Consider the following 57,671-nt stretch of genomic DNA (forward strand, 5'->3'; position numbering starts at 1 on the left):
GGCGGACACGAGGACGAAGACGACCGTCCTGTGGCCGCTCATCTCGACCGTCCACATGACGGCGGAGACCGGCTCGAACGAGCAGCAGACGCCTGTCTTCCTCAACGACGACCTGGCCAAGGAGATCTCCCCCGGTGGCCGTCTCGACCAGCTCCTGTCCCTGGGGAAGAACCTCGACGTCACATGGGTGATCGACCCGGACCTGCTCGCGTCCGTCGACGCGATGACGCGCAGCTACCGGGTCCGGGGCGCGGGAGACACCACCACGGCGGGCACCCACCAGGCGGTCGCCAAGCAGTGGCTCGCGGAACTGCAGAAAGCGGTGGCCGACAAGGAGGTCGTGGCCCTGCCCTTCGCCGACCCGGACCTGGCCTCCCTCGCCCACAACGGCACGAGCGTCACCGGCTCGCTCAGCCACCTCAAGGCGGCCTCCGACGTCGTCGCCAACACGGTGGAGCCGATTCTCCACGTGACACCGACCACGGACTTCGCCTGGCCCGTGGAGGGCGCCGTCGACCCCTCGATCGTCAAGGTGGCCACCTCCGCGGGCGCCGACAAGGTGATCGCGCGCAGCGACAGCCTGGTGGAGACCGGTGGCCTGTCCTACACGCCCTCGGCAGCCCGCCCGATCGGGGGCGGCACCACGGCGGTGGTCGCGGACGCGCGGCTGTCCACTGCCTTCCAGGGCGATCTGACGAAGGCCACGGACTCCACGCTCGCCGTGCAGCAGTTCCTCGCCCAGAGCCTCACGCTCAACCTCCAGACGGACAATCAGCGCAGTATCGTCGTAGCCCCGCAGCGCATGCCGACCGCAAGCCAGGCCCGGGTGATGGCCGAGGCGCTGACCGCCCTCCAGGGCGGGAACTGGTCCCAGTCCCAGGGGCTCACGGCGGCCGCCAAGGCCAAGCCGGATCCGGGTGCCACCACAAAGATCCCGTCGGCGTCGAAGTACCCCTCCTCGCTGCGCAAGAAGGAGCTGCCGCGGTCGGCCTTCGAGCAGATCGCGAACACGCAGGACAAACTCGACAACTTCCAGGTGATCCTCACCGACGAGTCCCGTGTCGTGACCCCCTTCGGGCGAGCCCTGAACCGTGAGATGTCCACGTCGTGGCGCGGCCGGGCGACCGAGGCGAGCACCTTCCGCCAGGAGGTGGAGACCTATCTCGACACGCTCACCGGCCAGGTCAAGCTGATCGACAAGTCCGACACCAAGCTCTCCGGCCGCAGCGCCACGATCCCTGTGACCGTGCAGAACAACCTGGTTCAGGGCGCCGACCACCTGGTTCTGCGGCTCACCTCGACCAACCCGACCCGCCTCAAGATCGGCGGCAACGCCTACGACGAGCAGCCCATCGCGGTATCCGGCGGGCACAGCCAGACGGTGAAGTTCACCACGTCCGCCAACGTCAACGGCCAGACCACGGTGGTCGCCCAGCTGTACACGGAGGACGGCCAGGAGTACGGCTCACCGGTGACCTTCGATGTGAAGGTCACGGAGATCACGGCCACGGTGATGCTGGTCATCGGCGGCGGTGTCCTGCTGCTGGTCCTGGCCGGGTTCCGGATGTACACCCAGCGCAAGCGCGCGGCCGCCCGGGAGGACGAGGAGAACGGCCCCGACGAGAGCGGCGAGGCCGGCGAGGCGACGGACGGCCCGGAGAACCCCGAGGGCCCCGAGCACCATCTCAAGGAAGAGTCCGGCACCCGGTCCGGGGCAGAAGACCCGGAGCAGCCGAGTGACCCGACGCCGGACACCGCAGCGGAAAGCACGGACCCGTCCGGCACGGGTGAGAGAGTGGACCGTTGAGGATGTCGTGGCCGGTGGGCCCGGGACGATGAGGTGGGGTAACCATGAACGCGCCGTACGACGGTGACCGCGGCCAGGCCGCGGGCAGCTCGGGTCACCACCCCGAGGGCCCGCCGCCGGAGCACGGCCAGGTGCCGCCGCACCACCCGGCGGACATGTACCTCCAGGACGCCTACGACCAGGACCCCTACCGGGCGCAGGACCTCTCCGCCCAGGACCCGGTCGCCGAGGCGCTCTACGACCGTGCCGCACATCCCCCGCCGCCCCCGGGGACGTACCAGCCGCAGCAGCCGCTGTACGCGCAGCCGCCCCAGTCGCCGTACGCCCCCGACCCGCGCGTGTGGGCGCAGACCCCGGCACCGGAACCAGCGGGCCCGACCCAGTACCTGCCGTACGGCGAGGACCCCCGTACGACCCAGTTCGTGGGCGTCGACGACCTCGTCACCCAGGCCGGCGAGGAGCGCTACGAGCCGGACGCCTTCGCCCATCTCTTCCGGGACCAGCAACGGGGCACCGTACGCCCGCCGATGGACCCTGCCGCTGTGCCGGGGCCGACCAGCGCCCCCGGAGCGGATCAGAGGCCCGTGGGGCAGTACCAGGCCCCCACCCCGCCTCCCGCGGCGGAGGCACCCGCCCCGGCTCACGCTCCCGCCGCGAAGAAGGGCGGGCGGGCCTCGGGCCTGCTGAAGTCGAGCGCCGTCATGGCCGCCGGCACGATGGTCTCCCGCCTCACCGGCTTCGTCCGCTCGGCGCTGATCGTCTCCGCCCTCGGCCTCGGCCTCCTCGGTGACTCCTTCCAGGTCGCCTACCAGCTGCCGACGATGATCTACATCCTGACCGTCGGTGGCGGCCTCAACTCCGTCTTCGTGCCTCAGCTGGTGCGGGCGATGAAGGACGACGAGGACGGCGGCGAGGCCTTCGCCAACCGGCTGCTGACCCTCGTGATGGTGGCGCTCGGCGTGCTCACCGCGCTGGCGATGTTCGCCGCCCCCCTCCTGGTGCGCATGCTGTCGGTCGGGGTCGCCAACGACCCCGCGGCCAACGAGGTCGCCGTCACCTTCACCCGCTACTTCCTGCCCTCGATCTTCTTCATGGGCGTTCATGTGGTGATGGGGCAGATCCTCAACGCCCGGGGCCGGTTCGGCGCGATGATGTGGACCCCGGTCCTGAACAACATCGTCATCATCGTGACGCTGGGCATGTTCATCTGGGTGTACGGCACCGCCGGCAACTCCGGGATGGAAGTCGGCAACATCCCGCCGGAGGGCCAGCGGCTCCTCGGCATCGGCGTCCTGCTCGGCCTGGTGGTACAGGCCCTCGCGATGATTCCCTATCTGCGCGAGACCGGGTTCCGGCTGCGGCTGCGCTTCGACTGGAAGGGCCACGGCCTCGGCAAGGCCGCGATGCTCGCCAAGTGGACCGTGCTGTTCGTCCTCGCCAACCAGGCAGGCGCCATGGTCGTCACCCAGCTGTCCACCGCCGCCGGCAAGGACTCCCACGTCAAGGGCACCGGCTTCGCCGCCTACGCCAACGCCCAGCTGATCTGGGGTCTGCCGCAGGCCATCATCACCGTCTCCCTGATGGCGGCCCTGCTGCCGCGGATCTCACGCTCTGCGGCCGAGAAAGACGGCGGCGCCGTCCGCGACGACATCTCCCAGGGCCTGCGCACCACGGCCGTCGCGATCGTGCCCATCGCCTTCGGCTTCCTCGCCCTCGGTATCCCGATGTGCACGCTGATCTTCGGCTCCTCCGGCACCAGCGAAGCCACCAACATGGGCTTCATGCTGATGGCCTTCGGCCTGGGCCTGATCCCCTACTCGGTGCAGTACGTCGTGCTGCGCGCCTTCTACGCCTACGAGGACACCCGGACCCCCTTCTACAACACGGTCATCGTGGCCGCGGTCAACGCGGGCGCCTCGGTCCTGATCTACTTCCTCGTCCCGGCCCGGTGGGCCGTGGTCGGCATGGCCGCCGCGTACGGCCTCGCCTACGCGATCGGTGTCGGTGTCGCGTGGCGCCGACTGCGCAAGCGGCTGGGCGGCGACCTGGACGGCACACGCGTGCTGCGCACCTACGCGCGGCTGTGCATCGCCTCCGTACCGGCCGCACTGCTGGCCGGCGCTGCCTGCTACGGCATCGGCCACACGCTCGGCCAGGGGGTGGCCGGCTCCTTCGCCGCGCTGCTGGCCGGAGGTGCCGTCCTGCTCGGGATCTTCTACGTCGCCGCCCGCCGCATGCGGATCGAGGAACTCAACTCCCTCGTCGGTATGGTGCGCGGGCGTCTGGGGCGCTGAGGCGGGGGTAGGCGCACAACCATCGTCCGCCATCGTGTGTCGTGCATAGCGGCGGACTGTGGGCACAATTGGATCGGCGTCGGACGGCGCGCAACAGATGGGGAGGCAGGGACGACGGTGGCGGAACGGAGCACGGCTGCCGTCGACGTGGCAGACAACAGCGGCGACGAGCCGCTGACCGCACAGGCGGACCAGTCCACGGCCGACGGGGTGGCCCAGAACCGGGAGCGGGACACGGACATCGACGAGGCACAGGGGAGTGGCGGGACCGAGCGTCCCGGGAAGGCCTCACCGCCCGAGCTGCACAGCGGCCACAAGCTCGCCAGACGTTATCGCCTCGAGGAGTGCGTCACCCGTCTGGACGGATTCAGCAGTTGGCGTGCGGTCGACGAGAAACTCCGTCGCGCCGTCGGCGTACACGTCCTGCCCGCGGATCATGCGCGGGCCCGTTCCGTACTGGCCGCGGCCCGCTCCTCCGCGCTGCTGGGCGATCCCCGCTTCGTCCAGGTCCTGGACGCCGTCGAGGAGAACGACCTCGTCTACGTCGTCCACGAGTGGCTGCCCGACGCCACCGAGCTGACCACGCTGCTGTCCTCCGGCCCACTGGAGCCGCACGACGCCTACCAGATGGTCAGCCAGATCGCCTCCGCCATGGCCGCCGCCCACCGCGAGGGCCTCGCCCATCTGCGCCTGAACCCCAACGCCGTGCTGCGCGCCTCCACCGGCCAGTGGCGGATCCGCGGCCTCGCCGTGAACGCCGCGCTGCGCGGCATCAGTTCCGACACACCGCAACGCACCGACACCGAGGCGATCGGCGCCCTGCTGTACGCGGCACTCACCCAGCGCTGGCCGTACGAGAACGACGCCTACGGCCTGTCCGGCCTGCCCAAGGACGTCGGCCTCATCGCCCCGGACCAGGTCCGTGCCCACGTCCACCGGGGCCTGTCCGAGCTGGCCATGCGCGCGCTCGTCAACGACGGCGCCACGGCCTCCCGTCACGAAGCCCCGTGCACGACGCCCGAGGAACTGGTGAAGGCCATCGGCGAGATGCCCCGCATCCGCCCGCCGGAGCCCGCGTTCACGGCACCGCCCGAGTACCAGCGCACGACCTACCAGCAGGGCACGTACGGCCGTCCCGCACCGCGTCCCGGTGCCACGCAGCCGGTGCCGACCCCGCCACCCCCGCTGCAGAGCCGCACTGGCAAGGCGCTGAAGTGGGCCGTCTCGGCGCTCCTGATCGCCGCCCTCGGCCTCGGCAGCTGGCAGCTCGCGGACGCCCTGATGGATCAGAGCCACTCGTCCGACGACACGAACCAGACGCAGACGACGGACGACAACGACAAGAGCGGCGAGCAGACCAAGCCGGTCAAGACACTCAACATCCAGGACGCCGAGGAGTACGTCGCGAGTGGCGACGCCCAATCGCCCGGTGACGTCGGCAACACGTACGACGGCGACAGCTCCACGTTCTGGCGCACCAAGCGCTACAACGAGGGTCCGACACTCGCGCCGTACAAGCCGGGCGTGGGCATCGTCTACGACCTCGGCTCGGCCCAGGAGATCTCGGCCGCGTCGATAGGGCTCCGGTACGGCGGCGACCGCACCGCGGTGCACCTCTACGCCGCTGACTCCCTGTCCCCCTCGACGGGGATCGACGGGATGAAGGAGATCGGAAACTCCACGACGAGCAGCACCTCGCTCACGGTGAAGGCGTCGAAGACGGTGAAGACGCAGTACGTACTGCTGTGGGTGACCGCCGTACCGAACGCACCGTCCGACGGCTACAGCAGCGCCGGCTACAAGCAGGCCATCACCGACGTGAAGTTCACGGGCTGACGTCTCACCGGAGGGGGAGGGGCTCCGATGGCGGAAGGCGCCGGATACGACGGAGTGAGCGACCAGGATCTGCTCGCCCGCCATGTCGAAGGTGAACCGGCCGCCTTCGGCGAGCTCGTGCGGCGCCATCGCGACCGTCTCTGGGCGGTCGCTCTGCGCACGCTGGGCGACCGCGAAGAGGCCGCTGACGCGGTCCAGGACGCCCTCGTCTCCGCCTACCGGGCCGCCCACACCTTCCGCGGTCAGTCGGCCGTCACAACGTGGCTGCACCGAATTACGGTGAACGCCTGCCTGGACCGCGCCCGCAAGGCCGCCTCCCGCAAGACCTCGCCGGTCGACGACACCGAGCGCCTCGAGCAGCTGCTGGAGCCGCACGAGTCGGCCTCGGCTCCTGCCGAGCGCAACGATCTGCACCGTGAGCTCGTGGAGGCACTCGGCACGCTCCCGCCCGACCAGCGGGCGGCCCTCGTCCTGGTGGACATGCAGGGCTACCCCGTCGCCGAGGCAGCACGCATGCTCGACGTACCTACCGGGACGGTGAAGAGCCGCTGTGCCCGGGGCAGAGCCAGACTCCTGCCGCTGCTCACCCATCTGCGGCCGGAAAAGGCCGATGAGAGCGGCGGGCCGGGCGAAGGACGGAACCGGGCGCAGGGGACATCCGTCCCACCGGCAGCGGGACCGCAGGATGCGGATCCCCGCGATCCAGGATCAAGCGACTCAGCTGCTGTGAAGGGCGGAGGTGGGCGAGCGTGACATCCACGGACATGGCCGGGCACCCGGACGTCGCGGAGATCTCCGACCTCACCGAGGGCCTGCTTCTGCCGTCCCGTACCGCGGAGGTACGACGGCATCTGGACGAGTGCGAGCTCTGCGCAGACGTGTACGCGTCGCTCGAGGAGATCCGGGGTCTGCTCGGGACGGTCCCCGGCCCGCCCCATATGCCGGCCGAGGTCGCTGGCCGTATCGACGCCGCCCTCGCCGCGGAGGCTCTGCTCAGCGCCACGGCACCCGATGCCGTGGGCGCCCCGCTGTCGGTGGCCGCGACTCGCTCCACCTCCGGCGCGGACGGCGGTACGCATGTTTCACGTGAAACACCGACCGCGACGGACCGCCCCGCGGGCCACGCGCGTAACTCCACCGGCCCGGGCCGCAAGGACGGCCGGCGGCGTGGGCGCCGCAAGGTTGCCGTCCTGGGCGCCGCCTTCACGGCTGCCGCACTGGGGCTGGGGTCGGTTTTGCTGTCCTCGTTGTGGAACGACACGTCGCCCGGGAGCTCGGCCCAGGGGCATCAGTCCACCACAGCGGACACCTTCTCCGAAGGAAAGCTCGAGCGGCAGGTGGCGACTCTCCTCGCTGAGAGCTCCGGCGGCTCACGATCTCCGAACGGCCTGGGCGTGGAGACCGCCCCCGGCACCACCAAGCCGAAGGTCTTCAACCAGCCCACGGTCCCGGCCTGCATCCAGAAGGGCATCGGCCGCGACGACGCGGCGCTCGCAACTGAGGAAGGCATCTACAAGGGGACGGACGCGCTCCTCGTGGTGCTCCCCAACACTTCCGACAGCACGCGGGTGACCGTCTACATCATGGATGCGACCTGTGTCGGCCACCCGTCGTCCACCAAGGCCAAGGTGCTGCTGACCCACTCCTACACGCGTTCCTGAGCGCGCACGCCGCACCCGCCGCTTCATCTCCGTCCTGCGTGGTATCCCGTACGGTGTCGCCTCTGCGTGTGCCCGGACACAGCGGGAATGCGCGCCCCTTAGGATCCGTTGGGTGGGGTGAGAGCTCCAAGAGGGACTCCCCCGGCCGTACGACCCAGTCCAGAGACGAGGAATCAAGCCGTGAGCGACGTCCGTAACGTGATCATCATCGGCTCCGGGCCCGCCGGCTACACGGCGGCGCTCTACACCGCACGCGCGTCGCTGAAGCCGCTGGTGTTCGAGGGCGCCGTCACCGCGGGCGGTGCCCTGATGAACACCACCGAGGTGGAGAACTTCCCGGGCTTCCGCGACGGCATCATGGGCCCCGAGCTCATGGACAACATGCGTGCCCAGGCCGAGCGTTTCGGCGCCGAGCTCATCCCGGACGATGTCGTCTCCGTCGACCTGGCCGGTGAGATCAAGACCGTCACGGACACCGCGGGCACGGTCCACAAGGCGAAGGCCGTCATCGTCACCACCGGCTCGCAGCACCGCAAGCTCGGCCTGCCCAACGAGGACGCCCTCTCCGGCCGCGGCGTGTCATGGTGCGCCACCTGTGACGGCTTCTTCTTCAAGGACCAGGACATCGCCGTGATCGGTGGCGGTGACACCGCGATGGAGGAGGCCACCTTCCTCTCCCGGTTCGCCAAGTCCGTGACGATCGTCCACCGCCGGGACACCCTGCGCGCCTCCAAGGCGATGCAGGAGCGTGCCTTCGCCGACCCGAAGATCAAGTTCGTCTGGGACAGCGAAGTCGCCGAGATTCAGGGTGACCCGAAGCTGGCCGGCCTGAAGCTGCGCAACCTCAAGACCGGCGAGCTCTCGGACCTGGCGGCCACCGGCCTGTTCATCGCGATCGGCCACGACCCCCGCACCGAGCTGTTCAAGGGCCAGCTCGACCTGGACGACGAGGGCTACCTCAAGGTCGCCGCGCCCTCCACGCGGACCAACCTGACCGGTGTCTTCGCCGCCGGTGACGTGGTCGACCACACCTACCGCCAGGCGATCACCGCAGCCGGCACCGGCTGCTCCGCCGCCCTCGACGCCGAGCGTTTCCTCGCCGCCCTTGCGGACGAGGAGCAGGCCGAGCCCGAGAAGACCTCTGCCTGACCCCCATCCGCCCCACGCACAACCATTAAGGAGCCCGCTGTGGCCGGCACCCTGAAGAACGTGACCGACGACTCCTTCGAGCAGGACGTCCTCAAGAGCGACAAGCCCGTCCTGGTGGACTTCTGGGCCGCCTGGTGCGGTCCGTGCCGTCAGATTGCGCCCTCGCTCGAGGCGATCGCCACCGAGTACGGCGACAAGATCGAGATCGTCAAGCTCAACATCGACGAGAACCCGGACACGGCCGCCAAGTACGGTGTCATGTCGATCCCCACCCTGAACGTCTACCAGAACGGCGAGGTCGCCAAGACCATCGTCGGTGCGAAGCCGAAGGCCGCGATCGTCCGCGACCTTGAGGACTTCATCGCCGAGTAACGTTCGGGGCCGTCGAGCCGACGGCACATGTTTCACGTGAAACACGAATGGGCCAACCCGGATGGGTTGGCCCATTCGCATGACCAGTCGTCGCTAGAGCGGCCGGAGCGCCGGCTCCTTCTGCACTGCTCCCAGCAACCGGTCCAAAGCCATCTCGACGTCTTCCTTCCAGGAGAGCGTCGTCCGTAGTTCCAGGCGCAGCCGCGGATGCGCGGGATGCGGCCGGACCGTCTTGAAGCCCACAGCCAGCAGATGGTCGGCAGGCAGCATGCAGGCGGGCTCTTTCCAGTGAGCGTCACCGAAGGCCTCGATCGCCTTGAAGCCCCGACGCAACAGATCCTTGGCCACCGTCTGGACCATCACACGGCCCAGCCCCTGCCCCTGGTAGCCCGGCATGATGAACGCGGTCATCAGCTGCACCGCGTCCGGCGAGACGGGGCTTGTGGGAAAGGCCGTGGAGCGAGGGACGTAGGCCGGAGGGGCATAGAGCACGAACCCCACCGGCACATCGTCGACGTAGACGACCCGGCCGCACGATCCCCAGTCCAGGAGGACCGCGGAGATCCAGGACTCCTTCTCCAAGGCGGGTGTGCCCGCCTTTACCGCTGCCTCACCGCTGACTGGGTCCAGCTCCCAGAAGACACACGACCGACAGCGCCGGGGAAGGTCCTGAAGGTTGTCCAGCGTGAGCGGTACGAGCCGACGCCCCATGAAGGCTGTTCCTCGCTTCCTTCGCCCACAGTGTCGCGGGCGGCTGCCAGAGCGCTCCGTTCCCTGAGCAGGCTGCCGACGAAGCCGCCAACCGCGCCCAGCCCCAGTACCGCGCTCACCAGTCCGGTGCGGCCCATCGTTCGCATGGCCCCCGCCTCCCACTCAGACGTGCTGCCAGGTGGATGCGCCATACCCCACCCGCATCGTATCCACGATGCGATTCCATCGATACCGTCAGAAAGCAAAGAGCAGGCCGTGTTCCGGTACACACCGGACACGGCCTGCTCTGTCGACCGGCCGAGCTCGAATGCCCTGCGCCGGCCAAAGGAGGCTCAGTCCTCCGACGCCACGGAGTCGCCCTCCTGAAGGCCCTTCTGCAGGACGGGGCCCTCGCCCGGGGCGAGGGTGCCCAGAATCCGTTCGAGGTCCTCCATCGAGGCGAACTCGACGGTGATCTTGCCCTTCTTCTGGCCCAGGTCGACCTTCACCCGGGTCTCGAAACGGTCCGAGAGACGGCTCGCGAGGTCGGTCAGCGACGGCGATACCAGGGCGCCGGCCCTGGGCCCCTTGGAACGTGAGGCCTTCTGAGGACGCGACCCCATGAGGGTCACGATTTCCTCGACGGCCCGCACCGAGAGCCCCTCAGCCACGATCCGATGGGCCAACCGATCCTGTTCCTCCGAGTCCTCGACGGAGAGCAGCGCACGGGCGTGTCCCGCCGAGAGCACTCCGGCGGCCACCCGCTTCTGGACCGCCGACGAGAGCTTCAGCAGACGCAAGGTGTTGGAGACCTGCGGGCGGGATCGTCCGATCCGGTCCGCCAGCTGGTCGTGCGTGCAATTGAAGTCCTTCAGCAACTGGTCATAGGCAGCTGCCTCTTCCAGCGGGTTCAGCTGCGCCCGGTGCAGGTTCTCCAAGAGCGCGTCCAGAAGGAGCTTCTCGTCATCGGTGGCCCGCACGATCGCCGGGATCGCCTCGAGTCCCGCCTCACGGCAGGCCCGCCAGCGCCGCTCGCCCATGATGAGCTCGTAGCGCCCGGGACCCAGCTGCCGTACGACGACCGGCTGGAGGAGGCCAACCTCCTTGATGGAGGTGATCAGCTCCTGGAGGGCGTCCTCATCGAACACCTCACGCGGCTGCCGGGGGTTCGGCGAGATGGAGTCGAGAGGGAGCTCGGCGAAGTGCGCGCCCATGGGAGGCGCGGGCGCCTCGACGGCGCCGTTCACCGACAGATCCTCGGTTTCACGTGAAACAGGCGGCAGCGTAGCCACCTTGGCCGCGGCCACCCCGCGCTCGGCCGTCAACACCGGAACCGCAGCGGGGGACACGGAGGCCGCGCCTCCCAACCCGGCCGGAGGCGGCGCCTTCTCCGCCGGTGCAGCAGGGATCAGTGCGCCGAGCCCACGGCCCAACCCCCTCCGTCGGTCACTCACTGGATCCCCTCCACCATGCTTGGATCGCTCTGGGCGCCGATATGGGCGTGCGTCGCGTCGTAACTGACACCGACACCCTTCAGCGCGATTTCACGTGCCGCCTCAAGATAGGAGAGGGCGCCGCTCGATCCTGGATCGTAGGTCAGCACCGTCTGCCCATAGCTCGGCGCCTCGGAGATACGGACCGAGCGGGGAATGCTCGTCCGTAGCACCTCGTCACCGAAGTGGGTGCGCACCTCGTCTGCGACCTGGGACGCGAGGCGTGTCCGGCCGTCGTACATGGTGAGCAGGATGGTCGACACATGGAGGACGGGGTTGAGGTGCCCCCGCACCAGGTCGACATTGCGCAGCAGCTGGCCCAGGCCCTCCAGCGCGTAGTACTCGCACTGGATCGGGATGAGGACCTCCTGGCCCGCAACCAGCGCGTTGACCGTCAGCAGGCCGAGCGAGGGCGGGCAGTCGATGAGGATGTAGTCCAACGGCTGCTCGTACGCCTGGATCGCCCGTTGCAGACGGCTCTCCCGTGCCACCAGGGACACCAGCTCGATCTCCGCACCGGCGAGATCGATCGTGGCGGGGGCACAGAACAGCCCCTCGACATCGGGAACGGGCTGGACGACTTCAGCGAGAGGCTTGCTGTCGACCAGCACGTCGTAGATGGACGGGACTTCGGCGTGATGATCGATCCCCAGCGCGGTGGACGCATTGCCCTGCGGGTCGAGGTCGATCACGAGGACTCGGGCACCATGCAGGGCCAGCGAAGCGGCAAGGTTGACGGTGGTCGTTGTCTTGCCCACACCGCCCTTCTGGTTGGCCACCACCATGACGCGGGTCTGGTGTGGCCGTGGCAGACCTTCGCCGGCGCGGCCTAGCGCCTCCACCGCCAATTGGGCAGCACGACCGATCGGAGTGTCGTCCATCGGAGGCGGTGTTTCACGTGAAACATCACCCCCCATCGACTCGGTACGGGGACCGGGGACCGGATCGGTCATCGGTCCCGCGATGTTGGCGTCGGACCGCAAGGATTCACTCTCCTCGACTTCAGGCTCGCAATGAACAGAGCCTCCCATGCCTTCGGGGTCGTGAACCAGTGAGCCCTGGGGTTCTGTGGAGAAATCCACCTCTGTGGACAACTCCGTGCCCCCCACGGGGGCCGCCTCCACCCCGGAAACAGGGGTCTCACCGAGAGATCCAAGGGGCTTGCGGTCGCGAGGTTCGGCCGCAGCGCGGCCACGGCTGATGATTCCATGCAGCAGGGAGCGACGTTTCACGTGAAACACGATGCACAGCGGCTGCGGCCGGACCTTCGCGACACTCCGGGCTACGTAGGTTGGGAAGCTTGTGTGGAGTACGTCTCGTGGTCAGGACGGATCAGAGACACCCATCACAGTCGCTCCCCACCATCACCGGCGACGGCGCGTTCGGCCCGTCCGGGCTGCCTTCGCCCGCTTCGCTGCGAATCGCACGCCTCCGGGGCTCTCCCCGACCTCGACCCGGACCACCGTGGACAACGGATCCACCACGCCCTCACCCACATGCAGGATGGACGTCTCCACCGCGCCCAGCTTGCTCAGGGCGGCGGCCGCGCTCTTCAGCTCCTCCTCCGCGGTGTCGCCCTTGAGAGCGAGCATCTCCCCGTACGGGCGCAACAGCGGGATGCCCCAGGTAGCCAGTCGGTCCAGCGGAGCCACGGCCCGGGCCGTGACCACATGGACCGGCTGCAGCTTGCCCATGACCTCCTCGGCGCGGCCACGGACGACGGTCACATGATCCAGGCCCAGGAGCTCGACGACCTCGGTCAGGAAGTTCGTGCGCCGCAGCAAGGGCTCCAGCAGGGTGATCTTCAGATCCTCACGGACCAGCGCCAGCGGGATACCGGGCAGGCCCGCGCCCGAGCCCACGTCGCACACTGTCACCCCCTCGGGGACGACCTCGGAGAGCACCGCACAGTTCAGCAAGTGCCTCTCCCACAGGCGGGGCACCTCTCGCGGACCGATGAGCCCGCGCTGCACTCCTGTCTCGGCCAGGAGCTCGGCGTACCGGACCGCGTCCTCGAAGCGATCGCCGAATACGTCACGCGCCTCTTCGGGCGCAGGGGGGAGCTCCGCTGCCTCCGTCACGGGGGACCGTCCTTCCGTACAGCATCGGCGCTCCGAGCGCCGACCACCAGAACTACCAGGCTGACAAAGATCGGCCCCGCCTGCGCAACAGACGGGGCCGGAGGAACGTTCGTACCGAATCAGTTGGGGAGGACGACGACGAACCGCTGCGGCTCCTCGCCCTCGGACTCGCTGCGCAGGCCCGCCGCCTTGACCGCGTCGTGCACGACCTTGCGCTCGAACGGGGTCATCGGCTTCAGCTTCACCGGCTCGCCGGTGCTCTTGGCCTCGGCCGCGGACTTGGCGCCCAGCTCGGAGAGCTCGGCGCGCTTCTTGGCGCGGTAGCCGGCGATGTCCAGCATCAGCCGACTGCGATCCCCGGTCTCCCGGTGGACGGCGAGACGCGTGAGCTCCTGCAACGCCTCCAGCACCTCGCCGTCCCGGCCGACCAGCTTCTGGAGGTCCCGGGTGCCGGCGTCGCTGATGATCGAGACAGAGGCTCGGTCGGCCTCGACGTCCATGTCGATGTCGCCGTCGAGATCGGCGATGTCCAGCAGACCCTCGAGGTAGTCCGCCGCGATCTCGCCCTCCTGCTCCAGGCGGGTCAGGGTGTCTGCACCCTCGGCAGCGGCGGAGGTGGTGCCTTCCGTCACGGGATGGGCTCCTTCTTACTTCTTGGACGGGGACTTGGGGCGCTGCGGGCCTTTGCGCTGGCCGGACTGGGCCTTGCTGCGGGTGCCGCCGCTACTGGGCTTCGATCCGGCGTTCTTCGCAGGGGCGGCGGGCCTGGCGTCCTCCGGCTCGTCGTCGGACTTGCTCAGCGACGTGGTCGGCTGCTCGGTCTCGCCTGCCACCTTCGAGCCGCCGGTCTGACGCTGGGCCTTGGTCTGACGCTTGGGCTGCTGACGCTTGGGAGCAGTCGCGGGCGCACCGCCCTCGGTCTCGACAGCGACCTGGCTCTCGCCCTTGATCACGGTGCCGTCGGCCTGCGCCACAAGACCCGCCTTGGTCAGGCCGTTGATGAACTTGCGCTCGAACTCGTTACGGTCGCGACCCTTCGCCACGATGGCCTTGACGATGGTCTTCTCGCCGCGGCTGCGGGTCTTGCCGTGGTGCGTGACGTGCTTGTGGAGGCGCTCCAGGTACGCGGCCTGAGCCTTGGAACCCGGGGTCGGGTTGTTGCGGATGACGTACATCTGCTGGCCCATGGTCCACACGTTGGTGGTCAGCCAGTAGACGAGGACACCGACCGGGAAGTTGATGCCGAAGACAGCGAACATGACGGGGAAGACGTACATCAGCATCTTCTGCTGCTGCATGAACGGCGTCTTCACCGTCGTGTCGACGTTCTTCGTCATCAGCTGGCGCTGCGTGTAGAACTGCGAAGCCGACATCAGGACGATCATGATCGCGGTGACGACCCGGACGTCGGTGAGGGAAGCGCCGAGCGCCTCCACCTTCGACGAACCGTCCGTGAACTTCGCGGCGAGCGGGGCACCGAAGATGTGTGCCTTACGGGCGCTGGCGAGCAGCGACTCGTTGATGACGCCGATCGTCGAGCCCGTCGCGATGCCGTTGAGCACGTGGTACAGAGCGAAGAAGAACGGGGACTGCGCCAGGATGGGAAGGCACGAGGAGAGCGGGTTGGTACCCGACTCCTTGTACAGCTTCATCATCTCTTCGGACTGGCGCTGCTTGTCGTTCTTGTAGCGCTCCTGGATCTTCTTCATCTCGGGCTGCAGCGTCTGCATGGCCCGGGTCGCCTTGATCTGCTTCACGAAGAGCGGGATCAGGCAGATGCGGATCAGAATCACCAGGGACACGATGGACAGGCCCCAGGCCCAACCCGTGTCGGGACCGAAGACCTTCCCGTACACCGAGTGGAACTGGACGATGACCCAGGAAACGGGTGTCGTGATGAAGCTGAAGAGGCTGGCAATCGTGTCCACTAATCATGCTCCTTGGACATGGGACGGGGTCTCTGCGGCCGGGCTCGAGGGACGGTCTGGCGTCCCCTGTCCCTCGGTGGCCGGTTCGGCGGCGGAGTGCCCGCCCTTGCGTGCACGCCAGGCGTTGCGCAGCGCTTCGTGCCACCGCGGACGCTTGCGCGGCGGAACATGGTCCACCCCGCCGAGCGACCACGGATTGCACCGCAGGATGCGCCAGGCGGTAAGTGCCGTTCCCTTGATCGCGCCGTGCCGGTCGATGGCCGTGTAGCCGTAGTGGGAGCACGACGGGTAGTACTTGCAGACCGGCCCCAGCAAAGGACTGATCGTCCACTGGTACAGCTTGATCAGAGCCAGCAGCGGGTACTTCATCGCGCGCCCCCTCCCAGTAGCCGTTGAAGGGCGGCATCCAGGTCTCGGGCCAGCTGTGCATGGTCGGCGTCGCCCGCTCCGGGCAGCGCTCGTACGACTACCAGGCTACCGGGGGGAAACAGGGCGACTCGGTCACGCATCAGATGGCGCAGTCTGCGCTTCACTTTGTTGCGCACGACCGCGCCACCCACGGCCTTGCTCACGACGAAACCCGCACGCGTCGGGGGAGCGCTCTCCCCAGGCGCGTGCGGGTCCGTGGCACCGCTACGAAGATGTACGACGAGGAGGGGGCGTCCAGCCCGGCGACCTCGTCGTACTGCGGTCGCGAAGTCCTCGCGCCGCCTCAGCCGATGCTCGGTAGGCAGCACGACGTCACGACCTGTGAGATTCAGGCGGACAGGCTGGCGCGACCCTTGCTACGGCGGTTCGCGAGAATCGCGCGGCCGGCACGGGTGCGCATCCGCAGGCGGAAGCCGTGGGTCTTGGCGCGACGACGGTTGTTCGGCTGGAAGGTGCGCTTGCTCACTCGGGGGCTCCAGAAATAAATCGGTGGTTGCGGGGTGCCGTCCTGGCTGTCACCGTGCGCCCACGAGTAGCTCGCGTTACGCCCGAGTGCACCGCTTTCCGATCACCGGTACGCGATCTGTGCCCATCGGAGGCAGGCGGCAGCAGCCATCGACAACTCGACCTGGTTACGGTACGCGGGGCTACGCCATTGGGTCAAACCAGGAGTCACGGAGAGACACTATCCACAGCCTGGGGACAACAACTTGAACCGCAGCCGTTGCCCTGACTACCGTGGATGAACTCCGATTCGTTCCTTTGTCCCTGCCCGACCCGATGTGAACCCCGACCCGTCCCACAACCACACGTTCGTGGGACCCGTGAGAGAGCGTGCCCTGTGGCTGACGTACCTGCCGATCTTGCCGCAGTGTGGCCACGAGTACTCGATCAGCTCCTCGGCGAGGGCCGCGGACAGGGCGTCGAGGTGAAGGACGAGCACTGGATCCGACGCTGCCAGCCGCTCGCGCTCGTCGCGGACACCGCACTGCTCGCCGTACCGAACGAGTTCGCGAAGGGCGTGCTGGAAGGCCGCCTCGCCCCGATCGTCAGCGAGACCCTGAGCCGTGAGTGCGGCCGTCCGATCCGCATCGCGATCACCGTCGACGACTCCGCCGGCGAGCCCCCGGCCCCACCGGCGCCTCCCTCCCAGCCTCAGCCGCGCTACGAGGAGCCCGAGCTCCCCTCCGGCCAGTACGAGGGTTACGGCCGCCACCGCGCCGAGCCGTCTCCCGGCACGCAGGGTGATCAGCGTCCCCACGCTCGCGGGGACCAGCTGCCCACCGCCCGACCCGCGTATCCGTCCGAGTACCAGCGCCCCGAGCCCGGCGCCTGGCCGCGCCCCACGCAGGACGAGTACAACTGGCAGCAGCAGCGCCTCGGTTTCCCGGAGCGCGACCCGTACGCGTCGCCGTCCCGTGACGCCTACGGCTCTGGGTCCCAGGACTCCTACGGCCCCACGGGACCGGACGCCTACGGCTCGTCGCAGGACTCGTACGGTCCGCCGTCGCAGGACTACCGCCCGCAGGCCATGGAGCGGCCGTCGTACGACCAGCAGCGCTCCGACTACGAATCGTCACGCGCGGACTACGACCAGCGCGACCCCGTCCGCCGCGACCTGCCCGAGCCGCCCGCCGGCTCCGGTCATGTGCACCGCGGCGGCCCGGTCGGACCCAGCCTGCCCACCACCGGCGCGCCCGGCCCGCTGGCCGCGCAGCCCTCGCCGGCGACCGGTCCCGGCGAGCCCACGGCACGCCTGAACCCGAAGTACCTCTTCGACACCTTCGTCATCGGCGCGTCCAACCGTTTCGCGCACGCGGCAGCGGTCGCCGTCGCCGAGGCGCCCGCGAAGGCGTACAACCCCCTGTTCATCTACGGGGAGTCGGGCCTCGGCAAGACGCACCTGCTGCACGCGATCGGGCACTACGCGCGCAGCCTCTACCCGGGCACCCGTGTGCGGTACGTGAGCTCCGAGGAGTTCACCAACGAGTTCATCAACTCCATCCGCGACGGCAAGGGAGACAGCTTCCGCAAGCGCTACCGCGAGATGGACATCCTGCTCGTCGACGACATCCAGTTCCTGGCGGACAAGGAGTCGACACAGGAGGAGTTCTTCCACACCTTCAACACGCTCCACAACGCCAACAAGCAGATCGTGCTCTCCAGCGACCGGCCGCCCAAGCAGCTGGTGACCCTGGAGGACCGGCTGCGGAACCGTTTCGAGTGGGGGCTGATCACCGACGTCCAGCCGCCCGAGCTGGAGACGCGTATCGCGATCCTGCGCAAGAAGGCGGTCCAGGAGCAGCTCAACGCCCCGCCGGAGGTACTGGAGTTCATCGCCTCCCGGATCTCGCGCAACATCCGCGAGCTGGAGGGCGCGCTGATCCGGGTGACGGCGTTCGCCTCGCTCAACCGGCAGCCGGTGGACCTGGGCCTGACGGAGATCGTCCTCAAGGACCTCATCCCCGGTGGCGAGGACTCGGCTCCCGAGATCACCTCGACGGCCATCATGGGCGCCACCGCCGACTACTTCGGGCTGACCGTGGAGGATCTCTGCGGCACCTCGCGCGGCCGCGCGCTGGTGACGGCCCGGCAGATCGCCATGTACCTGTGCCGCGAGCTGACGGACCTCTCGCTGCCGAAGATCGGGGCGCTGTTCGGCGGCCGTGACCACACGACGGTGATGCACGCCGACCGCAAGATCCGCAATCTGATGGCCGAGCGGCGCTCCATCTACAACCAGGTCACCGAGCTGACCAACCGCATCAAGAACGGCTGAAGGAACGGCTGGGGATCGGCTGGAACAACGGCCGGCAGGGCCGCGGACGACACGTCGAGGGCGCCTCAGGGAGCAGATCCCGGGGGCGCCCTTTGTCGTTCCCGGTGCACGCCCAGCCATCCCCGAGCCATCCGCTGTTCGATTACCCGCCGGGTTACGGCCACTCTCCACAGATTGGGCGACTTTTTCCCGTCCACACCCTGGGGACTGCGGAGTTGTCCAGATCGTATCCACAGGGGGCCCTGTTGAAAGACCATCACACCAGGTCAGGTGGTTGTGGATTCGTGGACGAAGGATCTCCACAGGCTGTGGACACCGAGATGATCCACAAGCTGTGCACGGAGTTGTCCACCGGCAACCCACAGGGCCGGGCCCGTTGTCCCCAATGATCCCCGGCTTCTCCACATGCCTGTCCACTGTTCGGCAACGCGACGCGCCTCCTCACTGCGTCGAGTGAAAGGCGTCACACAAGGGTGCCGGGTTGGGCTGTGGGAAAGGCGGGTAAAGCTGGGGACGACGCTGGGGAGAAGTCGCCCCCGTCTGTGCATGGGGTGTGCAGAACTTTCCGTTCTCCACAGAAACCCCGAGTTGTCCACCGCCGTCGCCCACAGGGCCCGTGGACAAAAAACCGCCTCTGAGCTGGGAAAACAGGGTTATCCACGGTATCCACAGGCCCTACTACTACTCCCAACTAGAGAGAGCGAGGAATCCGTTTCGAAGGGGGCCCTGTGCACAACTCGCCCCTCGGTGCCCGGCTGCCCCTCGTCACGACTTGACCCCGAGAGGCACCTACTGTCAGTGCCGTGCGTCAGACTGTTCCCCGGTGTCCTTCCCGTCACAGGGGTCGACGACACCGAGACAGACGACGAAGGCCAGGCAGGGCGAGAAGCGCCGGCAACAGCAGGAGGCGGCAACAGTGAAGATCCGGGTGGAACGCGACGTACTCGCGGAGGCAGTGGCCTGGGCGGCGCGCAGCCTCCCGGCCCGTCCGCCGGCGCCTGTCCTCGCCGGCCTTCTGCTGAAGGCCGAGGACGGTCAGCTGAGCCTGTCCAGCTTCGACTACGAGGTCTCCGCGCGTGTGTCGGTGGAGGCGGAGGTGGAGGAGGAGGGCACGGTCCTCGTCTCCGGCCGCCTGCTCGCCGACATCTCCCGCGCCCTCCCCAACCGGCCGGTGGAGATTTCCACAGACGGTGTACGGGCGACGGTGGTCTGCGGCTCCTCGCGGTTCACACTCCACACGCTGCCTGTGGAGGAGTACCCGGCCCTGCCCCAGATGCCGGTCGCGACGGGCACCGTCCCCGGCGAGGTCTTCGCCTCCGCCGTGCAGCAGGTCGCCATCGCGGCCGGCCGCGACGACACGCTCCCGGTGCTCACCGGTGTGCGCATCGAGATCGAGGGCGACACCGTCACGCTGGCGTCCACCGACCGCTACCGCTTCGCGGTCCGCGAGTTCCTGTGGAAGCCGGAGAACCCGGACGTCTCCGCGGTCGCGCTGGTCCCCGCCAAGACGCTCCAGGACACCGCCAAGGCGCTCACCAGCGGGGACAGCGTCATCCTGGCGCTGTCCGGTTCGGGCGCGGGCGAGGGTCTGATCGGTTTCGAGGGCGCCGGACGTCGCACGACGACCCGGCTGCTGGAGGGCGACCTCCCGAAGTACCGCACGCTGTTCCCGACGGAGTTCAACAGCGTGGCCGTCATCGAGACCGCCCCCTTCGTGGAGGCCGTCAAGCGCGTGGCCCTGGTCGCCGAGCGCAACACGCCGGTGCGGCTCAGCTTCGAGCAGGGCGTGCTCATCCTGGAGGCCGGCTCCAGCGACGACGCACAGGCTGTGGAAAGGGTCGACGCCCAGCTCGAGGGCGACGACATCTCCATCGCCTTCAACCCGACGTTCCTGCTGGACGGCCTGAGCGCCATCGACTCCCCGGTGGCCCAGCTGTCCTTCACGACGTCCACGAAGCCCGCCCTGCTCAGCGGCAGGCCGGCGGTGGACGCCGAGGCGGACGAGGCCTACAAGTACCTGATCATGCCGGTGCGGCTGAGCGGCTGAGAGACCGCGCGTCCCGGCGGCCGGCAGTTGTCCACAGCGCTCGCGGTCCCGGTGGAACACCGGGACCGGCCGATGAAGCCGCAGGGCAGGGCGTACGTCTGAGCGCGTATGCCCACAGGTGTGCGTGAGCGTCCGGGTTTAGGCTCGGACGCAGGTACGAAAGTGCCCCTCACGCCACACCGCAACCTAAGGAACAACTGATGGAGCTCGGTCTCGTCGGCCTCGGCAAGATGGGCGGCAACATGCGCGAGCGGATACGCCGCGCAGGCCACACCGTCATCGGATACGACCGCAACCCGGACCTCGCCGATGTCCACAGCCTGGAAGAGCTTGTGGGCAAGCTCAACGGCCCGCGCGTGGTGTGGGTGATGGTTCCGGCCGGTGCCGCGACCCAGTCCACCGTCGACGAGCTCGGCGAGCTGCTGGAGCCCGGCGATGTCGTCGTGGACGGCGGGAACTCGCGCTGGACGGACGACGAGAAGCACGCCGAGGAGCTCGCGGCCAAGGGCATCGGTTTCGTCGACTGCGGCGTCTCCGGCGGCGTCTGGGGCCTGCAGAACGGTTACGCGCTGATGTACGGCGGCGACGCCGAGAACATCGCCAAGGTGCAGCCGGTCTTCGACGCGCTCAAGCCCGAGGGCGACTTCGGCTCGGTGCACGCCGGCAAGGTCGGCGCGGGCCACTTCTCGAAGATGGTCCACAACGGCATCGAGTACGCCATGATGCAGGCCTATGCCGAGGGCTGGGAGCTCCTGGAGAAGGTCGACTCCGTCACGGACGTGCGCGAGGTGTTCCGCTCCTGGCAGGAGGGCACGGTCATCCGCTCCTGGCTGCTCGACCTCGCGGTGAACGCCCTCGACGACGACGAGCACCTGGAGAAGCTGAAGGGTTATGCACAGGACTCCGGCGAGGGCCGGTGGACTGTGGAAGCCGCCATCGACAACGCCGTGCCGCTTCCCGCGATCACGGCCTCGCTGTTCGCCCGGTTCGCCTCCCGTCAGGAGGACTCGCCGCAGATGAAGATGATCGCCGCGCTGCGCAACCAGTTCGGCGGCCACGCGGTCGAGACGAAGTAACCAGCACCCGAAGAATCTGGGGGAGGTCGGTTCACGACCATGCACGTCACGCATCTGTCGCTGGCCGACTTCCGCTCGTACGCCCGGGTCGAAGTTCCGCTCGACCCGGGCGTCACCGCCTTCGTCGGCCCCAACGGCCAGGGCAAGACGAACCTCGTCGAGGCCGTCGGCTATCTGGCCACCCTGGGCAGCCATCGCGTCGCCTCCGACGCCCCTCTGGTCCGCATGGGCGCCGACCGCGCGATCATCCGGGCGCAGGTGAAGCAGGGTGAGCGGCAGCAGCTCGTCGAGCTGGAACTCAATCCCGGCAAGGCCAACCGCGCCCGCATCAACAGGTCGTCGCAGGTCAGACCCCGTGACGTGCTGGGCATCGTACGGACGGTGCTGTTCGCCCCCGAGGATCTTGCCCTGGTCAAGGGCGACCCCGGGGAGCGGCGCCGCTTCCTCGACGAGCTGATCACCGCGCGCTCCCCGCGCATGGCCGGTGTGCGTTCCGACTACGAGCGGGTCCTCAAGCAGCGCAACACCCTCCTGAAGACGGCTGCGCTGGCCCGCCGCCACGGGGGCCGTGCCATGGACCTGTCCACGCTCGATGTCTGGGACCAGCACCTCGCGCGCGTGGGCGCGGAGCTGCTCGCCCAGCGTCTCGACCTGGTCGCCGCGATCCAGCCGCTCGCCGACAAGGCGTACGAGCAGCTGGCACCGGGCGGCGGACCGGTCGCCCTCGACTACAAGGCGTCCGCGGCCGGCATCACCGGCCACACGCGCGAGGAGCTCCACGATCAGCTGATGGCCGCGCTCGCCGAGGCCCGCAAGCAGGAGATCGAGCGGGGCGTCACCCTCGTAGGACCGCATCGGGACGATTTGATTCTCAAACTCGGGCAACTGCCCGCCAAGGGATACGCGTCCCACGGCGAGTCCTGGTCCTACGCGCTGGCGCTGCGCCTGGCGTCGTACGACCTGCTGCGGGCCGAGGGCAACGAGCCCGTGCTGGTCCTCGACGACGTCTTCGCGGAGCTGGACGCCCGCCGTCGCGAGCGCTTGGCCGAGCTGGTCGCGCCCGGGGAGCAGGTCCTGGTGACGGCCGCGGTCGACGACGACGTACCGCACGTGCTGACCGGTGCGCGCTACGCGGTGTCCGACGGGACGGTGGAGCGCGTATGAGCGTCGACGAACCGGCCCGGAAGAAGGACCCGAAGAAGGCTCCCGAGCCTTCCGGTGTGGACCTCGCGCGCGTGGCGCTGCGGGCGGCGCGGGAACAGGCACGCGCGCGTGGGGACGCCGCGCAGCAGAAGAAGCAGGCGCGCCGCGGTGGGGGCCTGCGTTCGGGCGCGCGGGCCGACGGCCGCGACCCCATGGCGCTCGGCGCCGCGATCAATCGGCTCCTCACCGAGCGCGGGTGGGAGACCCCGGCGGCGGTGGGCGGTGTGATGGGCCGCTGGCCGGAGATCGTCGGCGCGGACGTGGCCAAGCACTGTGTCCCGGAGAAGTACGACGAGGACGAGCGCGTCCTGGTCGTGCGCTGCGATTCCACGGCCTGGGCGACGAATCTCCGCCTGCTCGCCCCGACCCTGGTGGCCCGCCTGAACGAGGACCTCGGCCACGGCGCGGTGAAGCTGATCAAGGTGCACGGCCCCAGCGGTCCCGCCCGTCGCTACGGCCCCCTGCGCGCTCCCGGCAGCACCGGACCCGGTGACACCTACGGCTGACGTGGGCTGTCGGGGTGTGGCTGACGTGGGGTGACGTACCTCACGTGACGGAAGCGTGTGGTGGTTCTGTCCGGCGACCGCACGTGGTTGCGAATCCCGATCTGACCCCGGAGTAGCGAGGGGTTGACACCTCGAAGCGCTGAGTGCCTCCGTGAGCCTCTTGGAGCCCCCATCCACATATCGGGACCCGGAAGAGACCGGTTCAGGGCGGCACATGCGGACTCAGGTACCGGCAAACCCCCATCACTGTCGGCGCTACCGGTAGACTGGAAGCCAATCCCGCCCCAAACGTGGGGACCGCCCGGGAAAAGCTGAGCAACGCTGATCAAGGCTTACCAACGCAACATGCCGCAGCCGCTCCGGCAACCCGCCGACGAGCCTGGCTCGTGCTGTGCCAGAAAGGGCGCTTCGTGGCCGATTCCGGCAACCCCAACGAGAACATCCCGTCCACCGACGAAGGCGCGAACGACGTGGCCGACACCTCGAACGGCGAGGTCACGGCCTCGTACGACGCCAGCGCCATCACCGTCCTCGAGGGTCTGGACGCGGTCCGCAAGCGACCCGGTATGTACATCGGCTCGACCGGTGAGCGCGGCCTGCACCACCTCGTGTACGAGGTGGTCGACAACTCCGTCGACGAGGCGCTGGCTGGGCACGCCGACACCATCGATGTGACCATCCTGGCCGACGGCGGCGTGCGCGTGGTCGACAACGGCCGCGGCATCCCGGTGGGCATCGTGGCTTCCGAGGGCAAGCCGGCCCTCGAAGTGGTGCTGACCGTGCTGCACGCGGGCGGCAAGTTCGGCGGCGGCGGCTACGCGGTCTCCGGTGGTCTCCACGGTGTCGGCGTCTCGGTCGTGAACGCCCTGTCGAGCAAGGTCTCCGTCGAGGTCAGGACCGACGGGCACCGCTGGACGCAGGACTACAAGATGGGCGTCCCCACGGCGCCGCTCGCCAAGCACGAGGCCATCGACGAGACCGGCACCTCGGTCACCTTCTGGGCCGACCCGGACATCTTCGAGACCACGGAGTACTCCTTCGAGACGCTCTCGCGGCGCTTTCAGGAGATGGCGTTCCTCAACAAGGGTTTGACGATCAAACTCACTGACGAGCGCGAGTCGGCGAAGGCCACGGCCGGGGCGGACGAGGCGGGTGCGGACGAGAAGGACGAGGTCAAGACCGTCACGTACCACTACGAGGGCGGCATCGTCGACTTCGTGAAGTACCTCAACTCCCGCAAGGGAGACGTGGTGCACCCCACCGTGATCGACCTCGAGGCGGAGGACAAGGAGAAGAGCCTCTCCCTCGAAGTGGCGATGCAGTGGAACAGCGGTTACAGCGAGGGCGTGTACTCCTTCGCCAACATCATCCACACGCACGAGGGTGGTACGCACGAAGAGGGCTTCCGCGCGGCGCTGACGAACCTGGTCAACAAGTACGCGCGCGACAAGAAGCTGCTGCGGGAGAAGGACGACAACCTCACGGGCGACGACATCCGCGAGGGTCTGACCGCGATCATCTCGGTCAAGCTGAGCGAGCCCCAGTTCGAGGGCCAGACCAAGACCAAGCTGGGCAACACGGAGGCGAAGACCTTCGTCCAGAAGGCGGTCTACGAGCACCTCAACGACTGGCTGGACCGTAACCCGGTCGAGGCGGCGGACATCGTCCGCAAGGGCATCCAGGCGGCCACCGCGCGCGTGGCGGCGCGCAAGGCCCGGGACCTCACCCGCCGCAAGGGCCTGCTCGAGTCGGCGTCCCTGCCGGGCAAGCTCTCCGACTGCCAGTCGAACGACCCCACCAAGTGCGAGATCTTCATCGTCGAGGGTGACTCCGCCGGCGGCTCGGCCAAGTCCGGCCGTAACCCGCAGTACCAGGCGATCCTCCCGATCCGCGGCAAGATCCTCAACGTGGAGAAGGCCAGGATCGACAAGATCCTGCAGAACCAGGAGATCCAGGCGCTGATCTCCGCCTTCGGCACGGGCGTGCACGAGGACTTCGACATCTCCAAGCTCCGCTATCACAAGATCATCCTGATGGCGGACGCCGACGTCGACGGCCAGCACATCAACACCCTGCTGCTGACCTTCCTGTTCCGCTTCATGCGGCCGCTGGTCGAGGCGGGCCACGTGTTCCTCTCCCGTCCCCCGCTCTACAAGATCAAGTGGGGTCGGGAGGACGCGGAGTACGCGTACTCCGACCGCGAGCGCGACGCGCTGATCGAGCTCGGCCGCCAGCGCGGCAAGCGCGTCCGTGAGGACTCGATCCAGCGCTTCAAGGGTCTCGGCGAGATGAACGCCGAGGAGCTGCGCATCACCACGATGGACCAGGAGCACCGCGTCCTCGGCCAGGTCACCCTCGACGACGCCGCCCAGGCCGACGACCTGTTCTCGGTCCTCATGGGCGAGGACGTCGAAGCACGCCGCGCCTTCATCCAGCGCAACGCCAAGGACGTCCGCTTCCTCGACATCTGAGTCGGTCTCAGCTGACCGCACCAGGAAGGATCCGTACCAGCAATGACCGACGAAAACACTCCCGCCACGCCTGAAGAGGGCGGCGAGATCACCCTCCGCGTCGAGCCCGTCGGGCTCGAGACGGAGATGCAGCGCTCCTACCTCGACTACGCGATGTCCGTCATCGTGTCCCGCGCGCTGCCCGACGTCCGGGACGGTCTCAAGCCCGTCCACCGCCGTGTCCTGTACGCCATGTACGACGGCGGCTACCGCCCCGAGCGCGGCTTCTACAAGTGTGCCCGCGTCGTCGGCGACGTCATGGGCAACTACCACCCGCACGGCGACTCCTCGATCTACGACGCGCTGGTCCGCCTCGCGCAGCCGTGGTCGATGCGGATGCCGCTGGTGGACTCCAACGGCAACTTCGGCTCCCCGGGCAACGACCCGGCGGCCGCCATGCGCTACACCGAGTGCAAGCTGGCGCCGCTGTCGATGGAGATGGTCCGCGACATCGACGAGGAGACCGTCGACTTCACGGACAACTACGACGGCCGCTCCCAGGAGCCGACCGTCCTGCCCGCCCGTTTCCCCAACCTGCTGATCAACGGCTCGGCGGGCATCGCGGTCGGCATGGCCACCAACATCCCGCCGCACAACCTCCGCGAGGTCGCGGCCGGCGCCCAGTGGTGCCTGGAGAACCCGGACGCGACCCACGAGGAGCTGCTCGACGCCCTCATCGAGCGCATCAAGGGTCCCGACTTCCCGACCGGTGCCCTCGTCGTGGGCCGCAAGGGCATCGAGGAGGCCTACCGCACGGGCCGCGGCTCGATCACCATGCGCGCGGTCGTCGAGGTCGAGGAGATCCAGAACCGCCAGTGCCTGGTGGTCACGGAGCTGCCCTACCAGGTCAACCCCGACAACCTCGCGCAGAAGATCGCCGACCTGGTGAAGGACGGCAAGATCGGCGGCATCGCGGACGTGCGCGACGAGACCTCGTCCCGTACGGGGCAGCGGCTGGTCATCGTCCTGAAGCGGGACGCGGTCGCCAAGGTCGTCCTGAACAACCTCTACAAGCACACGGACCTGCAGACGAACTTCGGCGCCAACATGCTGGCGCTCGTCGACGGCGTCCCGCGCACCCTCTCGCTGGACGCGTTCATCCGCCACTGGGTGACGCACCAGATCGAGGTCATCGTCCGCCGTACGCGCTTCAGGCTGCGCAAGGCCGAGGAGCGGGCGCACATCCTGCGCGGCCTGCTGAAGGCCCTGGACGCCATCGACGAGGTCATCGCGCTGATCCGGCGCAGCGACACCGTCGAGATCGCGCGCGGGGGCCTGATGGAGCTCCTGGAGATCGACGAGATCCAGGCCAACGCCATCCTCGAGATGCAGCTGCGCCGCCTGGCCGCCCTGGAGCGCCAGAAGATCGTCCAGGAGCACGACGAACTCCAGGCGAAGATCACCGAGTACAACGCGATCCTCGCCTCCCCGATCCGCCAGCGCGGCATCGTCAGCGAGGAGCTGGCCGCGATCGTCGAGAAGTACGGCGACGACCGCAAGACCATGCTGGTGCCCTACGACGGTGACATGTCCATCGAGGACCTCATCGCCGAGGAGGACATCGTCGTCACCGTCACGCGCGGGGGCTACGTCAAGCGCACCAAGGCGGACGACTACCGGGCGCAGAAGCGCGGCGGCAAGGGCGTACGGGGCGCGAAGCTCAAGGAAGACGACATCGTCGACCACTTCTTCGTGTCGACGACGCACCACTGGCTGCTGTTCTTCACCAACAAGGGCCGCGTCTACCGCGCGAAGGCCTACGAGCTGCCCGACGCCGGGCGGGACGCGCGCGGCCAGCACGTGGCGAACCTGCTGGCCTTCCAGCCGGACGAGGCGATCGCCGAGATCCTCGCGATCCGCGACTACGAGGCGGCGCCGTACCTGGTGCTGGCCACCAAGGCCGGTCTGGTCAAGAAGACGCCTCTGAAGGATTACGATTCGCCGCGTTCCGGTGGTGTCATCGCCATCAACCTGCGGGAGCGGGAGGACGGATCCGATGACGAACTGATCGGAGCCGAACTCGTCTCGGCCGATGACGATCTGCTGCTGATCAGCAAGAAGGCTCAGTCGATCAGGTTCACCGCCTCTGACGACACCCTGCGTCCGATGGGCCGTGCCACCTCGGGCGTCAAGGGCATGAGTTTCCGCGAGGGTGACGAGCTGCTCTCGATGAATGTTGTTCGACCCGGTACGTTCGTGTTCACTGCCACCGACGGCGGGTACGCGAAGCGGACCGCCGTCGATGAGTACCGCGTCCAGGGTCGCGGCGGCCTCGGCATCAAGGCTGCCAAGATCGTTGAGGATCGTGGGTCGCTCGTCGGTGCGCTGATTGTCGAGGAGAGCGACGAAATCCTCGCCATCACGCTGTCCGGCGGTGTGATTCGTACGCGAGTCAGCGAGGTCAGGGAGACAGGCCGTGACACGATGGGCGTCCAACTGATCAACCTGGGCAAGCGCGATGCCGTCGTCGGTATCGCACGTAACGCCGAGGCGGGACGCGAGGCGGAGGAAGTCGACGGCGACGTGGCCGAAGACGAGACCGCCGAGAGTGCCGCGACCACCGGCACGGACGAGGGCGAGGCGCCCTCGGCCGAGTAGCACGAGGAGTGAGTCATCGTGAGCGGAGCCACGGGCGCCGGATCGGCCGGTACCTCGACTGGTACGGAAACGGACGGCGGCCGTGGCTCCGCCGCGAATGCGACAGACTCGCACTCGCCTGACACTCATGGATCCCAGGGGGGAACTGTGACGGACACCAGAGGCCCGCAGACCCAGCAGCACGCGGCTGGAGCGGGCCCGTCCGCTCCGGGCGCGCCGCTGCAGGCGCCGGGCCAGCAAGCGGCGCCTGCAGCGCAGCCGACCTCGCCGCTGCCCGGGGAGCGCCAACCTCAGCAGCCCGCCGGGCCCTACCACCCGCCGCAGGCCTACCAGACGCCTACGCCCGCTCCGGCTGCCACCGTGCGCCGGCCCCGCACGGGCGCCCGTACGACGCCCCGCGTGCGCAAGGCCCGCCTGCGCGTGGCCAAGGCCGACCCGTGGTCGGTGATGAAGGTCAGCTTCCTGCTCTCCATCGCGCTGGGCATCTGCACGATCGTGGCTGCCGCGGTGCTGTGGATGGTCATGGACGCGATGGGTGTTTTCTCGACGGTCGGCGGCACCATCTCCGAGGCCACCGGCTCGAACGAGTCGAACGGCTTTGACCTTCAGTCGTTCCTGTCCCTCCCGCACGTTCTGATGTTCACGACGATCGTCGCGGTCATCGACGTCGTCCTCGCGACGGCGCTCGCGACCCTCGGCGCGTTCATCTACAACCTCTCCGCGGGCTTCGTGGGCGGCGTCGAGCTGACCCTGGCCGAGGACGAGTGACCTCTGCCGACGGCACGGTTTCAAACCTCCGTCGGCGGTCCTCGGCATCGGCTCCCGACTATCGATTTTGGGACTGCCCACGTCGTGCGCTAATCTTCAGGAGTCAGCGCGCGGGACATACACCGCAGAGCGCGGCGGGGCTATAGCTCAGTTGGTTAGAGCGCATCCCTGATAAGGATGAGGCCACAGGTTCAAATCCTGTTAGCCCCACAGCAAGAAGACCCCCGGTCCGTCAGGGTCGGGGGTCTTCCGCATTCACGGACCCGTCAGTATGAGCCCATGCCCATGCCCGAGCCGTCGCCAGCACCCCACGACCTGGTCGTCCGACTGCGCGCCGCGGCGCGCGAGCGTCGTGCCGGCCGCCCCAAGGGCCCGGAACTTCCGCACGTGGCCGACGCCTTCGTCCCCTCCGGGGACGGGCGCGTTCGCGTGCGCCGCTACCGACCTGGCGACGGCCCGCGCCCACTGCTGGTGTATTTGCACGGCGGCGGATTCGTCTTCGGTGACCTCGACACCCATGACCGGACCTGTCGGCGTATCGCCCAGGCGTGCGACCTGGACGTTCTCGCCGTCGACTACCGGCTGGCCCCCGAGCACCCCTACCCGGCCGCCGTGGAGGACGCCGCCGCGGTCCTGCGCCTCGCGCAGCCCGATGCCGTGGCCGGCGACAGCGCCGGCGGTTTCCTCGCCGCCGCGGCGTGCCTCGCGCTTCGCGACGAGGGCGGCCCGCTGCCCGCGGTCCAGGCCCTGATCTGCCCGAACACCGACCTGACGCTCGAGCACCCGTCCATCGCCGAGAAGGGCACCGGCCACGGCCTGGACGCGGACGCACTCGCCGTATTCGTCGAGCAGTTCGTCCCGGCCCCAGCCGACCGCCGCGCCGCCTCCCCGCTCCACGCCGACGACCTGTCGGGGCTGCCCACCGCGCTGATCGTCACCGCCGAGCACGACGCGCTGCGCGACGAGGGAGGTGCCTACGCCCACCGCCTCGCGGAGGCGGGCGTGCCGGTCCGCCACCGCGTGGAACCCGGGCTCGTCCATGGCTTCATCCAGGGCATGGACCTCACCGACCCGGCCTCGGCGGCCGCCCACACCCGCCTGTTCGCCGACCTGAGGGAGCTGATCCCGCGCTAATCCCGCGCTGATCCGTGTTCATGCCGCGCTGATCCCGTGCTGATCCGCTGAGCCCGCCCTGATCCGCGCTGAGTGGCCGGTCGGCCGTGAAGGACGGCGACCACGGACGACAGGAGGCCCTCGACCTGATCAGGTCGAGGGCCTCCGCGCTTTCCCGCTGGCGTACGCAAGTTCGCCGGCTGCGCCGTCAGTGCTGTGGGGGCGTGGGCGGTTCGTCCGGTGTGAGGGGGACGCAGGCGGACCGCGCCGATGCGGCTGCTTCCATGTCCGTCGTCGGGCGGTGACGGCAGCTGGGGGACTTGCCGTGGGCCTCGGCGTGGATGCGCTGCTTCATCGTGGGGGGCAGGGAGCGGGCATGGGACCAGAGCCAGGGGGCCGGTGCCGGAACCGTCGTGTGCGTGGTGCTGCTGTTGCGGGCCGCCTCGGGCTGGGCTACGGCCGCGGTGGCGGTCGTCGTGATGAGTCCGAGCGCCGTGCACAGCGCCAGGAGGGCGGTGACGATGGCGGTCCACAGCTTCATGACCTGGTTGCGGGCCATGGCCCCTCACTTTCGGGTTCGGCGATTTGCGTACTTTCCTCATGATGTGTATGGGGATCGCGAAGTGGTGGACCGACGCCCGTGGCGCGTCGATCTTCCGATGAACATCACACGGATGGGTGCAAGAGTCCCGAAAAGTGGAGAAAAGTGGCGGAAAGGCGAAGGAGAGGGAGCAGAAGGGGCGAAATCGCCGTCCGTAAGGGTGTGATCACCCTCCGATCGGAACGGTGGTCGCAGTGGCTCCATCCGCTTCTATTGAGCAGCCCCGGCAGGGAGTTGGGGGCCCCGACGCAGGTCACCGATCGATATCGGTCGGTGTGTATAGTCGGGCGGCAGAGGTCCCCTACGTCAAGGAAAGACGAGGTCGCGCGGTGAAGAAGCTTCTCCTGGTCGCACTGGCCGCCATCGGCGGGCTCCTCGTGTACCGCCAGATCCAGGCGGATCGCGCCGAGCAGGATCTGTGGACGGAGGCGACTGACTCCGTGCCCACGGGTTCGTGAGTCCCGACACCGGATTCTGAACAGACCCCGACCGCCCTTGCGGTCGGGGTTTTGTGTTGTCCGAGGCCGGGCGTTTCGGACGCTCGTGCGCATTGGCCGGATGACGCGCCGCCCGGCGGGGCAGTATGGGCCACGTTCCGGTCCGGCAGCGGCGAGGGGGCGCGTGATGGGGCGGCGTACGACGACGTGGTGGCGCGCCGTGGCTCGGCGGGGGTGTCGGTCGGCACCGGCGCGTGCGGTCGCCGCTGGAGCGGCGCTGTGGACCGTGGTCACGGCCGCGTCGGGACAGGGCGCGGCAGCCGCCCCCCTGGCGTCCTCCGAGGGCTCGGCATCGGCGTTCGCGGTCTCTGCATCGGCTTCCGCGGGCTCTGCATCGGCCTCCTCGGCCTCGGCTTCCGGCTACGCCTTCGCCGCTGACGCCCGGACCGTCACAGGCGCGACGAGCACCGCCGACGCGGCGCGCCTGGATCCCGGGGAGACGTACCGGAGCACGCTCCCGAGGAGCGGCAAGGTCTACTACCGCCTCGAACTCGACGCCACATCGAGCGCGTACGCCTCCGCCACCGCCGTCCCCGCCCCGGACGCGGCCATCTCCGCCGTCGACGGGATCAGGGTGTCCGTACAGGACTCCGACAGCCACTCCTGCTCGTACGACTCGGCGATCTTCGGAGCCGCCCGCAGCCCGCATCCCATCGCGGCGTGGGGCGCGCGCGAGGTGTCCCCGGCCAAGACCCTGTGCCAGGAAGCGGGCACGTACTACGTGGTCGTCGAACGCATCGGTACGACGGGGTCCTCGCCGCAGGACTGGGGCCTGGAACTCGCCGCGTTCTCGGAGCCGCCGCTGGAGAAGGCCGGCGCGACGAGTGCGCCCGAGGCCTGGAGCTCCGCCTCTCCCGCACCCCTCGCGGACGAGCCCGAAGGCCGCAAGGGCGGCGCGGGCTTCGACACGGCGACCACCGTGGAGCAGGGCGCCTGGCGTAGCGACATCGCACCCGGTCAGACGCTCTTCTACAAGGTGCCCGTCCACTGGGGCCGGCAGCTGTACGCCACCGCCGATCTGGGAAGTGCGAGCAAGGGCAGCGGCTATGCCGTCGGAGCCCTGGTCCTGTCGCTCTACAACCCGGTGCGTGCCCATGTCGAGGACGTGGGCACCAACTACGACGGCAGCCAGAAGTCGGCCACGCTCGCCCCCCTGCCACCGGTCCGCTACGCCAACCGCTACGACGTCGCCGACGCGGTGAGCACCATGCGGTTCGCCGGCTCCTACTACCTGGTGGTGCATCTCGCCGCTCAGGTGGCCGACCGGTTCGGCGAGGGGCCGTTCGGCCTGACACTGCGTGTGGGGGTCGGCGGCGCGGGGGAGCCGGGGCCTGGGTATGCGGGCCAGTCCCTGCCGCGCGGCGTCTTCGACGTGACGGCGGGGGACCGAGCGGCCTCGGGTGGCGCAGCGGGCGGGGACACCGTGATGAAGGCGGTCGCCGTAGGCGGGATCGGCACGGGCAGCGTGCTGTTGCTGGTGCTCGGGATGTGGACGGCGACAGCCCGGCGCAGGGCCGCGCGGGAGATCGCTCAGATGCGGGTCAACGCCCAGAAACCCACGGCGTAGCAGGCCAGCGCGAGGAGCAGCAGCGGGACGGCCACCTTCACGGGCGGGCCGGGGCTGTGCCGGGCACGGTGTCGTGAAATTTCCTGCGCCGACGGTGGAACCTGCGGGACCTGAGCGGTGTACGAAGCAGTAGAGGCATCAGCACGTGGCGGGCGCGAGCGGGAGTGCAGGGCGTGCGTGGGCTCGTAGGGGGAGGCGTGTACGGAGTGCTGGGGCGTGGGTGGTTCAGGTGTTTCAGGCGGAGGAAGGTGGAAGCTGCCGGTGTCCGACATGGATGTCGGCCGGGGTGGGGTGAGGGACGGGGGCGTGGGAGGAGCCTGCGTGGGCTGCGGCGCGGCGACGCGCGGTGTCGGGTTCACAGGCGGAGGCGGAGGCGGAGGCGGAGGCGGAGGCGGGGTCGGAGTGGGGCGCGCGCTTTGCCGTGGATCGGTGAGTGTGACGCCCGTTCGGGCCCCGGGGGCCACGGTGCCGGTGCTCTGCTCGCCGGTCGGCTCACCGGTGAGCGAGTTGGTCTGGGATGGCGGTGGCGTCTGTGGCCCGTCCGCTGCGAACCCCGATGGCAGCGGGCCGAGTTGGTCGAAGATCTCGATCAGATCGTCGTCGGGGCCGGGCTCCGGCAGCAGCTCAGCGGCTGCGACGAGCGCCTTGCGTGCCCCCGTGGCCGTGCGGAACCGGGCCCGTGGGTCCGGTTGCAGCAGTGTGGCCACGACCTGCCACAACGGCTCCGGTATGCCCTTGGGCGCTCCCGGCGTCCCGTGCTCCGCGAAGTACTGCACGAGGGCCTTGGCGTCGGGCTTGGCGCCCTCCAGCAGATACAGGGCGACCAGTCCTACAGCGAACAGGTCGGCCGTGAAGTCCGGTTCCGCGCCCATCATCTGCTCGGGCGCGAGGTAACCGGGCGTCCCCACCACGAGGTTGGTCTCCGTCAGGCGGGGCTCGCCCAGCCGCATCGCGATGCCGAAGTCCGACAGACGCAGCCGGGGCCGGCCCGTCCCGGTGGCTTCCAACAGCACGTTGGCGGGCTTGATGTCGCGATGCACGACGCCTTCCGTGTGCACCGCGGCCAGTCCGGCCAGGAGTTGGTCGAGCAGGGTGCAGACGAAAGCCGGCGGCAGGGGACCGTAGTCGCCGATCAGGTGGACCAGCGAACCACCCGCGACCAGGTCCATGGTGAACAGGACCTTGTCGTCGTCGGCGGCCCAGCTCGCCGGCGCGAGTACATGCGGGTGGTCGATCCGCAGCGCCTGTTCACGTACGAAGCGAAGCAGCGAGTGCGCGTCGCTCTGCTGGAGGACCTTGGCGGCCACGTAGCGGCGACGGCGGTGGTCCCATGCGCGCCAGACGGCGCCGACCCCTCCGCGTCCGATCGGGTCGACCAGTTCGTATCGACCGGCGAAGACCTCACCCATGGCTGTGCGCTGCTCCTCCCCCTGCGGCGTCCCCCCTTGCCTCCCCCTCGGCGGGCGTTACGACTCCTCCCGCGCCCCTCTTATGCCTCTTCGCCTCAGGCCTTTTCGCCTCAGGCCCTCCTCGGGCTCCGGCGAGCGACGCGACCCCCTCGCGCTCCCCCCGTCGGCAGTTGGCCCGGCTCCCGACCCCCCCTCGGTGACCGGGCCGTCGGCTTCAGTTCTGGTGGGACTGATAGTGCGTGACCGCGTCGGAAGTGCGGCCCGCGCCGTAGACCCGGAGGAACTCCGCCAGTTCCGGGTGGCTCGGGGCGAGGGTGTCCGCGGCCTCGAGTATGTCGCCGGCGGCGGCCACCGACCGCAGCAGCGACTGGATCTCGCGGACCACCCGCTTGACCGTGGGTGCACCCGAACTGCCAGTTGTCTGCGTGGTGTTGCTGAGCACCGAGCCCCCCTGCGACCTCTTGATCTCGTCCATGCGCTCGGTCGCCTCGGCCGCGCTGACACTGCCGTCAGCGACCTGTCCCGCCAGTTCCTGCAGCAGCTGCACCCGTTGGACCACGGCCGGATTGCCGATCTTCGCTCGCTGACCGCTCATCAGCTGGGACAGCATCGGCGCGGAAAGCCCCAGCACTCCCGCGAGACGAGCCTGGTTAAGACCAAGATCCTCTATGAGCTTACGGAAGAGCGCCCCCAAAGGCTCTCCGTACCAGTTCCGCTGCAGTTCCCGCGCTCTCGCGGTCGCTTCCTGCTGTGCGGCGTCCATTGCGTCTCCCCATCGCTTCCCCAAAAAAACGGCGGTTCGCTGTAGCGAACCACGTCGAGCATCTTACGGAGAGTGGTCGTTCGCGGGGACCCCCAATCTTTTTGCGAGATACCCGGGGCGACCCGGTAGTCTGGTCTGCGGCGCCCACCGGGATGCGGTTCTTCCCGCCGGACGCCTCGTTTCCGGGGCCTTAGCTCAGTTGGTAGAGCGCTGTCTTTGCATGGCAGATGTCAGGGGTTCGACTCCCCTAGGCTCCACATCGCGGACCGGCCGGACGCCCTACGGGTGTCCGGCCGGTCCTTTGTTTGCCCCGTGACGTGCGTCACTCCAGCGCCCTGAAGAGGTTGCAGTTCTTTGCGCAAACACGCGCGGAGGGGGGTGCTCAGGGGGCTGCCCCACAGGTATCGGTCCCGGAGCCCCAGCGGAACGTTCCTGCTCGGTGGCCTTGTGTGAGCTGGCGCGGCCATGGTCGCGTGACCAGGCGGATGCGCACCGTCAAGAAAATGTGTGGGGAACGTGGAGACCTCGTGCGTTGCAAACGTCATCGCAAAAGAGAGCGCCGCCGGTGCCATGTGAAACATGGCCGAGGGGCGGAAGACCACCAGGTCTTCCGCCCCTCGGCGTCACGCGGCTCGTCCGGCGTCAGCCGCGGTCTTCGCGGTCCGCGGACTCCTCGTCGGCCTCCTTGGCCTGCACCTCAGGGTCGAGCACGGACTGGTCGGGGCTGCCGTCCACCGAAGACAGCCGATTCGACTCAGGCACATCCGTCGCGGCCGGTGGCTCGACCAGCCAGTCCGGGTTGGCCTGCTTGTCCCACCACTTCCACGCGGCGAAGGCTCCGCCCGCCAGGACACCCAGGACAGTCAGCGCCTTCACGAACCGGCCGGCCTTCGCCCGCCGCTGGTGCTTGCGGGCCAGCTTCTGGATCTCCTGCGGCGTCACCTGGCCGCGCAGCGCGGCCAGTGCGGCGACACCGCGCGAGGCGGCCTCGTCCTTGACGGGCCCGGCCACCGCCACCGCCTGCTCGATCTTCGGGCGGGAGTAGTCGGCGGCCTGCCGGGCAACCTCACGGGTGCGGACCGCGGCCTCGTGGGCGGCATGGTCGACCTTCGGCGGCACATGTGAGCGGGCCTGTGCGCGGGCCTGTTCCAGACGTGGTGCCAGATGGGCGTCGTATTGGACGCGGGCCTGGTCTGCGGCCTGCGACATCTTGGGCGCGAGCCGTACGCGTGCCTCGGATGCGTAGTACGCGGCCTTTTCCTTGGCCGTGTCGGCGTAGGGCGCCACCACTTCCGCGGCGTGCAGCACGCTGTCCTTCGCCGTTCCGGTCGCGGCGCGCACGCTGTCGATGCGGGTCACGGGTTCCTCCTCCTCGGTGGCGTACGGTATTTCGACTTTCCACCCTTTTACGGATCATGCCTGCCGACGGACGCCGGAGCACGCGAGGGCGGGCATCCGGGTCATGGGAGACGACTCCGGACCATCTCCGATCAAGAGCGGCTCATCAACTGATCGAGTGCAATAAAGGATGAATGCGGGGGAACAGGGGCTTGTCGTCGACAATGCCACGGATCGCCGCCGAGCGCCCACGTCCCGGGGAGTACTGGTCCGGATTTCCGCAAGGGTGAGCCACGGATATCCGCTCAGCAGCGGGCGTCGGGCGACGCACTGCCTGGACCGTGCGAGGATCAGGGGGTCACAGGAAGACAACGGAAGGCAGATCGTGGCCGAGCAGCTCTATGCCACCCTGAAGACCAATCATGGCGACATCGAGGTCCGGCTCTTCCCGGACCACGCCCCCAAGACGGTCAAGAACTTCGTCGAGCTCGCCCAGGGCGAGCGTGAGTGGACCAACCCCGAAACGGGCCAGAAGTCCACGGCCAAGCTCTACGACGGCACGGTCTTCCACAGGGTGATCAGCGGATTCATGATCCAGGGCGGTGACCCGCTGGGTAACGGCACCGGTGGTCCGGGCTACCAGTTCGAGGACGAGTTCCACCCTGACCTGCAGTTCTCGAAGCCGTACCTGCTGGCCATGGCCAACGCCGGCCCGGGCACCAACGGCTCGCAGTTCTTCATCACCGTCTCCCCGACGGCCTGGCTGAACCGCAAGCACACCATCTTCGGTGAGGTCAACGACGCGGCGAGCCAGAAGGTCATCGACTCCATCGCGTCGACCCAGACCAACCCGCGCACCGACCGCCCGCTCAACGACGTCGTCATCGAGTCGGTCGTCGTCGAGACCCGCCAGGGCTGACGCCGACACGTCGCGGCAGGGAACCTATTGCCCCGCTCGTCCGTAAGGATGAGCGGGGCAATGCATTGCATACGACGACACGTTCGACGACGCATACGACGACCTAGGGGATGTCATGGACCAGGCTCAAGGCAGCCAGCGGGACGCCCGGAGCCTGCCCGGTTGCTACCGGCACCCCGACCGTGAGACCGGTATCCGCTGCACCCGCTGCGAGCGCCCGATCTGCCCGGAGTGCATGATCAGCGCCTCCGTGGGCTTCCAGTGCCCCGACTGCGTCCGCGAGGCGAACGGCAGCGCCCCCGCGGCCGCCACCCGGCCCCGCACCATCGCGGGCGGCACCGTCGCCGCCGACCCACGCCTGATCACCAAGGTGCTGGTCGGCGTCAATCTCGCCCTCTTCCTGGTCAAGCTCTCCGTCGGCGACCGCTTCACCGAGCGCTTCGAGCTCATCGGCCAGGCCTACGTCCCGCTCCTCGGTTCGGTCGAGGGAATCGCCCAGGGCCAGTGGTACCGGCTGCTCACCGCGATGTTCCTGCACGGCAGCTACATCCACATCCTGTTCAACATGCTCAGCCTGTGGTGGATCGGCGGCCCGCTGGAGGCTGCCCTCGGCCGCGTCCGCTACCTCGCGCTCTACTTCGTCTCCGGGCTGGCCGGCAGCGCGCTCACCTATCTGATCGCCGCGCCCAACCAGCCCTCGCTCGGCGCCTCCGGCGCGATCTTCGGCCTCTTCGGCGCCACGGCCGTGCTCATGCGCAGGCTCAACTACGACATGCGCCCCGTGATCGCCCTGTTGGTGATCAACCTGATCTTCACGTTCAGCTGGGCCAACATCGCCTGGCAGGCGCACATCGGTGGCCTCGTCGCCGGTGTCGTCGTCGGCTACGCCATGGTCCACGCCCCGCGCGAGCGCCGCACTCTGGTGCAGTACGGCACCTGTGCCCTGGTGCTCGCCGTGATTGTGGGGATGACGCTGCTGAGGACCACCCAGCTCACCTGAGCGCAGGGTTGTCCACAGTGCGTGCCGGATCTTGTGCATACTGTGTGGGAACAGCTGTGCCCCCTGTCGCTGACCCATGTTTCCGCAGGTCAGGCAGGGGGCGAACAGGTTTTCGGGCGTCGGCGATTCCGTCGTGACGACGTCAACCCCCGATGAGTTATCCACAGATCGTCTTTCTTTTCCCCATGTGGACAACGCCTGTGGATAACTCAGCGGATAGCCCTGGGCAGAGCCCCGTGGGGCCCTATTTCCACTGGGTGGAGACGCCGAATCCCGCCGCGATGAAGCCGAATCCAACCACGATGTTCCAGTTGTCCAGCTTGTCGATGGGCAGGGAGCCGTCGGTCACATAGAAGACGACGATCCAGGCGAGGCCGATGAGGAACATCGCCAGCATGACCGGCGCGACCCAGGCACGGCTGTTGAGCTTGATGGCGGTCGCCTGCTTCGCCGGGGGCGGCGTGTAGTCGGCCTTCTTGCGGATACGTGACTTCGGCACGAGGGTCTCTCCTGTCGATGCGCTGCGTGGCCGCGCAGGGAACTGTGGCTGGCTCGGGGCAGCGTACAAGGGGACACTTAGCGCTCCCCCGGGCGTCCGTTAGCGTAGTGCTTCCGCGGCGCCGAAGGAGATAAGGGTACGTTGAGCAATTCTGCCGACTTCCCCGGGACCGGATCCAGTCCTGAGCGCCGGGGCGGTTTCCGGCCCGTGCGTGTGCTGACGGTGGCCGTCTTCGCTCTCGCCGGGCTTATTTTCTTCACCAGCTTCAATACGGCCAAGGGCACCAATATCCGCACGGACACCTCGCTGCTGAAGCTTTCGGACCTCATCCAGGAACGCAGCCGCAAGAACGGTGAGCTCGACGAGTCCAACGCGACCCTGCGCGACGACGTCGAGTCCCTGGCCGAGGGCGACGACGGCAGCACGAAGGCCGAGGACAAGAAGGTGGCGGCGCTGGAGAAGAGCGCGGGCACGCGGAAGCTCAAGGGCGATGCGATCACGGTCACCCTCAATGACGCCCCGCCCAACGCGACCGCCAAGCTCCCCGGCTATCCCGAGCCGCAGCCCGACTACCTGGTCATCCACCAGCAGGACCTCCAGGCCGTGGTGAACGCTCTCTGGCAGGGCGGCGCCAAGGGCATCAAGGTCATGGACCAGCGGCTGATCTCCACCAGCGCCGTGCGCTGCGTGGGCAACACCCTGATCCTCCAGGGCCGCGTCTACTCACCGCCGTACAAGATCACGGCGGTCGGTGACCCGGAGAAGCTGCAGAAGGCGCTCGCGGACGCTCCGGCGATCCAGAACTACATGGTGTACGTCAACGTCTACGGCCTCGGCTGGAAAGTCACCGAGGACGGCACGGTGACTCTTCCCGGCTACTCGGGCACAGTGGATCTGCACTACGCGAAGCCTGTGGAGTAGAAGCACGTGGAGTAGCAGCCGCCGGGGGGCCCTGTGTCGGTGCGCGTGATCGTCAGGACCGTCAGCGAGCTCTGCATCACCGTCGGAACAGTGATCGTGCTCTTTGTCGGCTACGTGCTGTTCTGGACCGGCGTGAAGGCCGACCACGTCATGGACGACCAGATCGACCAGTTGCAGCAGCAGTGGTCGAGGGGCAGCGTCCAGCCGACGGCGACGCCGAGCGCCTCCTCCGCCCCGGCCCCGACGCCGTACAGGAGCGGCAGGCCCTTCGCGATCATGTACATCCCCCGGCTCGGTTTCACGTGGAACAAGCCGGTCCTCGAAGGCACCGCCACCGGCACCCTGAAGAAGGGCCTTGGCCACTACGCGGGCACCGCGCAACTGGGGCAGACCGGCAACTTTTCCGTGGCAGGTCACCGGCGCACGTACGGCGATCCGTTCAAGGACTTTCCCGAGCTGCGCGGCGGGGACGCGGTGGTATTGACGGACGGGACGACCTGGTTCACGTATCGGATCGACAAAGGGCCCTACAAAACCGTGCCCACGGACGTTGAGGTGATCGACCCTGTGCCACGTAAGTCGGGGTACACGCGTGCCGGCCGCTATCTGACGCTGACCACGTGCGATCCCGAGTGGGGGCACAGTCACCGGCTGATCGTCTGGGCCCACCTGGACTCCACACAGCCTGTGGAGGCAGGCAAACCCGAGGCGCTGCGCCGTTAGTCTGGTGCCGTACGGCGTGAGTGCGGTGCCGTGGTGCGAAGGAAGGGACGGCATGTACGGCTGGATCTGGCGGCATCTGCCGGGAAACGCGTGGGTGAGGGCGCTGATCTCGATCGTGCTGGTCCTGGCCGTGGTCTACGTCCTCTTCCAGTACGTCTTCCCGTGGGCCGAACCGCTGCTGCCCTTCAACGATGTGACGGTGGACAACCAGTGAGCGCGCGCATTCTCGTCGTCGACAACTACGACAGCTTCGTCTTCAACCTGGTCCAGTACCTGTATCAGCTGGGCGCCGAGTGCGAGGTCCTGCGCAACGACGAGGTGTCGACCGCGCACGCCCAGGACGGCTTCGACGGTGTGCTGCTGTCGCCGGGCCCGGGTACGCCCGAGGAGGCCGGGGTCTGCGTCGAGATGGTCCGCCACTGCGCCGCGACCGGCGTCCCCGTCTTCGGGGTCTGCCTGGGCATGCAGTCCATGCAGGTGGCGTACGGCGGTGTCGTGGACCGCGCGCCGGAACTGCTGCACGGCAAGACCTCGCTGGTCGAGCACGGGGGCAAGGGCGTCTTCGCCGGCCTGCCGTCTCCCTTCACGGCGACGCGCTACCACTCCCTCGCCGCCGAACCGGCGACCGTTCCGGCCGAGCTGGAGGTCACGGCCCGGACGCACGACGGCATCATCATGGGCCTGCGTCACCGTGAACTTCTCGTCGAGGGCGTGCAGTTCCACCCCGAGTCGGTGCTGACCGAGCACGGCCACCGGATGCTGGCCAACTGGCTGGTCGAGTGCGGCTACGCGGGTGCCGTGGCGAGGTCGGCGGGGCTCGCCCCGGTGGTGGGCAGGGCCACGGCGTGACCGCGCTCGGGGACTGGTACGACGATTCGTCGTACGAACCCCCCATCGACGAGGAGACTGTCGCGCTGCGACTCCCCGAGTCGTCGGCCCTGGGTGTCGGTGGGGCCGTATCGGCTTCTGCGGCCTCAGCAGCCTCGTATGCCACTCCAGCCACCCTGGGCGGTCGTGCGGCCCGCAGAAAGGCCGCCAAGCGCCGTGGCGGGCGTCATGGCGGCGGCGCGCCGGAAACGGAGACACCGTCGGAGGGGAGCGTGCCGCGCGCGCCCCTCTCCCGGGTCGAGGCGCGGCGGCAGGCGCGGGCGCGCAAGCCGGGGCCGGCCGTGGTCGCCAGCCGGGCGATCGGCGAGGTGTTCATCACGACGGGCGTGCTGATGCTGCTGTTCGTCACCTACCAGCTGTGGTGGACGAATGTGCGGGCGCACGCGCAGGCGGGCAAGGAGGCGAGCAGCCTCCAGCAGGACTGGGCGAGCGGGAAGCGCGCACCGGGCACCTTCTCGCCGGGGCAGGGCTTCGCCATCCTGCACATTCCGAAGCTGGACGTGGTGGTGCCCATCGCGGAGGGCGTCAGCAACAAGAAGGTGCTCGACAAGGGCATGGTCGGGCACTACGGCGAGGGCGCACTCAAGACGGCCATGCCGGATGCCAAGACGGGCAACTTCGCGCTCGCGGGCCACCGCAACACGCACGGGGAGCCGTTCCGGTACATCAACCGGCTCCAGGCGGGTGACGAGGTCGTCGTCGAGACGCAGAACACCTACTACGTCTACAAGATGACGTCGACGCTGCCGGTGACCGCGCCGAGCAACACCAGTGTCATCCAGCCCGTCCCGACCGGGTCGGGCTTCACCGGGCCCGGCCGGTACATCACCCTGACGACGTGCACGCCGGAGTTCACCAGCAAGTACCGGCTGATCGTCTGGGGCAAGATGATCGAGGAACGGCCGCGCAGCAAGGGCAAACCGGATGCGCTCGTCAGTTAAGGGCAGATGAAACAGTGGCAGCGACCGCCGACGAGACCGAAGAGCACACCGACGCGCCCGGGTCCGTGTCCGTACCGCGGCGCCGCGGCCAGGGCCGGATCGCCCTGGCGGTCAGTGTCTTCGGTGAACTGCTCATCACGGCGGGCCTGGTGCTCGGTCTGTTCGTCGTCTACTCGCTGTGGTGGACGAACGTCGTCGCCGACCGCACGGCGCACAAACAGGCCGACAAGGTCCGCGACAGCTGGGCCGCCGAGGAGGACACCGGCCCCGGCGCGCTCGACACCAAGAAGGGCATCGGCTTCCTGCACGTGCCCGCGATGAAGAACGGCGAGGTCCTGGTCGAGAAGGGCACCTCCTCGAAGGTCCTCAACGACGGCGTCGCCGGCTACTACGTCGACCCGGTCAAGGCCGCGCTGCCCACGACCGGCAAGGAAGGCAACTTCTCCCTCGCGGCCCACCGCGACGGCCACGGCGCGAAGTTCCACAACATCGACAAGGTCAGGAAGGGCGACCCGATCGTCTTCGAGACCAAGGACAAGTGGTACGTCTACAAGGTCTACGCCGTCCTCCCCGAGACCTCGAAGTACAACGTCAAGGTCCTCGGGGCCGTCCCCAAGGAGTCGGGGAAGAAGAAGGCGGGCCACTACATCACGCTGACGACGTGCACGCCGGTGTACACCAGCCGGTACCGGTACGTGGTGTGGGGCGAGCTGGAGCGGGTCGAGAAGGTGGACAGCGAGCGGACGCCGCCGAAGGAACTGCGCTGACCGCAGCGGCCGACATGGCTGAGCCCCGGTGCCCTGAGAAGGGCGCCGGGGCTCAGTCGTAGGACCCGGAGGGGTCAGTCCTCCGTGCGGAGCGCCGTGCCGTTGGTACCGCCGAAGATGTTGGTACCGCCGTTGTTGCCGCCGTTGCCGCCCTGGTCCACGGCGATCAGGTTGACCGACGTGCCCGAGTTGACCGTGCTGCCCTGGCCCGGGTCGGAGCTGAAGACGATGGCCTTCTCGTCCTGCGAGCCGGTGACGGTGCCGACCTGGAGGCCCACTTGCTGGAGCATCTGCCTGGCCTCCTTCACGGTCCGGCCCTGGATGTTCGGGACCTGGACCTGGCTCCTCGCCTTGCCGATCTGGATCTGGACCGTGGAGCCCTTGTCGACCTGCTGACCCTGCTGCGGCGTGGTCGAGATGACCTTGTTGACCAGGTTCGGGTCGTCGGTCTCGACCTCGGTGCAGTTGCCGGTGAGGTTGTTCGCCGTCATCTGTGCCTTGGCCGCGTCACAGGTCTGGTTCGAGACGTCGGGGACGGTGGACTTCTCTTCGGCCTTGGCGATCGTCAGCGTGATCGTGGAGCCCTTCTCGACTTCCGCGCCGAGTTCCGGATTCTGCTCGAGGACGGTGCCTGCCGACTCGGAGGACACCTTCTCCTCCGTCTTGACGCTGAACTGGTACTTGTCGCCCTCAAGGGTGGTCTTGGCGTCGTCGAGGCTCTGGCCGACGACGCTCGGCACCGCCACCTTCGGCGCCCCGGTCGACACCACGACGTTGATCGTGCTGCCCTTGTCGACCACGGTCTTGGCCACCGGGTCCTGCGAGCAGACGCTGCCCTTGGGCTGGTTCTCGCAGGGCTTGTCGGTGGTGGCGAGCTTCAGCTCGGAGTTCTCGGCCAGCTTCTGGGCGTCCGTCAGCGTCTGGTCCACGAACTGCGGCACGGGGACCGTGTCATTGCCCGCACCGCCCCCGCCGAACGCCCACTTCCCGATCAGGATCGCGCCCACGAGGACCAGGACCGCCGCTACCACCAGCAGGATCGTCGAGGTGTTCGACTTCTTCTGGCGGCGCCGGTCGGGCCGGTCGTCGTAGCCGTAACCGCCGTCGTCCGGGTTCATGGGCGGCAGCATGGTCGTGGCGCCGGCGTCCGCGCGCAGGGCGGTCGTCGGCTGGTCGTCGGGGTAGCCGCCGTAGCCGACCGCGCCCATCGCCGCCGTGGCCGCCACGGGCTGGCCGTCGAGGCAGGCCTCGATGTCGGCACGCATCTCGTCGGCCGACTGGTAGCGATAGTTGGGGTCCTTGACCAGTGCCTTGAGGACGATGGCGTCCATCTCGGGCGTGATCTCGGGGTCGAAGACGCTCGGGGGCTGCGGCTCTTCCCGTACGTGCTGGTAGGCGACCGCGACCGGGGAGTCGCCCACGAAGGGCGGCCGGACGGTCAGTAGCTCGTACAGCAGACAGCCGGTCGAGTACAGGTCGGAGCGGGCGTCGACCTGCTCGCCCTTGGCCTGCTCCGGCGAGAGGTACTGGGCCGTGCCGATGACCGCCGCGGTCTGCGTCATCGTCATGCCGGAGTCGCCCATGGCGCGGGCGATGCCGAAGTCCATCACCTTGACCTGGCCGTTACGCGTCAGCATGACGTTCGCCGGCTTGATGTCACGGTGCACGATGCCGCTGCGGTGGGCGTACTCCAGGCCCTGGAGGATGCCGATGGTCATCTCCAGCGTCCGCTCCGGCAGCAGCTTGCGGCCGGAGTGGAGCAGCTCACGGAGCGTGGAGCCGTCGACGTACTCCATGACGATGTACGGGATCGAGACCCCGTCGATGTAGTCCTCGCCCGTGTCGTAGACCGCCACGATCGCGGGGTGGTTGAGTGAGGCGGCCGACTGGGCCTCCCGGCGGAACCGGGCCTGGAAGGACGGGTCGCGCGCGAGGTCCACGCGCAGCGTCTTCACCGCCACCGTGCGACCGAGCCGGGTGTCATGAGCGAGGTAGACCTCCGCCATGCCACCACGGCCGAGCACATGGCCCAGCTCGTACCGGCCGCCGAGGCGACGCGGCTCTTCCATAGCTACCTACCAGCCCTCTCCGTCGGTCCCGACCCGCACGTTCGTGCGGGCGGAGGCTGCCGTCCGGGCATACCGTACCCGGATCGCTCTGTGTGACCTGGCCAAGCCCGTAACCCGATACAGGACCGGTATCGCAACGTGCACCGATGTGAAGGTGACGTGAGCGGGGTCACTTCTTGCTGTCGATGACTGCCTTCATCACGTCCCTTGCGATCGGACCGGCGAGACCGCCACCGGTGATGTCGCCGCGGTTGGCGGCGCCGTCCTCGACGACGACGGCGACGGCCACCGGCGCGCTGCCGTCCGACAGCTTGGCGTAGGAGATGAACCAGGCGTACGGCTTCTCACTGTTGTTGAGGCCGTGCTGGGCGGTACCGGTCTTGCCGCCCACGGTGGCGCCGGAGATCTTCGCCCTGCCGCCGGTGCCCTGGGGGTCGTTGACGACCGTCTCCATCATCTGCTGGAGCTTCTGGGCGGTCTCGGAGGAGACGGCCTGGGACAGCTCCTTGGGCTCGTTCGTCTCGATGACGTCGAGGTTGGAGGCGCGCAGCTGGTCGACCATGTACGGCTGCATCAGCTTGCCGTTGTTGGCGACGGCCGAGGCGATCATGGCCATCTGGAGCGGGGTGGCCCGGTTGGAGCCCTGGCCGATGCCGTCGAGGGCGTTCTGCGGGGCGTTGTCCTCGGGGTAGATGCTCTCCGCGGCCCGCACCGGGGTGTCGAGCTCGGTGTTGTTGAAGCCGAACTTCTCGGCCTGCTCGATCATCTTCTCGTTGCCGACGTTGTCGGCCATCTTCGCGAAGACGGTGTTGCAGGACACCATCAGTGCGTAGCGCAGGGTGGCGTTCTCGCAGGCGCCGTGCTCGTTGGTGAGCTTCGAGGTGCTCTGCGGCAGCGGGAACGGGTCCGGGGTCTTGGTGGCGTTGTCGATGCCCGCGACCTCGCCGTTCTCCAGCGCCGCGGCGGCGGTGACCACCTTGAAGGTGGAGCCGGGCGGATAGGTCTCGCGCAGTGCGCGGTTGAGCATCGGGTCGTCGGCGTTGTTCTTCTTCTGGACCTTGTTCCAGGCCTTCTCGTCACTGCCCGAGGTCCCGGCGAAGGTCGACGGGTCGTACGACGGTGTGGAGACCAGGGCCAGGATCTTGCCGGTGGACGGTTCGATCGCGGCGACGGCGCCCTTTTTGTTGCCCAGGCCCTCGTAGGCCGCCTTCTGCGCGGCGGCGTTGAGGGTGGTGACGACGCTGCCGCCCTCCTTCTTCTTGCCCGTGATCATGTCGAGGGTGTTGCGGAAGAACAGCCGGTCGTCGTTGCCGGTGAGGATGCCGTCCTCGAGCTTCTCCAGCTGGTTGGCGCCGAAAGCCTGCGAGGAGTACCCGGTGACCGGCGCCCACATGGCGCCGTCCTTCCAGGTGCGCTTGTACTTGTAGTCGCTGTCGCTCGACTCGACGGAGCCGGTGATGGCCTTGCCGTCGACGATGATGTCGCCGCGCGGGGTGGCGTAGCGCGTGATGTTGACGCGGCGGTTGTCCGTGTCGGAGGCCAGGGTGTCGGCCTTGACGTACTGGAGCCAGTTGTCCCGCAGGAGCAGCGTGAGGACCAGGAGGCCGCAGAAGATCGCGATCCGGCGCAGGGGCTTGTTCATGACGGGCGGACCACCTGGGTCATCTCGGCGTCGGGGTTGGATGCGGGGGCGGGGGCCGGGCGGCGCGCGGTGTCGCTGATGCGGATCAGGATGCCGATCAGGGCCCAGTTGGCGATGACGGAGGAACCGCCGTACGCCAGGAACGGCATGGTCATACCGGTCAGCGGGATGAGGCCCATGACACCGCCGGAGACGACGAACACCTGGAGGGCGAAGGCGCCGGAGAGGCCGATGGCGAGCAGCTTGCCGAACGGGTCGCGGGCGGCGAGGGCGGTACGCACGCCGCGTTCCACGATCAGGCCGTAGATGAGCAGGAGCGCCATGATGCCGGCCAGGCCCAGTTCCTCGCCGAAGGTGGCGAGGATGAAGTCGGAGTTGGCGGCGAACCGGATGAGGTCGGAGTGGCCCTGGCCGAGGCCGGTGCCGAGGGTGCCGCCGGAGCCGAACGCCCACAGGGCCTGCATCGCCTGCTCGGAGTGGCCGGCGACGCCCTGACGGCTGAGGGTGTACTCCTTCATCGGGTCGAGCCAGGCCTGGACGCGCTGCTGGACGTGCGGTTCGAAGCTGGCCACGCCGACCGCGCCGCCCGCGGACATCAGCAGACCGAAGACGATCCAGCTGGTCCGCTCGGTGGCGACGTACAGCATGATGACGAACATTCCGAAGAACAGCAGAGACGTACCGAGGTCCGTCTCGAAGACCAGGATCAGGATCGAGATGAACCAGACGACCAGGATCGGGCCGAGGTCGCGGCCGCGGGGCAGGTACAGGCCCATGAAGCGGCGGCTGGCGAGGGCGAGGGCGTCTCGCTTGACCATCAGGTAGCCGGCGAAGAACACCGCGAGGACGATCTTGGCGAACTCACCGGGCTGGATGGAGAAGCCGGCGACGGAGATCCAGATCTTGGCGCCGTAGATGTTCTGGCCGAGGCCCGGTACGAGCGGCAGCAGCAGCAGGAACAGCGCGCCGACCATGGAGATGTACGTGTAGCGCTGTAGTGCGCGGTGGTCCTTGAGGAAGATCAGCACGACGATGAACAGCGCGATGCCCATCGCGGTGTACATCAGCTGGCGGGGCGCGGCGGTGCCGGCCTGCTTGATGGACTGCAGCAGCTTGGACTGGTCCAGACGCCAGATGACGACGAGTCCGAGCCCGTTCAGCAGCGTGGCCAGCGGCAGCAGCAGCGGGTCCGCGTACGGGGCGAACTTGCGTACGACGAGATGGGCGACGCCGGCCAGGAGGCCGAGACCCAGGCCGTAGCTCAGCAGGCCGGACGGCACCTGGTCGTCGATGGCCAGGCCCACGTTGGCGTAGGCGAACACCGGGATGACGACGGCGAACACCAGCAGCGCGAGCTCGGTGTTGCGCCGGCTCGGCGTGCCGATCGAGCCGATCGTGGACGTGTGGTGCGTCGGCGAGTTGGTAGTACTGCTCATCGTGTGACGGGGCCTCTCACGGCTTGCCTACTGCTTACCGCACAGCGAGACGACCTTCTGCTCCTCCTCCGAGAGGCTGGGAGTGGCGGTCGTGGACGGGGACGGAGACGTGGACGGGGGCGTGGTCGTCGCCGACGCGTTCGGCGACGGCGATGCCTTGGACGTGAGGGAGGTGGTGGTGGTTCCCGTGGTGCCTCCGGCCTCGCCCTGGCCCGTCTTGGAGTTGTTCGCGCTCTCGGCGGCGCGGCGCTCCGCCTCCTTCTTGCACGCGGAGGCCTGCACCGACAGCTCGTCGATCTTCTTCTGGGCGGTGCCCTGGCTGCCTTCGGCGATCGTGGCCTGAACCAGCTTCTGCTGGTAGGGCGGGAGGTACTTGAGTTCGATCTCGGGGTGGTCCTTCTCCACCTTCGAGAGGGAGACCCACGCCAGGTCCTGGCTGATGCCGCGGTACAGGGCCACGTGCTCGCCCTTGGTGCCGACGTAGTACTGCGTCTGCGTCCAGCGGTAGCCGCCGTACAGGCCGCCGCCGATGACGGCGAGGGCGAGCACGCTGTAGAAGGATCTCTTCAGCCACCTGCGGCCCTTGCGGGGCTTGACGAAGTCGTCGTCGGTGTAGTCGCCGAAGCTGCCCGCGGGGATGTAGCCGGTGGTGTCGCCGGAGCCGGGTGGGCCGAACTCGCCGCCCCCGCCCTGTCCGGGCACCTGCCGGCCGAGGCCGGAGGCGCGTCCCGCGGGGGTCTGCATGATGCCGTTGTCGTGCAGCTGGTGCTGGTTCTCGGCGACCGCGCCGACCACGACCGGGGTGTCGGACAGCTGTCCGGCGAGGGTGTCGCCGGTGTCCAGGTCGAGGACGTCGGCGACGATGACGGTGATGTTGTCGGGGCCGCCGCCGCGCAGTGCGAGCTGGATCAGCTCCTGCACGGTCTCCTGCGGGCCCTGGTAGCTGGCGAGGGTGTCCTCCATCGTCTGGTGGGAGACGACTCCGGACAGCCCGTCGGAGCAGATGAGGTAGCGGTCGCCGGCCCGGACCTCGCGGATCGACAGGTCGGGTTCGACGTGCTCGCCGCTGCCCAGGGCGCGCATCAGGAGCGACCGCTGCGGGTGCGTGGTCGCCTCTTCCTCGGTGATGCGTCCCTCGTCGACGAGGCGTTGCACCCAGGTGTGGTCCTGGGTGATCTGGGTGAGGACACCGTCACGCAGCAGGTACGCGCGTGAGTCGCCGACGTGCACGAGACCGAGCCGCTGGCCGGTCCACAGCAGGGCGGTCAGGGTGGTGCCCATGCCCTCGAGCTGGGGGTCCTCCTCGACCATGGCGCGCAGCTGGTCGTTGGCACGCTGGACGGCGGTGCCGAGCGAGGTGAGGACGTCGGAGCCGGGGATGTCCTCGTCGAGGGCGACGATGGTGGAGATGGCCTCGGAGGAGGCGACCTCGCCGGCGGCGGCGCCGCCCATGCCGTCGGCGATGGCGAGCAGGCGCGGACCGGCATAACCGGAGTCCTCGTTGCCCTCCCGGATCATGCCTTTGTGCGATCCGGCGGCGAAGCGCAGTGACAGACTCATGCGCACCTCGCCCGTCGGCTCCGGGTACATCCGCACGGTGCCCACCCTCCGGTCGGGAGCGCGCCGGGGTCCGGGGTGTGGACCGCCGCTGCGTGCTCGCTCCGCTCGCGCCTATTCATGATGTAGCACTACTTCCGCAGCTCGATGACGGTCTTGCCGATGCGGATCGGCGCGCCCAGCGCAATCGGCGTGGGGGTCGTCAGCCGGCTCCGGTCGAGGTACGTGCCGTTGGTGGAGCCCAGGTCCTCGACGATCCACTGGCCGTCCCGGTCCGGGTAGATCCTGGCATGGCGGCTGGAGGCGTAGTCGTCGTCCAGCACGATCGTGCTGTCGTGCGCCCGGCCCAGGGTGATGGTCTGGCCCTGCAGCGCGACGGTGGTGCCGGTGAGTGTGCCCTCGGTCACGACCAGTTTGGTGGGGGCGTTGCGGCGCTGGCGGCCGCCGGCGGCCTGCTGGCGCTGCTGCGGTGGCGCCGCAGCCTGCCGGGCGGCCTGCTGCTGCGGCCGGGAGGCTTCCCGCCGTGCCCCGCGCTGTGTGACACGCGTTCCGAACAGGTCGCTGCGGATGACCTGCACGGCCACGATCACGAACAGCCACAGTACGGCCAGGAAACCCAGCCGCATGACCGTGAGGGTCAGCTCTGACATTGCCCCCGCTTCACCCTTCGGCTTGCCGGTAAATGATGGTGGTGCTGCCCACGACGATCCGCGAGCCGTCGCGGAGCGTAGCGCGGGTGGTGTGCTGCCCGTCCACCACGATGCCGTTGGTGGACCCGAGATCCTGGATCGTCGAGGGCGTTCCGGTCCGGATCTCGCAGTGCCGGCGAGAGACGCCGGGGTCGTCGATCCGCACGTCGGCCTCGGTGCTGCGGCCCAGCACCAGGGTCGGGCGGGAGATCTGGTGGCGCGCGCCGTTGATCTCGATCCAGTAGCGGGTGCGCGCGCCCTGCGCCGGACCGCCGGGAGCGGCGCCGGGGCGCTGCCCTGCGGGCTGGACCGGCTGCGGGTAGCCGTAGCCGCCGGGGCGGGCGCCGGCACCGGGCGGCGGCGCGGAGGGCATGGGAGGCGCGGCGGCGGGGCCGGGCTGCGGGTAGCCGTAGCCGCCCGGGCGCGGGCCGCTCGCGGGCGCGCGGTCGGGGGCCTGCGGTGCCTGCTGGCCGCCGGTGGAGGCGAGCGTTCGGCTGCGCACCCGGTACAGGCCGGTGTCCAGGTCCTCGGCCTTCTCCAGGTTGACCTTGATCGGCCCCATGAAGGTGTAGCGCTGCTGCTTGGCGTAGTCGCGCACCATGCCGGCGAGCTCGTCGCCGAGCTGGCCGGAGTAGGGGCTGAGGCGCTCGAAGTCGGGCGTGCTCAGCTCCACGATGAAGTCGTTGGGGACGACGGTCCGGTCGCGGTTCCAGATCGTGGCGTTGTTGTCGCACTCGCGCTGGAGCGCGCCGGCGATCTCCACGGGCTGGACCTCGGACTTGAAGACCTTGGCGAAGGTGCCGTTGACCAGACCTTCGAGACGTTGCTCGAACTTCTTCAGGACTCCCATGGGGCACCTCCTCCGTCGTTGCCGCTGTGTCCGTGCCTTGCCTGGTGCTGCTCGTACTGCTTACTGATCGTATCCACGCGCCGGTCGATCGGCTGGTTCCCCCTGTCGGCTCGGTCGATCGGGTGTCGACGCCTGCGAGCTTCCCTGCGGAACTCCCCTACGAACTCCTCTTGCCCAGGATCGTAGAGGGGGCCGCAGACCAGTGTCCCGCACCGGACTGTGGACCCCGACCGGCTCCTGGGGAGATGGGCGGGACCGGTACGAGGTTGATACGTGAACCGTTCCGTGTCGATACATGGCCGGGGCCGCTCGGTCTGGCAGGCGGACGGCGCTGTTCACCGCCTGCCCAGGGACAAGGGATGTGAACGCACCCCTGACCGCGTGCTAATGTTCTGCGTGTCGGAAGGCGCCGGACCGCAAGGAACGGGGCCCGAGGACACACCCAATGCGCGGGTGGCGGAATAGGCAGACGCGCTGGATTCAGGTTCCAGTGCCCGCAAGGGCGTGGGGGTTCAACTCCCCCCTCGCGCACCAGACGAAACGGTCGGTACCGATTACGGTGCCGACCGTTTCGCTATGTGCCGAAGCCCGAAGCCGAAGCCGAAGCCGAAGCCGGTGTTCGGTGTGAGGCATTTCTCACCGGTCATTCCGGTACGCCCGCCAGTTCCACCGCCCGGCGGCGCAGGGCGAGGGCGGCGGGGACGACGGATGCGAGCACGGCGAGCAGCGCGCACGCGCCCACGGCCGCGCCGATGGCCGCCCACGGCAGCTCGATCGTGCCCGGGACGGACAGCAGGCGCAGCGCGCCCCACATCCCCGCGACGTTGAGACCGGCGACCAGCAGGCCCAGCAGGGCGCCGACCGCGACCACCGTCAGCGCCTCCGCGCCCACCAGTCGCAGGACCTGTCGGCGGGTGGCCCCCGCCAGCCGCAGTACGGCCAGGTCACGCACCCTGTCGGAGGTCGCCATGACCATGGTGTTGACCAGGGAGATGCCGGTGTAGACGAGCGAGATGCCGAGGACCAGCAGAAAGCCGAGCCGGGTCGTGCGGTTGGTCTGCGGGTAGGTCGCCCGGATCCACTGGTCCTCGGTGAGGACCTGTGCGCCGGAGGCCCGTACCGCCGCGCGCAGTCCGGCTGCCACGGCGCCGGCGTCGGCCCCGTCCGTGAGGGCGACGTCGACCCGGTCGACCATCGCACCCGGAGCGTTGGCCGGGGTGACGTAGACGCCGTTGTTGCCGGTGCCGGTGGTCATCACCGCGGCGATCCGCAGCGTCTTTCTCGTGCCGTCGCCGAGCCACACCCGCACCCGCTGCCCCACGGTGTGCCGCTGCCACTCCTCGTTGACGATGATCGACTCGTCGTCGAGGTCGGCCGCCTTCCCCGCCGTGAGCGGCAACCGAGCAGTGACAGCAAGCGAGGCGCGCTGCGCTACGCGCGCCTCGGACCTGACGAGCGCCACGCCGTCTTCGAGGACGTAGACCGCGCTGGAGGCGGTCGCGGAGATCCTGGCGCCGGAGACGTGGCGCAGCTCGCGCAGTGTGGCTGCGTCGAAGCCGGGGCCGCCGGTGGTGGTGACGACGAAGGCCGCGGTCGTCCGCTCCCGCGTCTCGGCCGCCTTCGCGTTGTTCAGCGTCGCGCCCGCGCCCAGGAGGGAGCCCGTCAGGGCCACCATGATCAGGACGGGGGCCGCGATCGCGGCGGTACGGCGGACTCCGGCGGCGGCGTTCTCGCGGACCAGCATGCCGCCGGCCCCGGGGAGCCGCGCCGGCAGCCAGGCCAGGAGCCGGGTCAGCGGGCGCACCACGACCGGGGTGAGCAGCGCGAGCGCGGTGATCAGGAGCATGGGGCGGCTCACATAGGTCTTGCGGTGAAGGAGATCGCCCGGGTCGCTCACCAGGGCCAGGCCCAGTGTCACGGCGGCGGTCAGCAGCAGGCCGGCGCCGCACAGCCACCGCCCCCACGTCATCGCCCTGCCGTCCACGGACGCCTCGCGCAACGCCTGGGTGGGGTTGGTGCGGCCGGCCCGCCAGGAAGCGGCGATCGCACCGCACAGGGCGACGAGCAGGCCCGTCCAGAACGCCAGGTGGTACGGCCAGGTGGGGTCGCCGATGACGAACCAGGCCGGTGCGAGTCCGGCGTCGACCACCCGCTCGGCCAGCAGCGGGGCACCGTACGCGCCGAGCGCACAGCCGGTGGCCGAGGCGAGCACCCCGACCGCGAGGGCCTCGGCGAGGACCGTCCGACGGATCTGCCCCGGGGTCGCGCCGACGGTGCGCAGCAGCCCGAACTCCCGGCGCCGCTGGGCGACCGCGAACGCGAAGGTGGACGCCACCACGAACACCGACACGAAGGCGGTGACCCCGCCGGCCGTGCCGAACATGGCGTTCATCGCGGTCAGGGCCGCGCTGTCCCGCTCGGGGTCGGCGTCGGCGTAGCGGCGGGCGTCGCCCGTCAAGACCTGGATGCCCGCGCTTTTGCCCACGGCGGCGCGTACGGCCGCCGCGTCGGCGTCGACCGTCAGCTGGACGCTCGTAGGGGACAGTCGGGCGGCGCGCGTGTCGGTGTAGAAGACGGCGTCCTCGAAGCCGCGGTCGGTGACGGTGCCGACGACCCGCACGGTGCCGCGGTCGGTGCGTACGCGCGTGCCCGGCCGCGCCCAGTCGCCGCTGACGACGACCTCGTCGGCCGTGCGGGGCGCACGTCCGGCGTCGAGGGTGTACGGGGCGAACGCGGCGGTGGACCAGGGGTGGCCCACCAGGTCGCCGGGGCCGCCCCGTGCCCGTACGGCGAACGACCGGTCCGCCACGACGGTGCCGAGCTTCGCCAGCTTCGTGACGGCCTCGGCGGGTACGGCGCGCGAGTGCGCCAGCCGCTGCACCCGGTCGCCGATCGGGGTGGGCACCCGCAGCGTGTCCGCCCCCTTGACCACGACGGGCGCGGCGGCGAACCGTTCCGGCTTGCGGTCGGGCGCGGCCGACGACGAGGCGAGGACCAGGCCCATCACGGCGAGCAGGGCGACACCCAGCGCCAGCGCGACGAAGCTGCCGACGAAAGTGACCCAGCGGGCACGCAGGGTGCGCAGCGCGACGCTCAGCACGGCGTGGCCTTCAGGTCGGTCGTGCGGGTGGCCTTCAGCTCGGTCGTGCGCGTGTTTTCCAGTTCGGTCGTGCGTGCCTTCGGGCAGGTTGTGCGCGTGGTTTCCAGTCCCGTCATGTGCGCGGCGATGGCGTCGGCGCCCGCTCCGGCGAGCTCGCCGTTGAGGCGTCCGTCGACGAGGAAGACCACGCGGTCCGCGTAGGAGGCGGCCACCGGGTCGTGCGTGACCATGACGATCGTCTGGCCCTCGCGATCGACCATGCCGCGCAACAGGGTCAGCACCTCACGGCCGGTGTGCGAGTCCAGCGCGCCGGTCGGCTCGTCGCCGAAGAGCACCTCGGGGCGGGTGATCAGGGCCCGGGCCAGGGCCACCCGCTGCTGCTGGCCGCCGGACATCTCCGTCGGCCGGTGCCGGCCCCGGTCACCGAGCCCGACCTGCTCCAGCGCCTCGCGGACCCGGGCCCGGGAGGGGCGGCGCCCGGCGAGCCGCAGCGGGAGCGCCACGTTCTGCTCGGCGGTCAGCGACGGCAGCAGGTTGAACGCCTGGAAGACGAATCCGATGCGCTCGCGGCGCAGCAGCGTCAGCCTGGTCTCGCTCAGCCCCGTCAGCTCGGTCCCGCCCACGGTGACCGACCCCGACGTGGGCCGGTCCAGGCCGGCCGCGCACTGGAGCAGGGTCGACTTGCCCGAGCCGGAGGGGCCCATGACGGCGGTTAACGTCCCCTTGGGGAAGGAGAGCGAGATGTCGGCGAGGGCGCTCACGGCGTTGTCGCCCGACCCGTACCGTCTGCCGACGGAGCGCAGTTGGATCGCGTCGTGGTTTTCGCTGTTGATCATGTGTCCCAACTCGTCGGATCGGTGTCCTCTTCGGTCTTCCGGGTTTTGTCGCGGCTCCACGAAACCGCGCGGGGACACGGCGACACAGTCGGGCGGGAACGAGACTTGGGGTAGGGCCAGACCTACCCCACGACCGCTGCCCGGGCCCATGGCCCCGCCCGAGCGGGCCTTCTACGGTGAGCCGCATGCACCCTCGGAACGTGTGGCAGGCCATGTCCAGGCCCGGATTCCTGTTGTCCCCGTGGCCGTGGCGCTCGGCCGGGTACCTGCTCACCGGCGCGGTGAGCGGCGTCGTCGCGTTCGTGGGGATCGTCACTTCGGCGGCGGTCGGCGGTGTGCTGGCCGTCGCGCTGGTGGGACTGCCGCTCCTGCTGCTCACGGCCCTCGCGGGTATTCCGGTGGCCTGGGTGGAGCGGCACCGGCTGCGCCTGGTGGACCTGGACCCGGCGTCCGGCCGGCACCGGCCGCCCGCCGTCGCGGGACTGCGGCCCTGGCTGGCCACCCGGCTGAGGGAGCAGGCGACCTGGCGCGAGCTCGGGTACACCCTGCTGCTCGCGGGGCTGTTGTGGCCGGTCGACGCACTCTCCGTCACGGTCGGCCTGCTCGTCCCGCTGTCCGTGGTGGCGACCCCGCTGCTGATGGCCACGGCCGGCGACGGCCGGGAGGCGAAGGTGCTCAAGCAGTGGACGGTCACCACCTGGCCGACCGCTTTCGCGGTCGCCGTGCTCGGGCTCGTCCTCGCGGCCCTGGGCGCCTACGTCCTGGGTGCGGTGGCCGGTGCGCGGGCCGAGCTGACCCGTCTGCTGATCGCCCCGCGCGACGGGGACCTGGGCGCGAGGGTGGTCGAACTGGCCCGTTCCCGGCTGCGGTTGGTGGACGCCTTCGAGGCGGAACGGCGTCGCATCGAGCGCGACCTGCACGACGGTGCCCAACAACGCCTGGTCGCCCTGACGATGACGCTCGGTCTGGCCCGACTGGACGCGCCGCCCGGCCCGCTCGCCGACCAGCTCGCCAAGGCCCACGAGGAGGCCGGCAAGGCCCTCGCCGAGCTGCGCGACCTCATCCACGGCATCCATCCCAAGGTGCTCGCCGACTACGGTCTCGAGGCCGCCGTCGCGGATGCCGCCGACCGCTCGGCGGTCCCCGTGGACGTCGACCTGCAACTGGCCGGCAGGCTGCCCCAGGGGGTCGAGGCCGCCGCGTACTTCGTGGTCTGCGAGGCCCTCGCCAACGTCGCCAGGCACAGTGGGGCGAGGCGTGCGGCGGTCACCGGCGAACACCGTGAGGGACGGCTGTTCCTGCAGGTGCGCGACGACGGCCGGGGCGGCGCGGACCCCGCGGGCGGCAGCGGGCTGACCGGACTCGCGGACCGGGTGTCGGTGCTCGATGGCAGACTTTCCCTGTCCAGTCCGCCGGGTGGACCGACCCTGCTGCGTGTGGAGTTTCCTTGCGAGTGGACGACCGATCGCACCAATCGCTCCGGGTAGTACTGGCTGAGGACAGCGTGCTGCTGCGGGAGGGACTCATCGGACTGCTGGGCCGCTGCGGCCACGAGGTGGTCGCGGCCGTCGGCGAGGCGTGGGCCCTGATGGCGGCGGTCGAGGAGCACACCCCCGACATCGTCGTGACGGACGTACGCATGCCGCCCGGATTCCAGGACGAAGGGCTGCACGCGGCGGTCCGCCTGCGCGAGACGCGGCCCACGCTGCCCGTCCTCGTCCTCAGCCAGTACGTGCAGCGGACGTACGCCGCCGAACTACTGGACTCCGGCGACGGAACGGGCGTCGGCTATCTCCTCAAGGACCGGGTCGGACAGGTCGAGGAGTTCGTGGACGCGTTGAACGAGGTCGCCGCCGGCGGCACGGTCGTCGACCCCGAGGTCGTACGTCAGCTGCTGCGCCGCCGCCGTGACCCGCTGGAGCGGCTCACTCCGCGCGAGCGGGAGGTGCTGGCCCTGATCGCGGAGGGCAAGTCGAACAGCGCGGTCGCCCGTGAACTGGTGGTCTCCGAGGCGGCCGTGGGCAAGCACGTCAGCGGCATCCTCACGAAGCTGGACCTGCCGCCCGCGGTCGAGACGCATCGGCGGGTGCTGGCTGTGCTGGCTTATCTGCGGGCGTGAGGACGGGGGTGTGAGGGCGCGGTATGTGGACGCGGGTGTGAGGCTCCGGGCGGGAGACTGTGGGTGGTTGTCCACAGGTGAGGTGCATGTGGTGAGTGATCAACAGCGAGTTGTCCACAGGGTCTGACGCGCTTCCGCCACCGGCGGTACGGTCAGCACGAATTGATGTTCGTGGACGTTCGGGTGCGGTGTGCGGGGGA

The 57,671-nt window shown here is 69.1% G+C and carries 51 protein-coding genes and 3 tRNA genes (2 of these 54 only partly in view); 32 read left to right on the forward strand and 22 right to left on the reverse strand.

Annotation, left to right across the window (positions count from 1 at the left end; translation table 11 throughout):
* The 7 genes from ACFY16_RS11360 to trxA all read left to right on the forward strand — a co-directional run.
* A protein-coding gene (locus ACFY16_RS11360; protein ID WP_390646859.1) for a DUF6049 family protein crosses the window boundary here: on the forward strand, positions 1–1,807 show its 3' portion. The gene continues 593 nt to the left of window position 1, outside the view; only the last 1,807 of its 2,400 coding nucleotides appear in the window; its start codon lies beyond the left edge, outside the window; it ends in the stop codon at positions 1,805–1,807.
* Between the two features lie 44 nt (positions 1,808–1,851).
* A complete protein-coding gene (murJ, locus tag ACFY16_RS11365) occupies positions 1,852–4,101 on the forward strand; it encodes a murein biosynthesis integral membrane protein MurJ (RefSeq protein WP_390646860.1) in 2,250 nt (749 codons plus the stop codon).
* A gap of 117 nt (positions 4,102–4,218) precedes the next feature.
* Entirely contained in the window at positions 4,219–5,937 is a 1,719-nt protein-coding gene (locus tag ACFY16_RS11370) for a protein kinase family protein (RefSeq protein ID WP_390646861.1), read from the forward strand.
* Between the two features lie 27 nt (positions 5,938–5,964).
* Positions 5,965–6,690: an RNA polymerase sigma factor SigM gene (gene sigM / locus ACFY16_RS11375; protein ID WP_390646862.1), complete on the forward strand. Its 726-nt coding sequence runs from the start codon at positions 5,965–5,967 to the stop codon at positions 6,688–6,690.
* An 11-nt stretch (positions 6,691–6,701) separates the two neighbouring features.
* The gene (locus ACFY16_RS11380; RefSeq protein WP_390647239.1) at positions 6,702–7,598 is read left to right on the forward strand and encodes an anti-sigma factor family protein; all 897 of its coding nucleotides are present in this window, start codon (positions 6,702–6,704) and stop codon (positions 7,596–7,598) included.
* Positions 7,599–7,778: 180 nt separating this feature from the next.
* Complete coding sequence (gene trxB / locus ACFY16_RS11385) at positions 7,779–8,747, forward strand: thioredoxin-disulfide reductase (RefSeq protein WP_390646863.1); 969 nt, start codon at positions 7,779–7,781, stop codon at positions 8,745–8,747.
* A gap of 39 nt (positions 8,748–8,786) precedes the next feature.
* A complete protein-coding gene (trxA, locus tag ACFY16_RS11390; RefSeq protein ID WP_390646864.1) occupies positions 8,787–9,119 on the forward strand; it encodes a thioredoxin in 333 nt (110 codons plus the stop codon).
* A gap of 93 nt (positions 9,120–9,212) precedes the next feature.
* Here the strand turns inward: trxA and ACFY16_RS11395 are convergent, their stop codons facing one another.
* From ACFY16_RS11395 to rpmH, 9 genes are all read right to left on the reverse strand, one after another.
* Positions 9,213–9,830: a GNAT family N-acetyltransferase gene (locus tag ACFY16_RS11395; protein ID WP_390646865.1), complete on the reverse strand. Its 618-nt coding sequence runs from the start codon at positions 9,828–9,830 to the stop codon at positions 9,213–9,215.
* Positions 9,831–10,162: 332 nt separating this feature from the next.
* Positions 10,163–11,263: a ParB/RepB/Spo0J family partition protein gene (locus ACFY16_RS11400; protein WP_390646866.1), complete on the reverse strand. Its 1,101-nt coding sequence runs from the start codon at positions 11,261–11,263 to the stop codon at positions 10,163–10,165.
* Positions 11,260–12,333: a ParA family protein gene (locus ACFY16_RS11405; RefSeq protein ID WP_351139157.1), complete on the reverse strand. Its 1,074-nt coding sequence runs from the start codon at positions 12,331–12,333 to the stop codon at positions 11,260–11,262. Before ACFY16_RS11405 ends, ACFY16_RS11400 begins: the two co-directional genes overlap by 4 nt.
* 333 nt (positions 12,334–12,666) lie before the next feature.
* Complete coding sequence (rsmG, locus tag ACFY16_RS11410; RefSeq protein WP_390646867.1) at positions 12,667–13,383, reverse strand: 16S rRNA (guanine(527)-N(7))-methyltransferase RsmG; 717 nt, start codon at positions 13,381–13,383, stop codon at positions 12,667–12,669.
* A gap of 119 nt (positions 13,384–13,502) precedes the next feature.
* The gene (locus ACFY16_RS11415) at positions 13,503–14,015 is read right to left on the reverse strand and encodes a R3H domain-containing nucleic acid-binding protein (RefSeq protein WP_351139153.1); all 513 of its coding nucleotides are present in this window, start codon (positions 14,013–14,015) and stop codon (positions 13,503–13,505) included.
* 15 nt (positions 14,016–14,030) lie between these two features.
* Entirely contained in the window at positions 14,031–15,311 is a 1,281-nt protein-coding gene (yidC, locus tag ACFY16_RS11420; protein WP_390646868.1) for a membrane protein insertase YidC, read from the reverse strand.
* Positions 15,312–15,314: 3 nt separating this feature from the next.
* A complete protein-coding gene (yidD, locus tag ACFY16_RS11425) occupies positions 15,315–15,680 on the reverse strand; it encodes a membrane protein insertion efficiency factor YidD (protein ID WP_390646869.1) in 366 nt (121 codons plus the stop codon).
* Positions 15,677–16,048, reverse strand: coding sequence for a ribonuclease P protein component (gene rnpA, locus ACFY16_RS11430; RefSeq protein WP_351139146.1), 372 nt, complete (start codon positions 16,046–16,048; stop codon positions 15,677–15,679). Before rnpA ends, yidD begins: the two co-directional genes overlap by 4 nt.
* 20 nt (positions 16,049–16,068) lie before the next feature.
* Positions 16,069–16,206, reverse strand: a complete 138-nt coding sequence (gene rpmH / locus ACFY16_RS11435) for a 50S ribosomal protein L34 (RefSeq protein ID WP_005482975.1) — start codon at positions 16,204–16,206, stop codon at positions 16,069–16,071.
* Between the two features lie 375 nt (positions 16,207–16,581).
* Here rpmH and dnaA point away from each other — a divergent pair, with 375 nt between their 5' ends.
* The 10 genes from dnaA (at position 16,582) to ACFY16_RS11485 (ending at position 30,361) form a co-directional block, all read left to right on the forward strand.
* Complete coding sequence (gene dnaA / locus ACFY16_RS11440; protein WP_390646870.1) at positions 16,582–18,519, forward strand: chromosomal replication initiator protein DnaA; 1,938 nt, start codon at positions 16,582–16,584, stop codon at positions 18,517–18,519.
* 916 nt (positions 18,520–19,435) lie between these two features.
* Entirely contained in the window at positions 19,436–20,566 is a 1,131-nt protein-coding gene (dnaN, locus tag ACFY16_RS11445; RefSeq protein ID WP_390647240.1) for a DNA polymerase III subunit beta, read from the forward strand.
* A gap of 200 nt (positions 20,567–20,766) precedes the next feature.
* Positions 20,767–21,642: a phosphogluconate dehydrogenase (NAD(+)-dependent, decarboxylating) gene (gnd, locus tag ACFY16_RS11450; protein WP_390646871.1), complete on the forward strand. Its 876-nt coding sequence runs from the start codon at positions 20,767–20,769 to the stop codon at positions 21,640–21,642.
* A 39-nt stretch (positions 21,643–21,681) separates the two neighbouring features.
* Entirely contained in the window at positions 21,682–22,806 is a 1,125-nt protein-coding gene (gene recF, locus ACFY16_RS11455; protein ID WP_390646872.1) for a DNA replication/repair protein RecF, read from the forward strand.
* Complete coding sequence (locus ACFY16_RS11460) at positions 22,803–23,351, forward strand: DUF721 domain-containing protein (protein ID WP_390646873.1); 549 nt, start codon at positions 22,803–22,805, stop codon at positions 23,349–23,351. The genes recF and ACFY16_RS11460 overlap by 4 nt, the downstream gene beginning before the upstream one ends.
* Positions 23,352–23,737: 386 nt before the next feature.
* Positions 23,738–25,822 carry a DNA topoisomerase (ATP-hydrolyzing) subunit B gene (gene gyrB / locus ACFY16_RS11465; RefSeq protein ID WP_390646874.1) on the forward strand — a complete coding sequence of 695 codons (2,085 nt, stop codon included), beginning with the start codon at positions 23,738–23,740 and terminating at the stop codon, positions 25,820–25,822.
* Positions 25,823–25,864: 42 nt separating this feature from the next.
* On the forward strand, positions 25,865–28,459 hold the full coding sequence (gyrA, locus tag ACFY16_RS11470; protein ID WP_390646875.1) for a DNA gyrase subunit A: 2,595 nt from the start codon (positions 25,865–25,867) through the stop codon (positions 28,457–28,459).
* Between the two features lie 18 nt (positions 28,460–28,477).
* On the forward strand, positions 28,478–29,227 hold the full coding sequence (locus ACFY16_RS11475; protein WP_390646876.1) for a DUF3566 domain-containing protein: 750 nt from the start codon (positions 28,478–28,480) through the stop codon (positions 29,225–29,227).
* A 136-nt stretch (positions 29,228–29,363) separates the two neighbouring features.
* A tRNA-Ile gene (locus ACFY16_RS11480) sits at positions 29,364–29,437 on the forward strand.
* A 69-nt stretch (positions 29,438–29,506) separates the two neighbouring features.
* Positions 29,507–30,361 carry an alpha/beta hydrolase gene (locus tag ACFY16_RS11485; protein ID WP_390646877.1) on the forward strand — a complete coding sequence of 285 codons (855 nt, stop codon included), beginning with the start codon at positions 29,507–29,509 and terminating at the stop codon, positions 30,359–30,361.
* A 187-nt stretch (positions 30,362–30,548) separates the two neighbouring features.
* Here ACFY16_RS11485 and ACFY16_RS11490 read toward each other — a convergent pair whose 3' ends face one another.
* Complete coding sequence (locus tag ACFY16_RS11490; protein WP_390646878.1) at positions 30,549–30,899, reverse strand: DUF6344 domain-containing protein; 351 nt, start codon at positions 30,897–30,899, stop codon at positions 30,549–30,551.
* Positions 30,900–31,270: 371 nt separating this feature from the next.
* Between ACFY16_RS11490 and ACFY16_RS11495 the strand changes: the two genes are divergently transcribed.
* Complete coding sequence (locus ACFY16_RS11495) at positions 31,271–31,399, forward strand: DLW-39 family protein (RefSeq protein ID WP_003999697.1); 129 nt, start codon at positions 31,271–31,273, stop codon at positions 31,397–31,399.
* Between the two features lie 166 nt (positions 31,400–31,565).
* Positions 31,566–33,005, forward strand: a complete 1,440-nt coding sequence (locus tag ACFY16_RS11500) for a hypothetical protein (RefSeq protein ID WP_390646879.1) — start codon at positions 31,566–31,568, stop codon at positions 33,003–33,005.
* Here the strand turns inward: ACFY16_RS11500 and ACFY16_RS11505 are convergent.
* Together ACFY16_RS11505 and ACFY16_RS11510 are read right to left on the reverse strand one after the other, a co-directional pair.
* Entirely contained in the window at positions 32,969–34,414 is a 1,446-nt protein-coding gene (locus ACFY16_RS11505; protein ID WP_390646880.1) for a serine/threonine-protein kinase, read from the reverse strand. The two genes, ACFY16_RS11500 and ACFY16_RS11505, sit on opposite strands and share 37 nt — an antisense overlap.
* A 214-nt stretch (positions 34,415–34,628) precedes the next feature.
* Positions 34,629–35,177: a helix-turn-helix domain-containing protein gene (locus ACFY16_RS11510; protein WP_390646881.1), complete on the reverse strand. Its 549-nt coding sequence runs from the start codon at positions 35,175–35,177 to the stop codon at positions 34,629–34,631.
* A gap of 184 nt (positions 35,178–35,361) precedes the next feature.
* On the opposite strand from ACFY16_RS11510, the gene ACFY16_RS11515 reads away from it, so the two are divergent.
* A tRNA-Ala gene (locus tag ACFY16_RS11515) sits at positions 35,362–35,434 on the forward strand.
* Between the two features lie 385 nt (positions 35,435–35,819).
* Here the strand turns inward: ACFY16_RS11515 and ACFY16_RS11520 are convergent.
* Positions 35,820–36,536 carry a DUF5324 family protein gene (locus ACFY16_RS11520; protein ID WP_390646882.1) on the reverse strand — a complete coding sequence of 239 codons (717 nt, stop codon included), beginning with the start codon at positions 36,534–36,536 and terminating at the stop codon, positions 35,820–35,822.
* 364 nt (positions 36,537–36,900) lie between these two features.
* On the opposite strand from ACFY16_RS11520, the gene ACFY16_RS11525 reads away from it, so the two are divergent.
* The gene (locus ACFY16_RS11525) at positions 36,901–37,434 is read left to right on the forward strand and encodes a peptidylprolyl isomerase (protein WP_390646883.1); all 534 of its coding nucleotides are present in this window, start codon (positions 36,901–36,903) and stop codon (positions 37,432–37,434) included.
* Positions 37,435–37,549: 115 nt separating this feature from the next.
* Positions 37,550–38,434 (forward strand): rhomboid family intramembrane serine protease, encoded by an 885-nt coding sequence (locus ACFY16_RS11530; protein ID WP_390646884.1) that lies wholly within the window; start codon positions 37,550–37,552, stop codon positions 38,432–38,434.
* A gap of 244 nt (positions 38,435–38,678) precedes the next feature.
* Here the strand turns inward: ACFY16_RS11530 and crgA are convergent, their stop codons facing one another.
* Positions 38,679–38,933 (reverse strand): cell division protein CrgA, encoded by a 255-nt coding sequence (gene crgA / locus ACFY16_RS11535; RefSeq protein WP_054242100.1) that lies wholly within the window; start codon positions 38,931–38,933, stop codon positions 38,679–38,681.
* Between the two features lie 141 nt (positions 38,934–39,074).
* Here crgA and ACFY16_RS11540 point away from each other — a divergent pair, with 141 nt between their 5' ends.
* From ACFY16_RS11540 to ACFY16_RS11565, 6 genes are read left to right on the forward strand one after another with little or no spacing between them, the layout of a single operon-like run.
* Entirely contained in the window at positions 39,075–39,854 is a 780-nt protein-coding gene (locus tag ACFY16_RS11540; protein ID WP_390646885.1) for a DUF881 domain-containing protein, read from the forward strand.
* A gap of 39 nt (positions 39,855–39,893) precedes the next feature.
* The gene (locus ACFY16_RS11545) at positions 39,894–40,577 is read left to right on the forward strand and encodes a class E sortase (protein ID WP_390646886.1); all 684 of its coding nucleotides are present in this window, start codon (positions 39,894–39,896) and stop codon (positions 40,575–40,577) included.
* Between the two features lie 52 nt (positions 40,578–40,629).
* The gene (locus ACFY16_RS11550; protein ID WP_366835240.1) at positions 40,630–40,791 is read left to right on the forward strand and encodes a hypothetical protein; all 162 of its coding nucleotides are present in this window, start codon (positions 40,630–40,632) and stop codon (positions 40,789–40,791) included.
* A complete protein-coding gene (locus ACFY16_RS11555; RefSeq protein WP_390646887.1) occupies positions 40,788–41,426 on the forward strand; it encodes an aminodeoxychorismate/anthranilate synthase component II in 639 nt (212 codons plus the stop codon). Before ACFY16_RS11550 ends, ACFY16_RS11555 begins: the two co-directional genes overlap by 4 nt.
* Positions 41,345–42,406, forward strand: a complete 1,062-nt coding sequence (locus tag ACFY16_RS11560; RefSeq protein ID WP_390647241.1) for a class E sortase — start codon at positions 41,345–41,347, stop codon at positions 42,404–42,406. The genes ACFY16_RS11555 and ACFY16_RS11560 overlap by 82 nt, the downstream gene beginning before the upstream one ends.
* A gap of 14 nt (positions 42,407–42,420) precedes the next feature.
* The gene (locus tag ACFY16_RS11565) at positions 42,421–43,173 is read left to right on the forward strand and encodes a class E sortase (protein WP_390646888.1); all 753 of its coding nucleotides are present in this window, start codon (positions 42,421–42,423) and stop codon (positions 43,171–43,173) included.
* Positions 43,174–43,247: 74 nt separating this feature from the next.
* Here the strand turns inward: ACFY16_RS11565 and pknB are convergent, their stop codons facing one another.
* The 6 genes from pknB to ACFY16_RS11595 all read right to left on the reverse strand — a co-directional run bounded on the left by pknB (position 43,248) and on the right by ACFY16_RS11595 (position 51,416).
* Positions 43,248–45,242, reverse strand: coding sequence for a Stk1 family PASTA domain-containing Ser/Thr kinase (pknB, locus tag ACFY16_RS11570; protein ID WP_390646889.1), 1,995 nt, complete (start codon positions 45,240–45,242; stop codon positions 43,248–43,250).
* 169 nt (positions 45,243–45,411) lie between these two features.
* Positions 45,412–46,884 carry a peptidoglycan D,D-transpeptidase FtsI family protein gene (locus ACFY16_RS11575; protein WP_390646890.1) on the reverse strand — a complete coding sequence of 491 codons (1,473 nt, stop codon included), beginning with the start codon at positions 46,882–46,884 and terminating at the stop codon, positions 45,412–45,414.
* Positions 46,881–48,320 (reverse strand): FtsW/RodA/SpoVE family cell cycle protein, encoded by a 1,440-nt coding sequence (locus ACFY16_RS11580; protein WP_390646891.1) that lies wholly within the window; start codon positions 48,318–48,320, stop codon positions 46,881–46,883. Before ACFY16_RS11580 ends, ACFY16_RS11575 begins: the two co-directional genes overlap by 4 nt.
* Positions 48,321–48,347: 27 nt before the next feature.
* Positions 48,348–49,910 (reverse strand): Stp1/IreP family PP2C-type Ser/Thr phosphatase, encoded by a 1,563-nt coding sequence (locus tag ACFY16_RS11585; protein WP_390647242.1) that lies wholly within the window; start codon positions 49,908–49,910, stop codon positions 48,348–48,350.
* 98 nt (positions 49,911–50,008) lie between these two features.
* Entirely contained in the window at positions 50,009–50,527 is a 519-nt protein-coding gene (locus tag ACFY16_RS11590; protein WP_351139015.1) for an FHA domain-containing protein, read from the reverse strand.
* A 10-nt stretch (positions 50,528–50,537) separates the two neighbouring features.
* Positions 50,538–51,416, reverse strand: a complete 879-nt coding sequence (locus ACFY16_RS11595; RefSeq protein WP_390646892.1) for an FhaA domain-containing protein — start codon at positions 51,414–51,416, stop codon at positions 50,538–50,540.
* A gap of 447 nt (positions 51,417–51,863) precedes the next feature.
* On the opposite strand from ACFY16_RS11595, the gene ACFY16_RS11600 reads away from it, so the two are divergent.
* Positions 51,864–51,950, forward strand: a tRNA-Leu gene (locus ACFY16_RS11600).
* 109 nt (positions 51,951–52,059) lie between these two features.
* Here ACFY16_RS11600 and ACFY16_RS11605 read toward each other — a convergent pair.
* On the reverse strand, positions 52,060–54,516 hold the full coding sequence (locus ACFY16_RS11605) for an FtsX-like permease family protein (RefSeq protein ID WP_390646893.1): 2,457 nt from the start codon (positions 54,514–54,516) through the stop codon (positions 52,060–52,062).
* Entirely contained in the window at positions 54,510–55,352 is an 843-nt protein-coding gene (locus ACFY16_RS11610) for an ABC transporter ATP-binding protein (protein WP_390646894.1), read from the reverse strand. Before ACFY16_RS11610 ends, ACFY16_RS11605 begins: the two co-directional genes overlap by 7 nt.
* Positions 55,353–55,564: 212 nt before the next feature.
* Here ACFY16_RS11610 and ACFY16_RS11615 point away from each other — a divergent pair, with 212 nt between their 5' ends.
* From ACFY16_RS11615 to ACFY16_RS11625, 3 genes are all read left to right on the forward strand, one after another.
* Positions 55,565–56,839, forward strand: a complete 1,275-nt coding sequence (locus tag ACFY16_RS11615) for a sensor histidine kinase (protein WP_390647243.1) — start codon at positions 55,565–55,567, stop codon at positions 56,837–56,839.
* A gap of 17 nt (positions 56,840–56,856) precedes the next feature.
* Positions 56,857–57,471, forward strand: a complete 615-nt coding sequence (locus ACFY16_RS11620) for a LuxR C-terminal-related transcriptional regulator (RefSeq protein ID WP_390646895.1) — start codon at positions 56,857–56,859, stop codon at positions 57,469–57,471.
* 165 nt (positions 57,472–57,636) lie between these two features.
* On the forward strand, positions 57,637–57,671 hold the start of the coding sequence (locus ACFY16_RS11625; RefSeq protein ID WP_390646896.1) for a DUF2252 domain-containing protein. It continues 1,489 nt past the right edge of the window; only the first 35 of its 1,524 coding nucleotides appear in the window; it begins with the start codon at positions 57,637–57,639; its stop codon lies beyond the right edge, outside the window.

This window comes from Streptomyces sp. NPDC001315, from assembly GCF_042896175.1.
Taxonomy (GTDB): Bacteria; Actinomycetota; Actinomycetes; order Streptomycetales; family Streptomycetaceae; genus Streptomyces.

What these genes read in the sequence shown, in the direction of transcription:
- ACFY16_RS11575 (WP_390646890.1), bottom strand. Translation starts at nt 46,884, where the DNA reads ATGAACAAGCCCCTGCGCCGGATCGCGATCTTCTGCGGCCTCCTGGTC.
- ACFY16_RS11500 (WP_390646879.1), top strand. Translation starts at nt 31,566, where the DNA reads ATGGGGCGGCGTACGACGACGTGGTGGCGCGCCGTGGCTCGGCGGGGG.
- recF (WP_390646872.1), top strand. Translation starts at nt 21,682, where the DNA reads ATGCACGTCACGCATCTGTCGCTGGCCGACTTCCGCTCGTACGCCCGG.
- ACFY16_RS11460 (WP_390646873.1), top strand. Translation starts at nt 22,803, where the DNA reads ATGAGCGTCGACGAACCGGCCCGGAAGAAGGACCCGAAGAAGGCTCCC.
- ACFY16_RS11510 (WP_390646881.1), bottom strand. Translation starts at nt 35,177, where the DNA reads ATGGACGCCGCACAGCAGGAAGCGACCGCGAGAGCGCGGGAACTGCAG.
- ACFY16_RS11615 (WP_390647243.1), top strand. Translation starts at nt 55,565, where the DNA reads ATGTCCAGGCCCGGATTCCTGTTGTCCCCGTGGCCGTGGCGCTCGGCC.
- ACFY16_RS11585 (WP_390647242.1), bottom strand. Translation starts at nt 49,910, where the DNA reads ATGTACCCGGAGCCGACGGGCGAGGTGCGCATGAGTCTGTCACTGCGC.
- ACFY16_RS11485 (WP_390646877.1), top strand. Translation starts at nt 29,507, where the DNA reads ATGCCCATGCCCGAGCCGTCGCCAGCACCCCACGACCTGGTCGTCCGA.
- ACFY16_RS11590 (WP_351139015.1), bottom strand. Translation starts at nt 50,527, where the DNA reads ATGTCAGAGCTGACCCTCACGGTCATGCGGCTGGGTTTCCTGGCCGTA.
- ACFY16_RS11405 (WP_351139157.1), bottom strand. Translation starts at nt 12,333, where the DNA reads ATGGGAGGCTCTGTTCATTGCGAGCCTGAAGTCGAGGAGAGTGAATCC.
- ACFY16_RS11550 (WP_366835240.1), top strand. Translation starts at nt 40,630, where the DNA reads ATGTACGGCTGGATCTGGCGGCATCTGCCGGGAAACGCGTGGGTGAGG.
- ACFY16_RS11380 (WP_390647239.1), top strand. Translation starts at nt 6,702, where the DNA reads ATGGCCGGGCACCCGGACGTCGCGGAGATCTCCGACCTCACCGAGGGC.
- ACFY16_RS11395 (WP_390646865.1), bottom strand. Translation starts at nt 9,830, where the DNA reads ATGGGGCGTCGGCTCGTACCGCTCACGCTGGACAACCTTCAGGACCTT.
- gnd (WP_390646871.1), top strand. Translation starts at nt 20,767, where the DNA reads ATGGAGCTCGGTCTCGTCGGCCTCGGCAAGATGGGCGGCAACATGCGC.
- murJ (WP_390646860.1), top strand. Translation starts at nt 1,852, where the DNA reads ATGAACGCGCCGTACGACGGTGACCGCGGCCAGGCCGCGGGCAGCTCG.
- ACFY16_RS11490 (WP_390646878.1), bottom strand. Translation starts at nt 30,899, where the DNA reads ATGGCCCGCAACCAGGTCATGAAGCTGTGGACCGCCATCGTCACCGCC.
- gyrA (WP_390646875.1), top strand. Translation starts at nt 25,865, where the DNA reads ATGACCGACGAAAACACTCCCGCCACGCCTGAAGAGGGCGGCGAGATC.
- ACFY16_RS11595 (WP_390646892.1), bottom strand. Translation starts at nt 51,416, where the DNA reads ATGGGAGTCCTGAAGAAGTTCGAGCAACGTCTCGAAGGTCTGGTCAAC.
- ACFY16_RS11530 (WP_390646884.1), top strand. Translation starts at nt 37,550, where the DNA reads ATGGACCAGGCTCAAGGCAGCCAGCGGGACGCCCGGAGCCTGCCCGGT.
- yidD (WP_390646869.1), bottom strand. Translation starts at nt 15,680, where the DNA reads ATGAAGTACCCGCTGCTGGCTCTGATCAAGCTGTACCAGTGGACGATC.
- sigM (WP_390646862.1), top strand. Translation starts at nt 5,965, where the DNA reads ATGGCGGAAGGCGCCGGATACGACGGAGTGAGCGACCAGGATCTGCTC.
- ACFY16_RS11580 (WP_390646891.1), bottom strand. Translation starts at nt 48,320, where the DNA reads ATGAGCAGTACTACCAACTCGCCGACGCACCACACGTCCACGATCGGC.
- ACFY16_RS11610 (WP_390646894.1), bottom strand. Translation starts at nt 55,352, where the DNA reads ATGATCAACAGCGAAAACCACGACGCGATCCAACTGCGCTCCGTCGGC.
- ACFY16_RS11505 (WP_390646880.1), bottom strand. Translation starts at nt 34,414, where the DNA reads ATGGGTGAGGTCTTCGCCGGTCGATACGAACTGGTCGACCCGATCGGA.
- pknB (WP_390646889.1), bottom strand. Translation starts at nt 45,242, where the DNA reads ATGGAAGAGCCGCGTCGCCTCGGCGGCCGGTACGAGCTGGGCCATGTG.